Below are 57,671 nucleotides of genomic sequence, written 5' to 3'. Positions count from 1 at the left end.
CGCCACTTCGGCGACGAGGTCGGGCTTCAGCCAGCAAAACTAACGATCGAACTCAGGCTCGGGGGGGGCTGGCAAACGGCGAGCGTTTGCGACCCAACGCCGAGAGCCGACTCTCGAATTCCCGAGCCTGTCGCGGCGTAAAGCTCGGCGCGACGTGGCCGACATAGCGCAGGCGACCGCCCTCCTCGTACACGCCCAACAGCATCGCCCGCACCCCTGCTGTCGCCCCTTTCCGGCGGGAAAACCCGCCGATCACGAACGCCTGGCGTTCGACACATTTCAGTTTGATCCACCGATCCGACCGTCCGGAGCGATACGCCGCATCGATTTGCTTGCCAATGATGCCTTCGAGACCGAGCTCACATGCGGATGCCAGCATTACTTCGGGTGCTGCGTCTATCGCTTCAGAAAACTGGATTTCGTCCGTTGTCCAGCCACATCAAGTCGAACACGACTAGCGAAATGCCCGACGTGCGCCGTCGATCGAACGCATTTTGCAGGCCGCTGAAGCTCGGCCGCCCCGCGGCGTCGAGCCACACTGCCTCTGCATCAAGCCATGCGTTTTGTAACGATAGGCGCTCGAGCGCGCCGCGAAGATGCGGCACACGGTCGGTCCAGTCATGTCCGTTCCTGGTGAAGATTCGCACGTCTCAGCCTTCAATTCGGGCGAGCATCCGGTAGCCATCGAATTTGATTTCGTACGCCCATGTGCCTGTCATTGGGGGACGTGCGCGAGGACTGCCAGTGCAGGCTCAATGAATTTCGGCATGCCATCGCCCATAGGCTGCCCATCTCGATGCCGCCCGCCCCCCCGACCTTGTCCACCTGCCCATGCGCGCCTCCTTTGTTCGTCGTCCCTGCCGCAACCTATGTTCCTTCCAAACCTACCCACGCCAGACGGCGCGTCGACACTCCTCGGCCTCTCCCGCTCCGCGGTTCGCAAGTGACCTCCGCACCGCAGCGGGACCTCGTGACCCGGGATCGCGCAGCATGGCGAGACACAAGTGGCCTGCATTCGGTATCGAGTTGATTTCATTGAGAGTAATCGCGTTACCGCCCGTGACCGGAGTCGCGTCATGACTTGTCGTAACGACGCATCCTCGATCTCCACGTGGAGATTGGACATGGCCGTGCCGCGAAACGCGATCTCCACGTGGAGATTTGTCGATGCGTCCCCAAATTCTTCCAGCATCGACGGTCGACTCACTGTCCGCGCGGAGCCACGTCCATTAGGCCGACAATCTCCACGTGGAGATCCAGACACGGAACAGTACATGACCTGCAATCTCCACGTGGAGATTCCAGACGTGGCACTGCGCAAGAGCTGCGATCTCCACGTGGAGATTGAAGAAGCGGTCGTTGGCGATCGTGTGGATTCCGTTAATTCTCTGCGTCTCCGCGGCCGCGCCACGTCCAATCGGAGTTGGTGCGTAATCAATTTCATCGAAATATTGCAATTTTAATTCGTGATGTACTAGACTCCGGTCGAGGGAAAATCTCCACGTGGAGATTTTGGAGAACGGTCCGCCCCCTAGCGGATAGACCAAGGAGGTTCGAAGATGGGCTTGGTGTTTTCGGTCGCAAACCAGAAAGGTGGGGTAGGAAAAACCACCACTACGATGAATCTTGCCGGTGCTTGCCACGAGCAGGGTTACAACGTCCTCGTAGCAGATACCGACGACCAGCAATCCTGCTTGAGCTGGGCTGCGTCGGCTGCAGAGGATCAACCGTTGCCTTTTCCGGTCATTGGCCTCTCCGGGCTAGGGAAAATGATTGGCAACCAGATAACGAAGCTGGCGGACGAGTACGACATCGTGATCGTCGACTGTCCGCCAAACATATCGGATCTCACCACCGGCCGCGTCCTGGCCGTCGCGGACGTCACATTAGTGCCAACCGACGTTTCTCCTCTCGAAATGTGGAGCAACCAGGGAATGATCAAACTCATCGAACAGACTCAAACGATCAATCCAAACGGAAAAGTCGCAATTTTTCTAAATAAATTCCAGCCACGCTCCATGCTCAGCGAACAGATGGTGCAGCTGCTTGAGGAAAGCGGGGTTGCTTTACTTGACCAAAAGGTTCCGTACCGCGAGGTCTACCGGCAAGCCGCAGCCCTCGGCCGGACGGTGTTCGATGCGAAGGGCCTCCGAAACACCAAGGCAGCGAAGGCAGATTTCACTGCGCTGTTCGAGGCAGTCGTTGACTTACATCAGGGGAACGCTAGCGGGGAGGGTGAGGAATGAGCGGCAAAGGAAGGCTTGATTTGACCAGCCGGGTACGTGCGGGGATGGAGGAGCAGACGAGATCTGCGACTGCACGGCTTGATGCGGCGAAGGTCGTTCAAACAGCACATCTCGAAGTAGCTGATCAGTTGCCTAGCGAAGTAGCAAGACGGATCCCGGGCGCAATTTCACGCGAAGGCACCGCGATGTCAGACCGGCGCCCGGTCCGGATACGCGTCGCAGACACAATTCCGAACCCTTACAATCCTCGAGTCTTTTACGACTCCACAACCATTAGCAACCTCGCCGAGTCGTTTGGATCGCAAGGGCAGCTCGAAGCAATCAAGGTGACCCGCCTACCGGAATTTCCCGACAAATGGGTAATTATTGACGGGGGCCGACGAACTCGAGCCGCAGCTCTTCGAAAAGACGAGTTCATCGAAGCAGAGATCATCGAAGAGGAACTGGAGCCGAAGAGCCTGTATCTGCGCGCCTATCATGCAAACAAGGATAGGGACGAGCAGACCGACTTCGACGACGCATATGCATGGAAAAAGTTACTCGATGCCGGGGTGTATCGTGACCAAATGGAGCTCGCAGCCGCTGTCGGCCGCGATCCCAAGCACGTCAGCAAAGTGCTCCAGCTGACGACACTTCCGACTACGCTCCTCGAGGCTATGGCGAAGCGCGCCGACGTCGTTCGACTTTCGCACGCCTACAATCTGAAGTTGATATACGACCGCGCCGGCGAGGCTGTCGCCGCACGGTGGTTGAAAGAGGTAATAGAGGGGACAGCAAGTGTCCGGAAGCTTGAACAGGTCGCGTCCGAGCAAAGCAAAGGAACGGACAGCAAGCGGAGCAAAATTCACTACCAATCGAAGTTCCCATTTCGGACGAGCAACGGCGATGAAATCGGCATGCTGAAGCAATTCGCAGACGGAAGAACCGAGTTGACGTTGAAGGGCGTCACTGGCCCTGCTCAAGAAGAACTCGGCGAGAAACTGAAGGAGCTTGTCCTTCAGTGGGTTGCAAATGCTGATCACGATCGACCGCGGGATTAGCGGAAAAGGCTTGGCGTGAGCGCATAAGTCGGGGCGAAAATGCCCCTAGGCTCGCGCATATTTTGGGGCGGCTAGCTGTTGCACCGCGCATATCTTGGGGCGAAGCGGCGTACTGATTCACGCATAAGTTGGGGCGACGACTGCGTAACAGTTTCTGGTGGATCAGAGCCCCATAACGCACCGTGGCCGATTCGGCCGAGAGTGAGTACTGACTGGGGCGGCCCATGCGCATAAATTGGGGCGTTCGTCGAACCATCGCGCGCATAGGATGGGGCGGCGGAGCGGTCTGGCTACGCATAACTTGGGGCCATGCTGCCGAAAGCTGCTTCCGCGCATAACTTGGGGCGGGTTTTGATCTCGCTGTATGAAGCTCGTCATGCCCTACGGAGACTCGCAACGCGCATAACTCGGGGCAAAGCCTCGGCTGCTGCAACCCTGTTTCGCGGGCAGAAAGCCGCTCGCATATGTTGGGGCAGAGGCTATTAGCCTTGAACGGCTGGTGGCCACGCGCTGTGGCGTCGGTTTTGACGTTCGCTATCTTCGCGTGGTGGTCGAGGGGTCGCTGAGCGTGGGCAACCGAAGGTTGTCCACTGAAGCGAGCCCTTCTACAAGCAACATAGAAGTAAACGTACTTCTAAAAGCAAAACCTAGATCGCGATGTTTCGCCTTTGGAATCATGACGTTGGAGAGCTTTCCGCCCCCACTTATGCGGCCTGCGCCCCAAGATATGCGAAATTGGCCCCGATTTATGCGCGCCTTGCGCCCCCATTTATGCGAAATCTGGCCCCGAATTATGCGTGGATAAGTAGCGTTATCCACAGGGTTTATCAACATCCAGCTACTTCGCCCCGAGATATGCGTGACTGCGCATAAGCCCTATGCTTTAATCCGCCAAACTGAGCGAGCACCATCATGCCTGAAGCCGCGAAATTGAAGACCTCAACGCGAAAGTCGCCGGAACCCAAGTCGACCGCGATCCGGCCAAATGTTGCGACTCGTCTATTTGAAGAATCGTTGGCCATAGAACGCGAGGACGCGTTCCGTGCCGGCATGGCGGGATTCATGGGCCGTGCCCTCGTCCAGGCGACACTGCCATATCGCGAGCCAGATCGAAACTTGCCTGTCTGGGGCCGCGCGTCGGGTGACATGAGCTTGATTATCAAGCCTGGCTACTATCTCGAGCAGAAGACCAACCAGCTCGAAAGCATGGGCTATCCGTACGGCACAATTCCGCGGCTACTCCTTGCGTGGCTAGGCACAGAGGCGGTTCGCACGAAAGAGCGGCAGCTTGTCCTAGGTAAGTCTCTCTCGGCTTTTATGGATGCACTCGGCATCTCGTCGCACACGGGTGGAAAAAACGGGTCGATCACACGCGTGCGGGAAATGATGAAGCGCTTGTTCGCCTCAGATATGGCGATCGTTCATGGGGGAGGGTCCGCACCCGGCGCAGACTTCGCCACACGCAAGTTCAGCATAGCGGAAGAGACGTGCCTATGGTGGGACCCACAAACGCCTGAACAAGCCGGGCTTTGGCAATCGACGGTGACCTTGTCCGAGAAATTTTTCAAGGAGATCCTCGAAGCTCCGGTGCCGATCGATCTGCGAGCGTTGAAGGCGCTTCGCCAGTCCCCCATGGCTATCGACCTCTATTGCTGGCTGACGTATCGAAACTTTTCGCTGCGCGCCCCGACAACGGTTCCATGGGAAGCGCTGAAGCTGCAATTCGGATCCGGTGCTGCAGAAGACAAGAAATTCCGCGAAACGGTGCGACGAGCTCTACTGCAAGTTCTTGAGGTCTACCCAGCTGCGAACGTAAATCCAACGAAAGCGGGGTTGTACCTTGAGCCGTCTAGGACGAGTGTTCCTAGGCTGGTCAAGACCGCATAAGGCTGAGTGCGTCGTGCTGATCATTCGCATATGTTGGGGCAGAGTGACATCCGGCTAAGTATCACGGACATTCGTTGCAAGCGGTATGTTGAAATCGAAGCGGGCCCAAAGGGCTCGCTTTTTTATTGCCCTCACTACCGATAGTTGCGAGACAGGAGCCGGCCTTTTCTTGAATGCTTGGGGCGGTTGGATGGTGGTGGAGGGTAATTGGGGCATGGACAAGGTAAGCGCGAATTCCTATCATAAGCCTTGTAGTTATGAACTCCGCCTTGCTTATTACTATTTTGCGCAGTAACGCCAGATTTTTATTGCGCTAATCTAAGCGGCCCTCTGCGATCCGGACGATCCGCAATGGCTACCCTCGAACGTACCGCGTACCCGCGCTTTCCCGAGGTTCTGGCACCCCGGGAACTGCAAGCCTGTTACACCCCACTGCCCGACGAGCTCGAATGGGCGCGCCGCTCAACACGCGGTGAGCGACCTCGACTGGGCCTGCTGGTGCTGCTGAAGGTCTTTCAGCAACTGCACTATTTCCCGCCGGCCGACACCATTCCGGCCGCCGTTGTCGAGCATATTCGGGCAGCCGCGGATATCGGCGACTCCGTACAGTTCGGCTACGACACAGAGACCTCCCCAACGCTGTTCCGGCATTACGCGGCGGTTCGCACCTACCTGGACGTGAAGCCGTATTACGGCACCGACGCCAACGCGATCGCGACACGGGCGGCGCACACGGCGTCGCTGACGATGGACCAACCGGTCGACATCATCAACGCGACGATCGACGAACTCATCGCGCGCGATATCGAACTGCCGGCGTTCTCGACGCTCGATCGGCTGACCGAACAGATTCACGCGCGGGCGCAGTCCCGGCTCTTCAAGCGCGTCACGCGACGCCTGACCGATGAGCAGAAACTCGCGCTCGACCGGTTGCTCGCGCGTGATCTGTCAAGCCGGCAGACTGCCTACAACCGGATCAAGCGTCACGCGAAACGCCCATCGCGCCAGCATCTGGACCTGCTGATTGAGCAGGTCTCCTGGCTCGACGAGCTCGGCGATTTCTCACTGGCCGTCGCCGGGATTCCAGCCTCAAAGTTGCGCTCGCTCGCCAATCAGGCGATGGCGCTCGACGCGTCGGCGCTCAGGAACGACACTTCGCCCGAGAAGCGCTACACGCTGATCGTCGCGCTGCTCAACCGTATGCGCGTGCGCGCCCGCGACGATCTCGCCGACATGTTCGTCCGGCGCATGGGCGCGATCCACAAGCGCGCGAGCGACGAACTGGACGCCATTCAGCGAAAACAGCGTGATCAGGTCGAGGATCTCGTCGGCTTGCTGGACGGTGTGGTCGACATTCTCGCCGATGAATCCGACGAGACGGCCATCGCCCGAGCGGTCAGGAAGCTGCTTGCGCCGAAAGGCGATCTCGAGCCGTTGCGCGAGAGTTGTGCGGCGATCCGCGCGTTCAGCGGCCGCAACTATCTGCCGCTGCTCTGGAAGCACTTCAAGGCCCACCGTTCGGTCATGATGCGTGTCGCCCGTACGCTCGAATGGGATTCGACCAGCCCGGTCCGCACGCTGCTCGATGCGCTCGACGTCGTGCTGGAAAACGAGTCGCGGCATCGCGAGTGGATCGATGCTGATGTTGACCTGGGCTTTGCGGCGCCACGGTGGCGCAAGCTCGCACGTCGCACCCACGGCGACGGATTGCCGACCAATCGACGGTATCTCGAACTCTGCGTGTTCTCGTACATGGCCGAAGAGCTACGGGTCGGCGATCTGTGCGTGTCCGGCTCCGACGCCTACGCCGACTATCGCGATCACCTCCTGCCATGGCGGCAATGCGAGCAGCAGTTGCCAGACTATTGCGACAAGCTCGGCATGCCCACGACCAGCAGTGACTTCGTGTGCCACCTGCGTCAATGGCTGACCGACGCTTCCCACAAGCTCGACGACGAATTGCCGCGCAAGCGCGAGCACGTCGTGATCGATCGTCACGGCGAACCTATCCTGCGCAAAACCGTCGCGAAAGAGATCCCGGCGAGCGCGATCGCATTGCAGGAGCGGCTGAACGCCCGCCTGCCGACGCGAAACATGCTGGACATCCTCGCGAACATCGAACACTGGACGCATTTCACGCGGCACTTCGGGCCGCTGTCCGGGAGCGATCCCCAGATTCGCAAGGCGGCCGAGCGCTACCTGCTCACGATTTTCGCGATGGGCTGCAATCTCGGCCCGACCCAGGCGGCCCGCCATCTCGACTCGGATGTCACCGCGCACATGCTGTCGTTCGTCAACCGTCGGCACGTGAGCCTGGACAAGCTCGAGACTGCACAGCGCGAGCTGATCGAACTGTACCTGCGGCTGGACCTGCCAAAACACTGGGGCGATGGCAAGACGGTGGCGGCCGACGGCACGCAGTACGACTTCTACGACAACAACCTGCTGGCCGGCTATCACTTCCGCTACCGAAAAATGGGCGCGGTCGCGTACCGGCACGTTGCCGACAACTATATCGCGGTGTTCCAGCACTTCATTCCGCCGGGCGTCTGGGAGGCGATCTATGTGATCGAGGGCCTGCTGAAAGCGGGCCTGTCGATCAAGGCCGATACGGTCCATGCCGACACGCAGGGGCAGTCGGCCGCCGTTTTTGCGTTCACGTACCTGCTCGGCATCAACCTGATGCCGCGGATTCGCAACTGGAAGGATCTCGTCCTGTACCGCCCAGACAGCAAGGCCAAATACAAGCACGTCGACAAGCTGTTCAAGGCGACCATCGACTGGGTGCTGATCGAGCAGCACTGGCAGGAGCTGATGCAGGTCGCGCTGTCGATTCAGGCAGGCACGATCTCGTCGCCGCTGCTGCTGCGCCGGCTCGGCTCCGAAAGCCGCAAGAACCGGCTGTACCTGGCCGCGCGCGAGCTCGGCAACGTTGTTCGCACGGTGTTTCTGCTCGAGTGGATCGGCAGCCTCGAATTGCGGCAGGAGGTCACCGCGAACACGAACAAGATCGAGTCTTACAACGGCTTCTCCAAATGGCTGTCGTTCGGCGGTGACGTGATCGCCGAGAACGAGCCGGAGGAACAGCAGAAACGGCTACGCTACAATGACCTGGTCGCATCGGCCGTGATCTTGCAGAACACGGTGGACATGATGCAGGCGCTGCGCGAGATGGCGGCTAACAGCGAGAAAGTGCGCGCCGAAGACATCGAGTTTCTGAGCCCGTACCCGACCCACAACATCCGCCGCTTCGGCCACTATAAACTGCACCTGGACCGTCGGCCGGAAGCCTGGATCAAGGATCCGCTGTTCGGCCATGCTGCCCGTACCTATGCACCCCGACCATGACTGCACGCCCGGCCATCACGACGACCTATTTCGGCGATATCGACACCGCCGCGCTCGAGCGGCTCGAATCGAGCTACGATACCACCCGCCTGCTGGCCGCCGTCGATATTGTCGATCGCATACGCATCCAGCTTCATGATCCCGAGGGGCTACGCGACGATCTGCTTGAGATCCACAGCATGGCGCACTCAGTATTGAATGGCGCACCGTCGGTTCCGTCGCGCCGCGAAGGTACCTTGCCCGAGCAGGTGCTGGGCGCGCTTGATCTGATTGACGAATTTGTGATGGAACTCACGCGGGTGAGGACGATGCTCGAACCGCTCGAAGCGCTGCACCCGGACGACGGGTTTGGCGAGGGTTGAAGGCGCCCGCCCACCGATCGAGACAGTATGTGGTGGCCCGATCATTGTCAGTCATAGTTGACACGGTCGAAAAGTGTCAGCCATAGTTGACACATGATCGAACTCATCAAGACCGCCGTATTCGAACGCTGGTTGACCGACCTTCGCGACATTCGAGTGCGAGCACGCATCGAAGCCCGCATCCGCCGACTGAGTTGCATAATGAAATCAGCTACTTCCTGATTGGTCTCCTCCGCACCCCGCAGTCGCCATTGGCGTTCGCATTGCAAGCTGCCCGTCTGGTTCAGATCGTGGTCCGACAAAAAGTAGTGCAATTATCCACCGCGATCGCGCCAGGCTGCAGGCTATAATTTCCGCCATGAAACTGCTCCGGACCGTCATCCTGTTGCTGCTCTGCGCGGTGCTGCCCATCAGTGGGCTGGCAGCCAGTGGCTTGACCGGTGAATGTCCGATGCAGCAAACCATGTCCATGGATGCGGACGCCAGCGTATCCGCTGACATGCCGGGCTGCGATTCGATGAAGCCCGCATCCGTCGACAAGGCCAAGGTCAAGGGCATGTTTTGCAAAGTAACCGCCCAATGCCAGTTCGGCAGCCTCTATCACCCGGCCGCCAGGGCTGAAATCGGCCGCCCGGCTGCGGTCGGCACGCCTGTCATCTTCCATTACACCCAGTCTCTTCCGGTCCGTGACCCGAACGGGTTATGGCGACCGCCGCGTCTCGTCTAATCCCTCGCTGACAGGTTCACCGCAGTTGCGGTGAGGTTCGTCGTATGCCGGACGCGGAATCCCTATGGGATTTCGCCTTTGGGGTTAGAACATGCCATTCATTTTCGGCACGCCGCTGCGCCGGCGTGTACCTTGGCGCGTGCACACGCTTTTTGCCGCGCTTCTCGTCGCGGGCGTCGTTCACGCCCAGCAGGCGCCTTTCACGCTGGACGCCGCGCTACAGTCGGCGACCGATCGCTCTGCATCGATGCAGGCCGCGCAGTCGTCCGTCCGCGCCAGCTCCGAGGCGGCCGTCAAGGCCGGACAACTGCCGGACCCGATGCTCAAGGCCGGCATCGATAACCTGCCGGTCAACGGTCCGCAACGCTTCACCATCGGCCAGGACTTCATGACGATGCGCCGCATCGGCATCGAACAGGAGTGGGTATCTGGCGAGAAGCGGCAGCTGCGTTCCGCGTTGGCCGATGAGGTGGTCGGGCGCGAGCGCGCCGACTATCTGGTGCAACTCGCCAACGTTCGCCAGCAAACTTCCACAGCCTGGCTGAACGCCGTGTATGCGAAACAGGCGCTGGCGCTGCAGCAGGCGCTCCGCGACCACATGCACCACGAGCTGGAGGCGACGAAGGCGTCGTATCGCGGCGCCAAGGCAAGCACCGCCGACGTGGTACAGGCGCAGGTGATGCTCGCGCAGACTCAGGACCAGGTGCTCAAGGCGCAACAGACTTATCAGACCGCGCTTATTGGGTTGTCACGCTGGACGGCCGTTCCCGTCTCCGATGTGACCGGTGAACCGCCGGCGCCCGAGTCGTTCGTGTCGTCGCTCCCACCTGACGAACTGCGTCTGTCGCAGCCGACGCTCGTCGCCGCCGCGGATGACATCGCGGTCGCTGATGCCGATACGGCAGTCGCCGACAGCGAGCGCAGCCCGAACTGGACATGGGAGGTCGCGTACCAGCAACGCGGCGGTGCGTACTCGAATATGGTGTCCGTCGGCGTCACCATTCCATTGCCGTTGAACCGGAAAAACAACCAGGACCGCGACGTCGCCGAGAAAGCCGAACTCGCCACGAAGGCGCGGCTGATGTACGAAGACGCGCTGCGACAGGTGCAAGCCGACATCCGCGCACAATCCGCGACCCTGGCGAGCGGGCGCGAGCGCATCGCCAATCTGAGCCAGTCGTTGCTGCCCGCCGCGGACCAGCGCGTGCAACTCGCGAATGCTGCCTATCGCGCTGGTAGCGGCTCGCTCGCGGACACGTTCGCTGCCCGCCGTGCCCAACTGGAAGCGCAGTTGCAGGTGCTCGACCTCAAACGAGAGGTGTCGCAGACCTGGGCGCAGCTCGAATATCAAGTCGTGCCACCGACGATGGCCGCCGCGCAATGACGGAGAACAGCATGAACAGGAAACCTTTGGCACGCGCGGTGTTGACGGTATTTGCCGGCGCGGCGCTGCTCGGCGCGGGCTATTTCGCGGGAACGCGTCACGCGGCGACCGGCACCGCAGTTGCCTCGACTGGCGCCGCCTCGCCGGGCGGCAAGATCGACCCGAAGACCGGGCGGAAGGTGCTGTACTGGCACGACCCGATGGTGCCGAACCAGCATTTCGACAAGCCGGGTAAATCGCCATTCATGGACATGCAACTTGAGCCTGTCTACGCGGATGAAGGCGAGAGCTCTTCAGGCATCAAGATCGACCCGGGGCTTGAGCAGAATCTTGGCATTCGCTATGCGACCGTGCGTCGGCAGGAAACGACCGGCGGATTCGATGCCATCGGCACGACGCAGTTCGATGAATCGCACTCGGATGTCGTGCAGTCGCGCGTCACCGGCTACATCGACCGGCTCTATGCGAACGCGCCGATGCAACGCATCGCAAAAGGCGCACCAGTCGCATCGCTGTTCGTCCCGGAATGGCTCGCGCCGCAGGAGGAATATCTCGCACTCAAGCGCGGCGGCATGGACGCCACTTTGCTCGAAGCGTCGCGAGCGCGGATGCGCGCCTTGTCGATTCCTGATGGAATCATCGCGAGCCTTGACCGAACCGGCAAGGCCCAGACGCACGTCTTGCTGACGTCGCCCGAGTCCGGTGTCGTCAGCGAACTGAACGTCCGCGACGGCGCGATGGTCGCGCCCGGCCAGACACTCGCGAAGATTGCCGGCCTGTCGAAGCTGTGGCTCATCGTCGAGATTCCCGAGGCGCTCGCGCTGGGCGTACAACCCGGTATGACCGTCGATGCGACGTTCGCAGGCGACCCGACACAACACTTCAACGGTCGCATCCGCGAAATCCTGCCGGGCATCAGCACCACCAGCCGCACGCTCCAGGCGCGTCTGGAAATCGACAACGCCGGATTCAAGCTGACGCCGGGCATGCTGATGCGCGTGCGCGTTGCCGGCCAGAAGGCTGTCTCGCGACTGCTGGTGCCCTCCGAAGCCGTGATCACAACGGGCAAGCGCTCGGTCGTCATCGTAAAGAACGGCGACGGGCGCCTTCAGCCGGCGACGGTTACCGTGGGCAATGACATTGGCAACGAAACCGAGGTGCTGAGCGGCCTGAACGACGGCGACACCGTTGTCGCGTCCGGCCAGTTCCTGATCGATTCCGAAGCGAGCCTGAAGTCCGTTCTGCCGAGGCTGGAGGGCAGCACGGGGGCAAGCGCAAGCGCACCGGCGTCCGCACCCGCCGTCGCAGCACAAACGTACGAGACCACCGGCAAGGTCGAAAAAGTGACCGCTGCGGACATCACGTTCTCCCATCAACCCGTGCCGGCGCTCGGCTGGGGCGCGATGACGATGGCGTTCAACAAGCCCGCTCCCGATGCCTTCCCCGACGTCAAGGCCGGACAGACGGTGCACTTCGTCTTCAAGCAGTCGGATGAGGGCTACCAGTTGACGAAGGTCGAACCGGTCGGAGGCGTGCAATGATTGCCCGGCTCATCCGATGGTCCATCCACAACCGTTTCCTGGTGCTGCTCGCGACTGTACTCATGACCGGTTGGGGCCTCTACTCGGTCGCCGAGACGCCGCTCGACGCACTGCCCGACCTGTCCGATACACAGGTCATCATCAAGGCATCGTATCCGGGCAAGGCGCCGCAGGTTATCGAGGACCAGGTCACCTACCCGCTCACGACGACGCTGCTCGGCGTGCCGGGCGCAAAGACCATTCGCGCGTACTCGTCGTTCGGCGATGCGTTTGTCTACGTGCTGTTCGACGACAAGACCGACCAGTACTGGGCACGTTCGCGCGTGCTCGAATACCTGAATCAGGTGCAAAGCCGCCTGCCGCAGGGCGCGACCGTCTCGCTCGGGCCGGACGCGACCGGCGTGGGATGGGTGTACGAGTACGCGCTGGTCGACAAGACCGGACAGCACGACCTCGGACAGCTGCGCGCGCTGAACGACTGGTTCCTGAAGTTCGAGCTGAAAGCAGTGCCGGACGTCTCCGAGGTCGCCAGCATCGGCGGCATGGTGCGCCAGTACCAGGTCGTGCTCGACCCGGACAAGCTGCGCGCTTACGGCATCACGCAAGCCGCGGTGACCGATGCGCTCGGCAAGGCAAACCAGGCATCCGGCGGCTCGGTCGTCGAGCTGGCCGAATCGGAGTACATGGTGCGCTCGTCGGGCTATCTGCGCTCGCTCGACGACTTCCGGAATGTCGTATTGCGCACCAACGACGCGGGCACGCCGGTGCTGCTGGGCGACGTCGCACGCATCCAGATCGGCCCCGAGATGCGTCGCGGCATCGCGGAGCTGAACGGTCAGGGCGAAGTCGCCGGCGGCGTCATCGTGATGCGCTCGGGAAAAAATGCGCTGAAGACCATTGACGCGGTGAAGGCGAAGCTCGCCGACCTGAAGCGCTCGCTGCCACCCGGCGTCGAAGTCGTCACGACTTACGACCGCTCGCAACTCATCGAACGCGCGGTGGACAACCTGAAGGACAAGCTCATCGAGGAGTTCATCATCGTTGGGCTCGTCTGTGCGGTGTTCCTGTTTCACCTGCGCAGCGCGTTCGTCGCCATTCTGTCGTTGCCGCTCGGCGTGCTGGCCGCGTTCATCGTGATGCGGTATCAGGGCGTCAACGCGAACCTGATGTCGCTCGGTGGTATCGCGATCGCGATCGGCGCGATGATCGATGCGGCCATCGTGATGATCGAGAACGCGCACAAGCACCTGGAAGCGTTCGAGCATGCGTTCCCCGAGACACGGATGACCGCCGCGCAGCGCTGGGAACTCATCGCAGCTTCGGCAACTGAGGTCGGGCCGGCATTGTTCTTCTCGCTTCTCATCATCACGCTGTCGTTCATTCCGGTGTTCTCGCTGGAAGGCCAGGAGGGCAAGCTGTTCTCTCCGCTGGCGTTCACGAAGACCTACACGATCGCGGCGGCAGCAGGTTTGTCGGTCACGCTCGTGCCTGTCCTGATGGGTTACCTGATCCGCGGCCGTATTCCGCATGAGAACGCGAATCCCATCAATCGCGTGCTGATCTGGCTGTATCGTCCATTGCTTGAGGCGACGCTGCGCTGGCCGTGGGCGGCGATTGGTCTCGCAGTTGTCGCGCTGGTGCTGACGATTCTGCCGATTTCGCGTCTTGGCGGCGAATTCATGCCGCCGCTCGACGAGGGCGATTTGCTGTATATGCCGACCGCTCTTCCGGGCATTTCCGCCGAGAAAGCGAGCGAGCTGCTGCAGCAAACCGACCGGCTCATCAAGACCGTGCCCGAGGTCGCGACAGTGTTCGGCAAGTCGGGCCGGGCGGATACGGCCACAGACCCGGCACCGCTCGAGATGTTCGAGACCACCATCCAGTTCAAGCCGCGCAGCCAGTGGCGGCCGGGCATGACGCCGGAAAAGCTGGTCGATGAGCTGGACCGGACGGTCAAGGTGCCCGGTCTTTCGAACGTATGGGTGCCGCCGATCCGCAATCGCCTCGACATGTTGTCGACCGGCATCAAGACGCCGGTGGGCGTCAAGATTTCCGGGCCGGACCTGACGCAGATCGACCGTATCGCGACGCAGGTTGAAACGGCCGTCAAAGGTGTCCCTGGTGTGACGTCCGCACTCGCGGAACGGCTCAACGGCGGGCGCTATATCGACGTGGACATCGACCGGCTCGCCGCAGCACGCTACGGACTGTCGGTGGCCGATATCCAGTCGGTCGTGTCGTCGGCGGTGGGCGGTGAGAACGTTGGCGAGGTGATTGCCGGCCGCGAGCGCTTCCCCATCAATATCCGCTACCCGCGCGAATTCCGCGATTCGCTTGAGAAGCTGCGGCAACTGCCAATCGTCACGGATCGCGGCGCGCAAATCCAGCTCGGCGACGTCGCCCACATCACGATCGCCGACGGCCCGCCGATGATTCGCAGCGAGAATGCTCGGCTCTCCGGGTACGTCTACGTCGATATCCGCAACACGGATCTCCAATCCGCCGTGAAGGCAATGCAGCAGGTCGTGGCTCGGCAGGTCCAGTTGCCACCCGGCTACTCGATTGCGTGGTCGGGCCAGTTCGAGTACCTGGAGCGCGCGGCGGCCAGGCTCCGGACCGTCATTCCGGTGACGCTGGTTGTCATCTTCGTGCTGTTGTTCCTGACCTTCAACTCCGCCGCCGATGCGCTGCTGCTGATGTCGACCGTGCCGTTCGCGCTGGTCGGCGGCTTCTGGCTCATCTGGATACTCGGCCACGCGGTGTCGGTCGCGACATCGGTCGGATTCATCGCGCTTGCGGGCGTCGCTGCCGAGTTTGGGGTGGTCATGCTGCTGTACCTGAAAGGTGCGCTCAATCGCCGGCTGGAAGATGGCGAGCTGCTCACCGAGGCGTTGCTGTTCGACGCGATTCGCGAAGGCGCCGTGCTGCGCGTACGGCCGAAGGCAATGACGGTGGCCGTCGTGCTCGCCGGCCTCATTCCGATCATGGTCGGGCACGGTGCAGGGTCGGAGGTCATGCAGCGTATCGCCGCGCCGATGGTCGGCGGCATGGTGACCGCGCCACTTCTGTCGATGTTCGTGATTCCCGCAGCGTGGTTCCTGTTGCAGCGTCGTCGCGCACGACAGGCCAGCGCTGTCCATTTTCCCCACACAAACCCTTCCGGCACGAACGTGCCAGTCAACCAAACTGGAGAGATCCAATGAAGAAACTGTTTGTTATGTCCGCTGCCCTTGCAGCCACTTTCGCCACGCCCGCATTTGCCGGCAACGACATGGCCGGCATGGATATGTCGACCAGGGCTTCCGCGATGAAAGTGTCGTCGAACAATGCGCTCACCGACGCAGAGGTCAAGAAAGTCGACGTGGCGACAGGCATGGTCACGCTGAAGCACGGCGCGCTGGAAAACGTCGGCATGCCGCCGATGACGATGGCGTTCAAGGCGAAGGATGCCGCGATGGTCAAGCAGATCAAGGAAGGCGACAAGGTCAAGGTGCGCGTCGAAGAAGTCAACGGCACCCTGACCATCGTAAAACTCGAAAAGCGCTTGTGACGAAGCGTTGATGGCTGGCACGCAGGCTTCTGTCCGCGCGCCGGCAGCCAGGAGTTCGGGCGAGGAGACCACCATGCGAACGACATCATCCAACGCGTATCAGTCTGACTACCAAACAGCGGACATATTGAGTCGCATACTTCGCTTCGCCCTTGTCCTGTTGCTCGGACCCGCATCCTTTTCGGCTTACGCAGTCAACGAATCCGAACTGCTTGCGCCTGAGCAGGCATTTCCGTTGACCGTCAGCCTCGCGAGCCCGATGGAGGTCGTGCTCGACTTCAAGACGAAGCCCGGGTATTACCTGTATCGCGACCGAATCAGCTTTGCGGTTGACGGCACACTGGTAAAACCGGATTCGATGCCGCCCTCCGAGTCGAAGAACGACCCGACGTTCGGCGTGGTCCAGGTCTATCACCAGCCCGTCCGGATTCGTCTTCCGTTGTCCGCTGCGATCACGTCGAGCGCCATGCTGACAGTTACATCGCAAGGATGTGCCGACGTGGGGGTCTGCTATCCGCCGCAGACGCGCCGCTTTCGGATCGCTGCGGACGGTGCTGTGACGCTCGCAGCGCTCGTTGGGAGTGCGAATGCAGCGGACTTCCCTGTCGTCGAGAAAAGCCGGCAGTCCGCCGTACCGGGTCTACCGCTGCGTCCTGCCAATGGGATCGGCATCGCCGAATTGCTAGGCTTTCTGGTGGCTGGTCTGCTGATGGCGGGCACCGTGTGCATGTATCCGCTCATCCCTATCGTAACGGCGGTCATTAACGGTACCCGTGAGCGGTTGCCGGTATGGCGCGGGGTTTCGCTGTCGTTCGCCTATGTACAAGGACTGGCGATGACATACGCGGCGGCTGGAACCATTGCGGCAGTCGTTGGCATTCCACTTGTGGCGGTGACGCAGAAACCCTGGTTACTGGCCACGTTCGGCGCGCTCATGCTCATCCTCGCGCTCGGTATGTTCGGCGTGTTCAGGTTGCAACTGCCGACGGGCTGGCAGACGCGGTTTGCGGGATGGAGCAGACGCTTGCCCGGAGGCCGTGTTGGGCCGGTGTTCGTGATGGGCATGTTGTCCGCGCTGATTGTCGGGCCGTGTTCCACACCGGCACTGGCAGGCGCACTGGTCTACATCGCCAACAGTCATGACATCGCAGGCGGTACGCTGGCGCTGTATTTGATGGGTATCGGGATCGGCATTCCGCTGCTGCTTGTCGGCACGTTCGGAACGCGCCTGCTACCCAAGTCGGGACACTGGATGGTCGCGGTCCAGAACACACTCGGTGTCATGCTGCTGGCCGCAGCGCTGTGGTTCGTCTATTCACTGCTGCCTGTCTGGCTGCTGATGTCACTGGTCGCATTGCTGCTGACTGCTTGCGGAATGATGCTACGTGCGATCGACCCTTTACCGGCCGGCGCGACGGGGATTGCCCGAGTCGGCAAAGCGCTCGGTGTGTTGCTGCTGGTCGCAGGTATCGCCGAGTTTGTTGGCGTCGCATCGGGCAATTTCGACATGCTGATGCCACTGGGCGGTTTGACGCGGATGTCGGCGTCAGCGGGAGGTGGCGCAAGTTCGGCAGCGCGATTCGACACGATCACCTCGAACGCCAAGCTGGACGAGGCGCTCAAGCTCGCACGAGGAACACCTGTCATGGTGGACTTCTACGCGGACTGGTGCATCACCTGCAAGGAACTCGAGCGCTTCACGTTCACTGATGCACGTGTGATGGACGAGTTTACGCACTGGAAGTTGCTACGCATCGACGTGACGAAAAATACCGAGGCCGACACGGCGATGCTGCGGCGGTTCGGTCTGTTTGGCCCTCCGGCCCTGATTTTCTTCGACAAAACTGGTCGGGAGCAGCCTGATGCGCAACTGGTCGGATTTATTGGGGCGGACGCATTCCTGGCCCATCTGAAACGCTTGCAGTCGAGTGATGTGGCGCAATAACGCAGCTGTCGGCGGCCGCAGCAGGACTCATCGGCGCCTATACTGAAAATCATGAATCTCTGGGTCAAACTCGTCGCCTGCTTCCTGATCGCGTGGTTGCCGATGCTCGGTTACCCCGCCCAGGCCGCGTTATGTCCAGAAATGTCGTCGATGCCTGCCGTACAGCATCCCATGAAGGCAGCAGGCGCTATCGAAGCGACAGGATGCACATCCGGCACGATGCACGTCGGTACCAGCGCTCATCCATCTGCTTGCCACGCGGGCATGGGAAGCTCCGTGTGCGGGATGCCGGCCATACCGATGTCGCATACCGTCGGCATTGCCCCATCGACACCTGATTATCGGGCCATCACCCGGATCCTTTCCGAGCAGTTCATTCCTGAGCTGCCAGCACCGCCCCCGCGTTCGTTGTAACTCTCCTCCGTCGGCGCTTGCCCAGCGGTTCCGTACCGCGGCTCGAGTTCGCTCGCGGCCCGCGTGACCATCCGCGAAGCGTCACATGCTCGATTCGATTCTACGAACGAAAGATGGAGATACACATGAACGCAAGACATGCACGATTGGCTGTTGTTTCCACGCTATTGCTCGCTGCGAGCGCAGTGGGCCTCGCTGCCACTGGCTCTTCTTCCAGTCCGGCGATGCAGGACCGTGAGCACGGTCACGGCGCGATGATGATGGGCGGAATGATGGGCGGCTGCCCGATGATGGGTGGAAGCGCCGGTCTGGACCCGAAGACCGCGATGCGAATGCACGCCGAGATGATGCGGGCCATGAGCGACATCATGATGAAGTATTCCGACCAGGCGGTTACGCCACCGTCGAAGTGACCGCAAGCCCGACCACGTTACTCACATTGGATACAGCCTGACAAGGACTTCACATGAAATGCAACTGGAAAACCATGGCGGCCGTTGCGCTCGCACTGGTCGCCGTCATCGCCCTCGGTTACTGGGCATTTCCTCCTCTCAGAGGCACGCTTGCAACGCTCGCTGTTATCGCCAGTGTATTCATCTGCCCGCTATCGATGATGTTCATGATGCGTGGCGTGCGTTCTCACACTGGCGGTCCCGCCACGCGCGCTCGGGTAACGGACGAAGCCAAACACTGAGTCCGTCGATTTCTGCGGGAACTTCGGACCGGTGCGGTGGGAGCGCCCATCGTTCTGGTCCGGTTCGCTTCACGGAGAGCATATGTTCAACGGGAAACTAATCGTCAATTTTATCATCGGCTTGCTCGCGGTCATCGGCCTGTTAGCGGTGCTGGGTACAGGTGCGATGTGGGCAATGCACACCGGAATGATGCACGGGATGCTGTCTTGTGGAGGCACCATGTATCAGCATCCGGGATTCTGACCGGGAATCTGGGAGATTGAAAGTGAAACGACACATACGACCTCAGGCCGGCAGCATCGTCAGCAAGCACTCTAGCCTTGGCAGCAAGTCGGGGTGGCATCTGCTGTCTCTGCTGGCCCTGATTATTGCGATGCCGACGGCGTTGGTGTGGGGGCCGTCATTTGTCCATTGGGTTGCCGGCCCCACGGGAGTTGCCATCGAGTCAACAAATGCGATCCAACAGATACCCGGCTGGCGAGTTGGCATGCTGCGACCAGACGGGTTGCGCATCGTTCCATCAGGAGTATTCGACGCCTCGCACGTACTGAATCCGGCGCAATTCTCGGACAACGCCGTGCGGCACGCGTACTGGGTAGCGACCAGGATTCCCGCGACGCTCAACAAGCTCTACTGCTGGTGTGGATGCGAGAACCGTGGCGAGCACCGTTCGAATCTTCAATGCTTCGAGGACCGGATGGCTGTGTCGTGTCCGGTTTGCCAGGGGACCGCTGAAATCGCCTACCGGATGACGCAATCGGGTATCCAGGACGCAGCGAAGATTCAGGCGGCCGTCGATGCGAAGTGGGCGTCCAAGGGATAGGAGTGATGACTCATATTAGAAACGGAGGATGCGATGGAACTGAAATGCGTGATCGCGATACTGCGCCCCAATGTACTCAAGATGCTCGAGCGGCAGTTGGGCGCGCTACACATCCACGGCATGACGGTGACCCATGCAAGGGGATTCGGTGCACATCCCAATCTCTTTGCCAACGACTGGACGACTGAGCACATCAAGATCGAAATCTTCACAGTCGCCGAGAACGTCGACGCGCTGATCGAGGAAATCATGACGGTCGCCAACGAGGAATCTAGTGGTGATGGCGTCGTTGCCGTCGTACCGGTAGAACGCTTTCTGCGAGTGCGGGCGGCGACTGAAGGCGCCCGCTGAGCAAACGTCCTGGTCCTACGTTACTGGCTCTGCATTTTGAGAGACGCAGCGCCCGCAAGTTGTAGTTGCGGACGCAAGCCTGCGCTCGTTCAGCTTCCGATTCTAGGTGCGCTTAATTTCGCTTACGAACGAAGATCGATGCCGCTATAGTTCATTTCAGCCTCCTCAAGGGTCCTGTTGACCGTCGCAGTTCAACTAGTAGACCCTAGCCGCCGCCTCCTTCGGGCGGCCAGGAGGCCTCTCAATGATTATCAATCTCAGACGACAGCGCCCGGCCCGTTTGACGATGGCCCACAGGATCAGCCGTTCGGCCTCTTTCCGTGCCGCACCACGAATCGAACGATTACCCCTTGAATCGAAACCACTTGACCTTCCCAACGTGGGAAGGTCAAGAATAGTCAGTGCGGTTCGAATGGCCGTTTCGAGAGGGGAAAACGATGAATATCGGCGAGGTTGCGAAGTCGTCGTGCGGATTTCGGCGATGGTGATCAATCGTTTCGGCGAACGTGATCAGTCTGGAAGGTGGTGTTGCGCGGTCAATGGATTATAGCGACGGTGATCACGATCAGGCGTCAGCGGACTCGGATTTCGTTTTCTTTCTCATCGAATCGCCCTTGACCGGAAGCTTGTGGGCCTGATGCACGAGCCGATCGAGAATCGCATCGGCGAGCGTGGGGTCCTGCAGCCACGCGTGCCAGTGTTCGAGCGGCAACTGGCTGGTGATCACAGTCGAGCGCGTACCGACACGATCATCAAGTACCTCAAGCAGATCATTGCGCGCCGCCTGGTCGAGATCCTGCAAGCCCCAATCGTCGAGGATCAGCACATCAATCTTCGCGAGTTGCGCAAGCCGACGTGTGAAGCTGCCGTCGCCGTGCGCGATTTTCAGCTCTTCGAACAGCCGCGCGACGCGCACATAGAACACGGAGAAGCCCTGCCGGCACGCCTGCTGGCCGAACGCGCAAGCGAGCCACGTCTTGCCCGCGCCGGTGGGGCCGGTCAGGATCAGGTTCTGAGCATTGCGCACCCAGTCGCAGCCGGCGAGCGTGGCGACGATGCGCTGGTCCAGCCCACGGGTTTGCCGGTATTCAATGTCTTCGACGCAGGCCTGTGGGTTCTTGAGCTTCGCGGCGCGCAGCAAACGTTCGAGTCGTCGCGTATCACGCCAGGCCAGCTCGCGATCTACGAGCATGCCCACGCGTTCCTCGAATGACAGGCTGGTGCTTGCCGTGAGCGTTGACTGCTCCTCGAACGCGCGAGCCATGCCGTCCAGTTTGAGCGCCTTTAGCTGGGTAAGGGTGTGCTGCATCAACATCGTGACCTCCTTCGGGTCAGTGGTAGTAGTCGGGGCCGCGCACGTTCTCGTGCTCGGGCGAGCGCCATTCGGCGGGCGTGGTCGGGAGCGAGGGCTGCAGGTCAAGTCCCGCTTCCAGGATTGACAGCACGGAGCGACGCGTGGGCGAGCCGATCTTCAATGCACGCTGGCATGCGGCCTCGAGGCGGTGTTTGCCGTACTTGCGCGCGAGCGAGAGAAGACCGAGACAGGCGCGATAGCCCATCTCGGGGTGAGGTTTGTTGGTCAGCAGATGCCGCACGACAGCCTCGGCGCCGGGGCCGACGGATGCGCCCCAGTTGAGCAGGCGCCCAGGCGTCCATTCCATGTGCGCGCGATGCGCAGCCGGCATGTGTTCGGCGATGGTCGTGTGTTTGCCTTTGAGGCGCGAGCGAGCGTGCGCAGCGACACGCTTGCCGCCATGCAGGATCTCTACGCCGTGGCGTGTGATACGCGCCCAGACCTCCTGCCGTGCGAGGCTATGCGGGACGCTGTAATAGTGGCCGCCGACATCGACGTGGTAATCGATGTTCACACGGCACTTCTGGAAGGTGGCGATCTCGTAGCGACGCACGGGCAACGGGCGCAGGACGGGTTGGTCCAGCCGTTCGAACCATTCACGCCGGTTGCCTTCGAGCCGCTTGAACGGGCGCTGGTTTAGGTCGGCGATCAGTTCTGCAATCGCCTTGTTGAGTTCAGCCAGACTGTAGAAGCGATAGTGGCGCAGTCGGGCCAGCACCCAGCGCTCGACGATCTGCACGCCGACTTCGACCTTGGCCTTGTCCTGCGGTTTGCGCGGACGCGCCGGCAGCATCGCGGTGCCGTAGTGGTTCACGAAGTCCTGCGTGGTCGTGCCGAGTCCGGGTTCGTAACGGTCGGGTCGCGCGATCAGCGCCTTCGGGTTGTCGGGCACGAGCAGCTCGGGCACGCCGCCAATGAACTCTAGCGCATCGCACAGGCTGCCGATCCAGTCCGCCATCGTCTCGGTGCGCGTCGCGCACGCGAACGTGTAGTTGGATGCGCCGAGCACGGCAACGAACACGTGCGCCTCGAACTCGACGCCGCCATCGCTCGCCAGGACCGGCACGGTGGGACCCGCGAAGTCCGCGAACAGCTTCTCGCCGGCGCGGTGCTGCTGACGCATCGAGCGCTTGATCGACTTCGCCCAGTCCTTGTACTTCTGGCAGAACTGCGTGTAGCGGTACGTCCGCTGGCCGGGGTTCGCTTCAGCGTATTCTTCCCACAGCAGTTGCAGCGTCACGCCCTTGCGGCGCAGCTCGCGATGCAATGCCGTGTAGTCGGGCTCGATGCGTCGCGTCGTCGTCGCCGCGGCATTGGTTGCCGCAGGCCTCAGGCGCGCGTCCAGTTCGTCGTCGGACATTGCTTCGGCTGCCGCCCAATCGAGTCCCGCCTGGCTGGCTTGGGCCGCGAACTTCGAGACGGCACCGACGCTGATGCCGATAGCCCGGCTGATCTGCCGATGCGTCAGGCCACACGCCCACTTTAGTCGCAGGACTTCCTTCAATTTGCGCATGCTCATCCGAGGTGTCGGCATCGGCACTTCTCCCGCAAAAAAGGGAGCAGGCTAACGCCGTCGGTGAATACATGCGCAACGCCACCGCCAGACTCAAACCCGGATTACGTTCCGGTTGTCGCGGGGCGGCGTAAAGGAGCCGGGGATGGGCGGCGTAATGGCGCCAGCAGAACCGGGGGTAAAACGCGGATTCGAACGGTTTCAAGGTTGCGGTTTTTTGCCGTTTTTGGCAACTGCATTTTGAGGGGGATCTGGCATCGGTTTCGGGGTGCGGTAACTGTCGCCCTCGAGGACGAGCCGGTAGGCGCCGTGGCGTAGTCGGTCGAGTGTGGCGGTGCCGAGGATGCGGTTGTCGGGGAACGCGGCGCCCCATTCACCGAAGTCGAGATTCGACGTCAGGATGGTCGCCGCGTGCTCGTAGCGGGCCGCGACGAGATCGTGGAAGTCCTCGTCCTGCGGGGTACGTAGCGGTTTGAGCGCGAAGTCATCGACGATCAGCAGCGGCACCCGGGCGTACTGCTGGAACTTGCGGTCATAGGCGCCGGTGGCGCGCGCGGCGTTCAATCGCTTGAGCAGCTCGGTCTGCGAGATGAACAGCACATCGCGGCCTTGGCGGGCGGCGCAGTGGCCCAGCGCCTGGGCCAAGTGGCTTTTGCCGGTGCCGGTTGGACCGGCGATCAGGATCGCGACCTTCTCGTCGAGATACCGGCCTGTCGCGAGATCATGAACGTGTGAGCGGTTCAACGTAGGCAGCCGGTCGAAGTCGAACGTCTCGAGCGTCTTGCCCATCGCGAAGCCGGCGCGCAGCAGACGGGTGCCGAGCTTCTTGTGTTCGCGACGGGCAACCTCGTCGTGCAGCAGCATGGCAAGGAACTCGGTATAGGCGAGCTGCCCGTCGATCGCCTGACGGTTGCGCTGCTCAAGCGAGTCGAGGATGCCGGACAGGCGCAGCTGTTTGAGGATGGAATTCAATTCGGGACTCGGGTTCATGGTGTCAGTGGATCAGCAGGGATTGGAGATCACGGCCGAAGCGGCCGCCGTTCTGGTAAGCGCCAGTCGGGGCCGACGCGGGACGCGGCACCGGTTCGCTGTCCAGGCCTTTGTCGAGGATGCCCTTGATGGTGCTGTACTTCGCGCTGCTGAACGCGAGCGCACGCTCGCAGGCTGCTTCCAGCCTCTGATCGCCGACTTTCTGTCGCAGCCGGATGATCCCCTGCGCGCCGCGCAGGTTGACGAGCACCTTGTCGTTGAACAGCGCGAGGATCACGCCGTGGCACGACGGCCCGATCTCCTTCGCGCGCGCCAGACACCACTGCGGATCGTGCTCGAGCCAGGCCTGCGCTTCGGGCGGCTGGTGATCTCGCACCGTGTGGCGACCGCCGGCCCGCTGCCGCGGATGGGTTGCGACGAGTTCATGCCGATGGAACAGCTGGATGACCGTATCGGTCGCCTTCAGCCAGAGCGACTTGCCGACGAGCGTGAACGGTGCAGAGTACAGCGCGTGCTTGTAGACGACGTGGCCGTCGCGATGGACCGCCACCTCCTTCCAGACCGACAGTACCGGCGGCACGTCCGGCAATGCAGCGAGCAACGGGCGCTCGACGCCGAAGCGCGTCAGCGGCCGTTCGTGGACGGTGCCGTGGATACGAGTGCCGGCCTGCTGCATCACCCATTCGCGCAGTTGCCGGTTGGCGTCGGCCAGATCCCGGAACTCGCGCAGCGGCACGAAGGACTTCTTGACGTATTTGACGCCCGATTCGACGACGCCCTTCTTCTGGGGATCGTGCGGCGGACAGGCGTCGATCCGGAATCCATATCCCTCGGCAAGCGCGGCGTACGAGCGTTGCACCGCCGGCTCGTATCGACACGCCCGGATGATCGCGCACTTCGCGTTATCGATGATGACCCGGTCGGGACAGCCGCCGAACCATTCGAAGGCGCGCCGGTGGCTGGCGAGCCACGTCTCGACGGTCTGGTCCAGCACGATCTCGGCATACTGGTGGCGCGACCAGCACAACGTCATCACGAAGATCCACGTCCGGACCGCAATGCCCTCGACCGTCAGCACGGGTCCCGCGCCGAAGTCGACCTGCGCGGCGTCGGCCGGTGCGAAGTCGAGGATCGTTGTGGTGGCCACGCTGCGCTCGGCAGCCAGATGGCGCAGCATGCGCTTCACGGCACAATAGCTGCCGGCGTAGCCATGATTGCGTTGAAGGGCGGCATGGATCGTGGTGCCCTGAACGCCGGCGGCAAGCCATTCGCGGACCTGTTCGCGATATGGCTCAACCGTCGACACACAGGTGTGCGGCAGGTGCGGCGTGCGCCCGAAGACACCCGCGATCGTAGCGTCGTCCGGCAGCGGCTGCACCGGATCCAGCCAACTACGCGCTTCAGCCTCGCGGCGCACGGTCGTCAGCTTCTTGCGCCCCATCAAACCGCCGCGCGCGATGTCGCGGTCAGAATCGCCTTGCCGCATGCGGACAAGGACTTGGCGGTATTCAAACAATTCGAACCTCCTGTTGGCCATGGACGCTCCGTTCAAAAAGAACGGAGCGTACCGACTCGGAAAGTTCGAACCGCGTTCTCGCCCTGATGCTGCTGGCGCCTATGCGCCGCCCCTAACGTGGCGCCATTACGCCGCCCTTGGACTGGCGCCTATGTGCCGCCCCTCAAGTGGCGCCCTTATGCCGACCCCGCATTGGCTCCATAGCGCCGCCCCGTGACACCGGTTACGTGATCACCCGTTTCGGTCCCGTGATCGCTCATTCCGGCATCGTGATCACGCGTTTCGGAAACCTGTGATCAGCGATCACGATCAACCGAAACGGGTGATCACGATCATTCGGAATCCATGATCACGATCCGCCGAAATGCGTGATCACGTTCGCCGGAATACGCAGTCGTCGGGCATGTCGACCAAGATGATTCGTCACTATGAGGAAACAGGCCTGATTCGGGCTGCCACCCGGACAGGGGCGAACTATCGTGTGTACACGCCCAGGGATGTCCAGGTGCTGCGCTTCGTCCGGCAGGCCCGACATCTTGGTTTTTCCACGAAGCAGATTGCGGTGCTGCTGGCCCTTTGGGAAGACCGCAGCCGGTCCAGCGGCGAGGTCAAACGGCTCGCGAATGAGCATATTGCCAACCTGAATCTACGCATTCAGGAACTGGTGGAAATGCGGGATACGCTCCGGCATCTGGCAGCCCACTGCAAAGGGGACTCACGCCCTGACTGTCCGATTCTGGAGAAACTGGCTGGCGCGGCGCATTGACGCCCCCTTGACCTGCCCCGCAGCGAAAGGTTGTAACTGAAATGATTCAACGGAACGGAGTTGGAAAATGGAACTGACCATCAAGGATATGACCTGCGGGCACTGCGCGGGCGTCGTAACGAAAGCGGTCAAGGAAGTCGATACGGCGGCACACGTGACCGTCGACCTGGAAACCAGGATCGTGCGCATCGAGTCGTCACGCGAGGCGGGTGAATTTCTTTCGGCGATACAGGAGGCCGGATATAGTCCCGCCGCGCTCGCATGAGCTTACACATCTGAAGGTCAGGCCACGAAGCCTTCGACTATCCCGTTTCTCGGGACCAGCCTGGCTCAGGGGCGGATAATCACACCGGCGGCCGCGCGTTCCCCTGCACTCGTGGAACGAGCAAGCTGGCCGGTCGGCGTCCCCGCAACAGACCATAGCGGCCAGCGTTACCAATGGACGGCACGACAGGCGACGCAATTTGTGCACAGTGTGAAAGACAACGCGGAGCACGGAAAATGAGCGGACAGCGTAACGACGGCGAAACTTCTCCCGAACACCTGAACGCGAGCCACGGCGCGGGCGGCCACCAAGACCATGCTGCGCACGCCGCGCAAGGTCAGGCCAGCGGGGATGCCGATGGCAATCACGCGGCGCACCACGGACATGGCCACGGTGAAATGTCCGAAGGTCCCGACGGCGCGCTCAGGGACCCGGTGTGCGGCATGTCTGTCACGGCGGATTCGCCATTTCGCAGCGAGCACGATGGACATCCGTATTTCTTCTGCAGTGCGTCATGTCAGAAGAAGTTTCGGGCGGACCCGTTGCGATATGTCAAACCGTCGACCAGCACGTCGGTTGAGGCTGCGCCGGAGGGCTCGATATACACCTGCCCGATGCATCCGGAAATTCGCCAGGACCATCCTGGCAACTGCCCGAAGTGCGGTATGGCCCTTGAGCCCTTGTTGCCCAGTCTCGAGGACGAAGAGAATCCCGAGCTGACGGATTTTCGACGCAGGTTCTGGTGGACGCTGCCGCTGACGGCCGTGGTGTTCGTCCTGGCCATGTTCGGCCACCGGCTGGGCTGGATGGAAGCGTCCACACAGAGCTGGGTCGAACTGGCTCTCTCGACTCCGGTCGTCGTGTGGGCGGGCTTGCCGTTCTTCGAACGTTGCACCCGCTCGTTCATCAATCGCAGCCCGAACATGTGGACGCTCATCGGACTTGGTACGGGGACGGCCTATGTCTATAGCGTCATCGCGACAGTCGTTCCAGGAGTCTTCCCGGAGGCATTTGCCGCACATGGTCGTGTGAGCGTGTATTTTGAGGCCGCGGCCGTCATTATTTCGTTGACGCTCGTCGGGCAACTGCTCGAACTGAAGGCTCGGTCGCAGACGTCCGCTGCCATCAAGGCACTGCTGGGACTGGCGCCGAAGACCGCGCGGCGTATCAACGCCGACGGCACAGAAGAGGACGTTCCACTGGCTCACGTCCATGTCGGCGACCTCCTTCGCGTAAGACCAGGCGAGAAGGTTCCGGTCGACGGCGTTGTGACGGAGGGTTCCAGCGCGCTCGATGAGTCCATGATTACGGGCGAACCTATTCCCGTCAGCAAGCGGGTGGGTGACCACGTCATCGGCGCGACCATGAATACCTCCGGAAGCCTCATCATCAAATCGGAGAAGGTCGGCTCCCAGACCATGCTGGCACAAATCGTCCAGATGGTCGCGCAGGCGCAGCGTTCCAGGGCACCCATGCAGCGCATGGCTGACAAGGTCGCGGGAGTTTTCGTCGTCGCGGTGGTCGGCGTCGCCATCCTGACGTTCGTCGCCTGGGGCTTTTTCGGACCCGAGCCCAGTTGGGTCTACGGGCTTATCAATGCCGTGGCGGTGCTCATCATCGCCTGTCCCTGTGCGCTTGGGCTGGCGACTCCCATGTCCATCATGGTCGCGAGTGGCAAAGGCGCGTCGAACGGTGTGCTTTTTCGGGATGCGGCTGCGATTGAGAACTTCCGGAAGGTCAACACGCTGATCGTCGACAAGACAGGCACCTTGACCGAAGGTCGCCCTGCCTTCGAACGCGCAATCGGCGTGAATGGATATGCGGAAGAGGATGTTCTCCGGCTCGCGGCCAGTCTTGACCAGGGTAGCGAACACCCGCTCGCTGCGACCATCGTGGATGCGGCCCGTGAACGGCGGCTCGCGTTCGAGAAGGTGGAGCACTTCGAGTCGAGCACCGGGATTGGCGTGCGAGGACTGGTCGGCAGCCGCAATCTCGCGCTGGGCAACACCACCCTCATGCAGGCCGACGGCATCGACGTTGGGACGCTCACGGAAAATTCGGACACGCTGCGTGCGCAGGGCGCCAGCGTCATGTATCTGGCGGTTGATGGAATGCTGGCCGGCCTGCTCGCGGTTTCGGACCCGGTGAAGGCAACGACACCCGAGGCACTGGCCCGGCTCAAGGAAGACGGTATCCGCGTGGTGATGGCGACGGGCGACGGTGTCGTGACCGCCAGGGCTGTCGCGACGAAGCTCGGCATCGGTGAATTCCATGGCGAGGTCAAACCAGCCGACAAGCTGGCGCTGGTGACGAAATTCCAGCAGGAAGGCAAGGTTGTAGCCATGGCCGGTGACGGTATCAACGATGCGCCCGCGCTTGCCAAGGCGGACGTGGGCGTCGCGATGGGCACCGGCACCGATGTAGCGATGAGCAGCGCACAGGTGACCCTCGTCAAAGGAGACCTGCGCGGCATCGCGCGAGCCCGGGAGTTGTCCGAGGCGACAATCGGGAACATGAAGCAGAACCTCGGCTTCGCGTTTGTGTACAACGCCCTGGGTGTGCCTCTGGCGGCAGGGGTACTGTATCCGTTCACCGGATTATTGCTGTCCCCGATGATCGCCGCACTGGCCATGAGCCTGAGTTCGGCATCGGTTATCACCAACGCGCTACGGTTGCGGAACGTGAAAATCTGACTTTTCGCAGAAGAAACCGGCGGCATTGAGCGCTGCCGTCATGATCGTAACCCATGAAACCAGGGGCGCCCCATGTCACTATCTCGCCGTCAATTCCTGCTGACGTCCGCTGCCGCCGCCTCGGCCGTGCTAACCGGATGCGCAGAATGGCCCTCAAGCGGTTCAAAAGAAGTCGCGAATGGAAATGTGAGCGGCACTTCGCGTCGCCTTATTGTCGATACCCGTTCGATCGAGGTCAACGGCCGTGCTGCGACGGTGTACGGGTTGCATCAGCCGGACGGCACGCGCGGCCTGTTCCTCGAACCGGGCGAGCGCTTTGCCGTGGAACTGGACAACCGCCTGCACGAACCCACCATTGTCCACTGGCACGGACAGACGCCCCCGTCCGATCAGGACGGCGTGACCCAGTTCGGCGTGCCGGCGCTTCAACCAGGGGAGCGGCGCGCCTATGATTTTGCCGCGCGCCCCGGCACCTACTGGATGCACTCACATCATGGTTTCCAGCATCAGAAACTGCTGGCCGCTCCACTGGTTGTGCGCACGGCCGACGATGTACGGGCTGACCGCCAGGAGGTGGCGATCTTTCTGGAGGATTTCCTGTTCCGCGATCCCGCCGAAGTGTTCTCAGAGCTGCAGAAGGGCAACGCAGATTCCAAGGGAGCCATGACCGGTCAAAAGTCGGGCGCGCAGCCCCACGGCATGGGTGGGATGGGCGGTATGCACGGCATGTCTGACATGGGTGGCATGGGTGGCATGGGTGGCATGGGTGGCATGGGCGGCAGTAGCATGCCGGATCAAATGCCCGGCATGAAGATGGACCTTAACGATGTCGATTTCGATGCCTATCTCGCCAACGACCGCACGCTCGACGACCCGGAAGTCATCCGGGTCGAGCAAGGCGGAAGAGTGCGCTTGCGGATTATCAACGGCGCCTCATCCACCAACTTCCACGTTGACCTCGGCTCGTTGCGAGGTACGGTCGCGGCGGTCGACGGCAACGCCGTCCAGCCGCTGACAGGCAGCCGCTTTGGTTTAGCGATGGCTCAGCGGATCGATATTCTCGTTGACCTGCCCAACGGGACCGGAGCGTGGCCGATTCTCGCCGTACGGGAAGGAGCCAGACAACAGACGGGGATTATTCTCGCCTCTAAAGGCGTCAACGTGGGCAAGGTCGCGGGGGCGACAGCCGCCGCTGGACCGGTGAGCTTCGATCAGGAACTGCGGTTGTCTGCGCTCAGGCCGCTGGCAGACCGTCCCGTCGATTCGCATTCTGTGCTGATGCTGACCGGTTCGATGCAGCCGTATACGTGGGGAATCAACCACAAGGGCTGGGACAATCGCGACACGGTGAAAATCCGCAGCGGACAGCGGGTGGCTATTACGTTCCAGAACACCACGATGATGGCCCATCCGATGCATCTGCACGGGCACCACTTTCAGATCGTCGCGCTCAATGGCAAAACGTTCTCCGGGGCGCTGCGTGACACGGTGCATGTCCCGCCGATGGCAAAGGTCACCCTGGCGTTCGATGCCAACAATGCAGGCCGGTGGCTGATGCATTGTCACAATCTCTATCACATGAAGTCCGGCATGATCACCGAAGTGCGTTACGTTTGACAGTCGGTCGGGCTACACGGGCATGCCTCTTTGTTTTTGGAACGGCCGGACCGCTGAACGGACGCGGATTTACGTCATCGCGGAGGACAGTTCGGTGGTTTGACGTGAAGGTTTTGGCAGGGATACGACGTTGGCAACCTGATGGCCCCCTGCCTCGTCGACTCATCGCCGGGGGCTTCCGAAGTCCGGGGCACCAGACTCGTACAGCCAGACAAGACGAGTAATGCAGCAAAAGTCACCGTAGTAAAACCTGCCACGCGACCGAATGGATTCACGTTGGGCTCCCAAAGACAGGCGATCTCGACACATCCGCGTCAGGCACGTCAAAGGGTAAGAGGCGGCGAACAGCAACAAGGCTCCGCGCTACCCGTCTCGACAGAGTGTGGAATTCGTCAATGCTGGGCTGCCCATTTCGATTCGGAAAGCTTATGGAGCTCCTTGTTGCGGGCGATGGTTGCTGCGCTCGGCGGGTAGTCATGCTTCCTGATTGGCAACAGGCCATCGTGATAGGCCTGAATCAGTTCCTGCCGGACCTGCTCCCGGGTCTTGCCCTGCGAAGCAGGGTTCCCGGATTGGCTCACGGTCGGAGCCGGCGAGACAGCGGCAGTGTTCGATACGGGATTGCTGTTTTGAGCGACGTTGGGATAGTCGTGGCCGCTATCGGCGAAAGCGGACGTGGCAGCAGATGCGGCGACAACCATGGCAGCGACAATTCGAATATTCATGTTTTCTCTCCGTTGCGAAACGTGGAGCCTCCATATGCGACTCCAATGAGACACATTCTGGAGAGGTGGCTCTGATTGAGCCGTGACGTGAAAATGATCTTTTGGTCACGCGGCGTTCATCTCCGATCGCACCACTCGAAGACGCGAAACCCGCGTACAAAAAAAGAGCCCGGCCAATCAGCCGGGCTTGCAAGGGATGGTCGCCGCACGAGAACAACGAATCTGCGTGGGCGAACCACCCGCGTGGACGGACGATGACGGCGTGTCGATTACGTTGTGCCTGGCAGCGGACTCGAGACGAGCACGGCGGCCACCATCAGCACGCCGACCAGTACGAGAGACTCCACATGCAGCACCATGCCAAATCGGCGAAGCGGCCCGCTCGGCACGGCCTTCGACGGATTTTTCAGCGTCGACAGAAGCGTCGGCATCTCGAAGAAACGATTGTGTCCGCCGAGTGCCGCGGCAACCAGTACGAGCGCAAGTTTGAGCATGAGCACTTGCCCGTAAGTCGACCCCAACAGATTGGCAGGAACATTGACTCCTCTCCAACCGTTGTACGCGCCGGTGCTGAACAGAACAATCAATGCATAGGTCGATGTGTCGGACAGCGACTGCACGAACGACGCGCTGGTGAGTCGTTCATTCCCAGGCGCATCGAGCAGGCGCGGCATCACGACATAGGTCGTCACCAGTACAAGCCCGACCCACGCACTAATGGCAAGCAGATGCAGCCAATCCGCCCAGACAGGCAGACTGAACAGTCCCGCATCGACAGGATGCCCACCGTTACTGCGCGCAAGCGCGACGCCAGCCAACGCCACCCATATCGCGAACGGGAAGCGGGCTTCGTTTCCTGACCTCACGAATGACAGTACGGCAATACCGAGCGTAAGAAACGCGCCAACCAACCACGCATGTCCAAAACCGGTTCCCGCAAGCATCGACCACACGGCCGGCCCGGCCTCCGATAGCGTTGAGTCGCTCATCAGTGCGCAATGCGCCCAGAACGAGAGCGTGCTCGCCAGCAACGAGACGATGGACGCTAGTCGAAGCGTGACGATAAGCCGCCGGCCGACCCGCTCCTGCCAGGTCGACTCGCCACGCGCAAGCCATTGGCCACTGAGCAGCGCACCGACGACGACGGCGAAACCGACGTTCTGAATGGCCACCGACACGAGTCGCAGGATGCCGAGGAACCCTTCGTTCATCACTTCACCTTGAACGTGTAGGTGCCCTTGGTCTTGTGTGCGTCGGCTGTCATCACGGCCCACTGAACCGTGTACGTACCCGAAGCCAGCTTCGGCACCGCGACTGTCATGACACGCGGATTAGCTCCGTCGACCTTTGCCTTTTCCTTCGTGACGGCGGTGCCGCTCGCGTCGGATACCTTCACCGAACTGAATGTCGGCTCGAGGTCTTCGTTGAAGGTCAGACGCAAAACGTCCGGCGCTACATCGACCGTACTGCCTGATGGGGGTGCTGCGCTTTCCAGTTTGCCGTGCGCAAACGCCGCGGCGGGTGCGAGTGCGATAGCGCTGGCCGCGGCGAGGCCAGCAAACCGGCTGAATGTGAAAGTCTTCATGTTCTTGCTCGTCTCGAATGGTCAAGGCGGGGCCGCAGAACAGCCGCACCCCGCCGGATGTCCTCACTGCTTCTGCAGCTTCGTCACGGTAAGTGCGCCGTTCACTTCCTCGGCCACGAAATCAATCTTGTCGCCGACCTTGACCTGCGAAAGCATCGCCGGGTCCTTGACCTTGAAGACCATCGTCATGGCTTCCATGCCAAGGTTTTCAAGCGGACCGTGCTTGATGGTCAGCTTGCCGTTGGCGGCGTCAACTTTCTTGATTTCGCCGTGCGACATGCTGTTTTTCGCGTCCTCGCTTTGCTTGGCGCCACCGCTCATGTCCATGTTGCTCATGTCGCCTGCTGCATACGCACCAGCGGAAACAACCAGTGCACAGCCCATCGCAATCGAAACAAGTGCTTTTTTCATCGTGCATTTCTCCAGAGTTGAGTTGATGAAGCGGATGGCCGGGTCACGCCCGACCTTGTTATGTTGTTCAGCTGTCCGGCAGTTCGCCGGTGTATTCGTAAGCTACGGTTCCCTTCGGGTGCTTGAACCAACCCGGGTCGCGGTAATCGTTTCGGCCGAGCCCCTCACGCACCTTCACGACCGTGAACATGCCGCCCATTTCCAGCGGCCCGAACGGTCCCGTGCCCGTCATCATCGGCAAGGTGTTGTCGGGCAACGGCATCTCCATCTCGCCCATCGCACCGCCCGTGCTACCCATCGCCATGTAGTCCGGCACCAGCTTGTTGATGCGCTTCGCGAGGTCTTTCTGCGGGACGCCGATGAGATTGGGTACCTGGTGTCCCATCGCGTTCATCGTGTGGTGCGACTTGTGACAATGGAATGCCCAGTCACCGGGACGATTCGCGGTGAATTCGATGGCGCGCATCTGCCCGACCGCCACATCGGCCGTAACTTCCGGCCAACGGGCCGACGGCGGAATCCAGCCGCCATCCGTGCCCGTCACTTCGAAGTGGTAGCCATGCAGGTGAATCGGATGGTTCGTCATCGTCAAATTGCCGAAGCGGATGCGCACGCGGTCGCCCGCGCGTACCGGCAGCGGGTCGATGCCCGGAAACACGCGCGAATTGAACGTCCACATGTTGAAGTCCGTCATCTCGTTGACGCGCGGCGTGTAGCTGCCAGGGTCGATGTCGTAGGCCGCCAGCAGAAACACGAAGTCACGGTCGACCGGCATCACGCTGCGGTCTTTCGGGTGCACGATGAACAGCCCCATCATCCCCATCGCCATCTGTACCATCTCGTCGGCATGCGGGTGATACATGAACGTGCCGTGCTTCTCGAGCTGGAACTCGTAGACGAAGGTCTTGCCGGGCGGGATGTGCGGTTGAGTAAGGCCGCCGACGCCATCCATGCCGTTCGGCAACAACATCCCGTGCCAGTGAACGGCGGTGTGCTCGGGCAGCCTGTTCGTCACAAAGATGCGAACCTTGTCGCCCTCGACGGCCTCGATGGTCGGGCCGGGCGATTGCCCGTTGTAACCCCAAAGATTCGCCTTCATGCCAGGCGCCATCTCGCGTACGACCGGTTCGGCCGTCAGGTGGAATTCCTTCCATCCGTTTTTCATCCGCCACGGCAGCGTCCAGCCGTTCAGCGTCGTGACCGGCGTATACGGGCGGCCGTTCGGCGGCACGAGAGGGGGTTGCGTGGTGGCTTTCGCCATGGTCGGCGCTTCGGGCAACGACGCGGCACCAGCCTTGCTGACCAGGGCCGCGCCCACCAGCGCTGCACCCGAGCCGTTGAGAAATTGTCGACGGGACACCATGTTATTTACCTTCCGAATCCATTGCCGGCGCCGATTGCGCCGCGGGAGCTGACGTCGATTGAAGCGCGGGCTGCGTGCTGTTGGGAGCGCTCATGACTACCGGTCGTTGCGGCGCCGGCTCTTTCGAATCCTGCTTGTCGCCGGCCTGCGGCAGACGGCCACCAACCGCCTGTTGGAGGTCCGTTTCCGCCAGCCAGTAGTCCTTCAATGCATCGATGTAGCTGTTGACTGCGCCGACCTGCTCCCGCGAATCGGCGAGCAACTCAAAGACGCTGGCGAGCATGCCGTTGTACCGAAGCAGAAGTTCGTCCGAGATGGTCTTGCGAATGGGCACGACCTCGTCGCGATAGTGCTTCGCAACGTCGTAGCTGGTGACGTAGGCCGAGTACGATTCGCGCACTTCGGAACGTGCATCAATCGCCGTCTGGGCAAGCTGGTTCGCCGAACGCATGTAAGTCGCTTCGGCCCGGGCGACCTTGGCGCTTCCGAAATCGAAAATCGGAATCTCGACGCTGATTTCGTAGCCGTGCTCGTGACCCTTGTCGGTCTCGTAGTTGTTCTGGTAACCGACGTCGAGCGCGTTGATGAACCGCGTGGCCTTGCTGAGCCCCATAGAAGACGCAACGCTTTGGGTCTGCAGCTTCGCCGCCTGGATGTCGAGGCGGTTCTGCATCGCATAGCTTTCCAGGTCGTTGAGGTCGGGCCTTTGCTTCGGCAGGTCGGGCAGACGGTCCGGGAGTGTGTATTGCGTACCCGCGCCCCACAGCCCCATGATTCGCGTCAGCTTTTCGCGTGCGACCACGGCTTGCTGGTGCGTCTTGGCTGACTGCGCCACCGCGTCCGCATAGAACGCCTGCTCACGGGCGTAATCGAGCTTGCTGAAGTTCCCGGCCTGACGCATGCGCGAAGCCAATTCCGCGCCGGCATCCGCCGAGTCTTTCACCTGTTCCGCGTACTTGGCCGCCTGCTCGGCGGCTACCGCGTTGACATACGCGCGGCGCGCCTCGGCCGCTATCTTGAGCATGGCGTCGGCGGTTTCGAGCTTCGTTTGCTCGAAGCGGCGCCCTTCGATATGCGCAGCGAACGGCAACGTCAGGATGCTGAGAACGTTCGCCGAGAACGTGCGGCCGATGTTCAGGTCGCCGTTGCCCGCGCGCGTCCGGCTGAACGTGAATCCCGGATTCGGGAGGCGACCAGCCTGTACCAGGTCGGCTTCCGACAGCCCCAGTTCGGCATAGGAAACCTGAAGACCGCGGTTGTTCAGCAACGCAACCTGGACAGCGTCGTCCATGCTGAGCGGCTTCGAGAGCAGTTCCTGCGTTCGTTTCGCCGCAGCGTCGCGGTCGGCGTCCGTCTTGACGATGACGGCGTCCTTGCCGAGCCGTTCCCTGGCAGTCGACGACACCGTATTGAACCCGCCGTCCTTGGAGAACGTCGTACACCCGGCGAGAAACACCAAGACGGCGACTCCCGCCCCCATTCGAGTAGAAACGAATCGTCGCATCATTTGGCGGGTTCCCCGTGCAACGAGTGGTTCGAATGGTTGTTGTTGGCCGGCTGGCTCGGCGTGCCACCGTGCTTCATGCCGCCCATAGACGGTTTGCCCTGGACAGCCTGATTCAGTTGCTGCCAGGTCGGGTTATCCGCGTCGCTATAGGGGCGATATCCCTCGAGGGCAGACGGGACGGTCACCGCCGGCACGGAGGCCGCTGCGTCGGTCGGGTCGGGAATTGTTGTCGTGGCGTGCACAAGCGCCGGCAAAGTAGCCGCCGCGCTCAGTAGCGCTGCAGTGATCAATCGCATACGTTTTCTCGTCGTGAGTCACCTGGCGGGTCCACGCAGAACCGCCAGTACGGATGGCACATCGCAGGTCATTGACCGCGATGGAGAACTAGACGAGAAGGCAGCGAGGAGGGCGTTCGATGCCGTCGGTCAGGAACGACACGACACCGGCGGAAGACGGCAGGGGAATGGCGACGCGGGTAGCGTCCGTGGATACGGCAACGACCGGTACGGCTGGCAGTCCTGTACCGAAGCAGCAGGATGCGCATGTCGAGCACGAATGCGCGTGGTGGGCGTTACCGTGGTAATGATGGGGATGGTCGTCGTCAGCGAACGCCACGCCATGCATTTCATGGTGGTGCTCTGACGCGGCCTGCTCCGCATGCTGGGTTGCCCCTTCTCCCGCGTCTGCATGCGCGGCAACACATTTCATCGAGATAGCCGCGAACGACTGAACCGGAAGGCTCAGTGCCAGCAACACAACGATGAAAAGTTTGCGCCAATACGACATGGGAGCGGAGTCTAGCACGCAGTGATAAAGGCTGTAAGTTCGAGAACGTGTCAGGGTGTAACCGATCGCTGTTTCGCTACGCGGTCACGACATTCGAGTTCAGCTTATCGTCGGATGGGTGACGACGGCGTGACCACAAAATGACCAAAATTTCATTGGCGGTCCCGGATTGGGGCGTGCCGAACGCTCCGGCAGTCGTTGGCACGAGGTGCCGATGCGGTACGCTTGGGGCGTTTCATGAAAAATCTGTCATGTAGCCGTCATTTTTCACTCATCCGGGCCGCCGTATGCTCCAAGCAGCACATTGACCGCGCGCATTCCCCGACAGCCATACGACATAGCCATGCGGATACTCATAGTCGAAGACGAACCGAAAATGGCGTCATATCTCCGCAAGGGGTTGATGGAAGCGAGCTACACGGTCGACGTCGCCGAAAACGGAAAGGACGGCCTGTTTCTCGCGCTGCACGAGAACTTCGACCTCATCGTGCTCGACGTCATGCTGCCGGAACTAGATGGTTTCGAGGTGCTCAAGCGCCTGCGGGAGCAGAAACAAACACCCGTGCTGCTGTTGACTGCCCGGGAGGCAGTCGAGGACAAGGTGGCCGGCCTTGAGCTGGGTGCCGACGACTATCTGCCTAAACCCTTTGCGTATGCCGAGTTCCTCGCCCGCATCCGGTCACTACTGCGGCGTTCACCACGGAATGCGCGGGACATGCTGCTCATTGCCGACCTCGAGGTTGACCTCATCAAACGGCGGGTGCGGCGTGGCGACACCCGAATCGACCTGACCGCACAGGAGTTCGCGCTGTTGCAGCTCCTTGCCGAACGCGAAGGCGAGGTGCTCACACGGACATTCATCACCTCCCAGATTTGGGACATGAATTTCGATAGCGACACGAACGTGGTCGATGCGGCCGTCAAGCGCTTGCGGGCAAAAATCGACAACTCGTTCGACAAGAAGCTCATCCATACAATTCGTGGCATGGGCTACGTGCTCGAGGACCGCTCGTGACGGTCCGGACCGACGCTCGCGCGTCGTATTCGCTGCTCAGGCGATTGACGCTCGCGTTTGCCCTCGCTGCCGGTCTGGTGTTCGCACTGACCGGAGCCTATCTCTACAGGTCGCTCTCCGCTGAGTTGCAACGACGCGATGACATCGAAATCAGCGGCAAGCTGAGCCAGTTCCTGCAGTTGGTTCGCCTGAGCGGTTCGACGAGCGTGGTTCGAGCAAACCCTGCGGGCTTTCATGAGGTGTTGCTGTCCCATCCGGGGGTGTATCTCGGCATCTACGACGGACAAAATGAGCCGTTGGTCGAACACACCGACAAACCTGGCAGAACATTGAAGGGTCTCGTCACAGAGACCCACCCCATCGGCAAGCCGTACGCCTGCTCGCCAGAGGGTATCGGACTTTCCCGGTGCATCGTTGCTGATGAGAGGCTGCCTTCCGGTGAACTCGTACACGTGTCACTGGTTCGAACGGCAGCCGACCGGCAATCGCTGCTCGAAAGCTATCGGGTAGATATCTGGTTTGCCGTAGCCGTCGGTGCCATCCTCGTCGGTGCGCTCGGCTACGCCGTTGCCCGTCGCGGACTTTGTCCCGTCAAAAGCATTGGCCGCCAGACGTCGACCATCGAGGCTCACAATCTGAACGAGCGCCTCGATATTCGTGGTGGACCTGTCGAGCTTCGAGAGCTGGCCGTCTCTGTCAATCGCATGCTGGACCGTCTCGAGCGCGCATTCGTGCGCCTTTCGCAATTCTCATCGGATCTCGCACACGACATGCGCACGCCGCTGGCGAACATCATCAGCTCATCGCAAATCACGCTGTCGCGCGCGAGGACGGCCGACGAATACGAGGCACTCATCGATTCGAACATCGAGGAATGCGAGCGCCTGCAGCGAATGATTGAGAACATGCTGTTCCTCGCGCGAACGGACAATGCCCAACTGCATCTCAAGGCGGTCGAACTGGACGCGGGTAACGAACTGCGCAGGCTGGCGTCGTACTTTCAGGGTCTTGCTGAAGACGCCGGGGTCCACATCGACGTGAAAGGGAACGCACCCGTTTTCGCCGACGCAACCTTGTTCAGACGAGCAGTCAGCAACTTGACATCGAATGCGCTCGACCATGCGAGACCAGGCTCGACCATTGAGCTGGCCGTGTCGGCGACTCAGAAATACTCCGTCGTCAGCGTAACAAACCAGGGGCCAGCCATCCCGGTCGAACAGCTCGACAAAATCTTCGAGCGCTTCTACCGCGCCGACGCATCGAGACATGGTGCCGCGAAAAACGCAGGGCTGGGATTAGCCATCGTCAAGTCGATCATGGAATTGCATCACGGAAAGGTTGATGTTGTGAGCGATGGCGTTCGTACCACCTTTACTCTTTATTTCCCGAGCGACGGTGCTGGACAAAATGCACGGTAACGGTAAGCCTATCCGGATCATGCCAGCAGTGCGAGCGATATCCGAGATAGTCCTATCGCGATCCTGCGATCCGGGCAATGGCCGACGTCGCGCGGAACCAGATCGTTAAATCTGCCTGGCAGCTCGGACTCAGCCGAATACCATGCCTTCCAGCTGGCCGGGTCCTTGACCTGGATCAATGAACCGTATCCACGACACCGCTTATCCGACGTTGAACTATCGGGACTACGTGGCGCCGGCTGTCGACGGATATTTGACGGTTGCCCGGTGAAACGGGCGGGCACACCCGACGAAGTTGCGAAAGTGGCCGCTCCGCTTATGGGCCCGATGGTGCGTGCACTACCGGCAGCGACATCCTGACGGATGGAGGCGTGCCGCGTCCTATTGGTTCGGACCGCTGGCACCGCGATAGTGTTTCGAAGGGCGGTTTCTACCTCGTTCAGCGACATTCGGAAGCTAGGGAAACACTGATCAATTCGGCTTGGCGGTCATCGCTGACGAGGCCAAGGGCGTTGTAGAAAGAAGCTCACGGAACGGACCCACGACGATGCAGCGGCAGATCGGTTTTGCGGAAGCGGAAAGTGCGGGCAAGAAGCGGGTGACCAAGCGTCAACGCTTTCTGGCCGAGATGGAGAAGGTCGTCCCTTGGTCGCGGCTGCTGTCGGTGATCGGGCCGTATTACCCGAAGGGCGAGCGTGGCCGGCCGCCGATTGGCCTGGAACGGATGCTGCGGATCTACTTGCTGCAGCAGTGGTACGGGTTGTCGGACGAAGGGCTTGAAGATGCGCTCTACGACAGCATCGCGATGCGCGCCTTCGCGGGCATCGACCTGGCGCGCGAGAACGTGCCGGACGCCACCACGCTGTTGAAATTCCGGCGCCTGCTGGTCGAGCACGCACTGACGCGAAAGCTGTTCGACGAGATCGGCATCGAGTTGTGCGAGCGCGGGCTGATGATGAAGGAAGGCACGCTGGTGGATGCGACGATCTTCGAGGCTGCGCCGTCCACGAAGAACGCCGGGAAGAGCCGTGACCCGGAGATGCATCAGACGAAGAAGGGCAACGACTGGTATTTCGGCATGAAGGCCCATGTCGGCGTCGACGCCGACTCGGGTCTGGTGCATAGCGTGGTCACCACGGCGGCCAACGAGCCGGACGTATCGCAGGCCCACGCCCTGCTGCACGGTCATGAGCAGGAAGCGTTTGGCGATGCGGGCTACACCGGCGTGGACAAGCGCGAGGAGATGAAGGGCAAGACGGTGAAGTGGCACGTGGCGCTCAAGCGCGGAAAGATCAGGGCGATGCAGGAAGGTCCGCTGAAGGACCTCGTGATCGCGGTCGAGCGAACCAAGGCGCAGATCCGCGCCCGGGTCGAGCATCCGTTTCATGTCGTGAAGAACCTGTTTCGTCATCGCAAGGTGCGCTACAAGGGTCTAGCCAGGAACACGGCACAGCTGTTCAGTCTGTTCGCGCTGGCGAACCTGGTGATCGCGAAAAATCAGCTGTTGTCGACTCATGGGAGCAATCCGTCATGTGTGTGAAAAACGCGGGAAGTGAGGCCCGAATACGAGCGAAACTCACCTCGCATGTCGTCAAATTCCTACGTCAATCTGAAAATTGCAACCTGCCTCGTCCGTTATGCGGACGACAGGCTCATTGATCAGCGTTTCCCTAGAGCGCCTCGCCGCCTGGCATACGAAAAAATCGAATCTTGAGGGCCCCCCAGCACGTTCACCGGGCTTAACTGACTTCCCTGTTCCATTGCTCCCCGGACCCCGACGCCCGGTCCGCAATTTCGAGGTCTGGGCATGGAGATGTGCAACGACGATCACGCCATCGAAAGGTACAAGGAAGGTTTTCATCACATATGGCCAGATAACGCACATTATCAGTCCGTCATCGAATTTGTTCTAAACTGGTAGTCATGAAAACGTGCGACACCCTCCCCATCGACAAAACCGAACGTGGCTTTCCCGACGAAGCCGAACTCGGGGTTCTACGCCGGAACCCCAGAAAATTCCGTCATTCCACATTGTGAACGTCAATCGGTTTGTTGCCTGACGTGCCGAGCGAGTAACTCAGTCGGTAAATGCCTGCCCGAACTGCCGTGCCCGCTTTACATCGTCGGTATGCAAGTAAATCGACGTGGTCGAAATCGACGCGTGACGCAGGTTATCTCGTACGGCGCTCAGCTCAACCCCTCTGGCGATCGCGTGGGTCGCATGGGTGTGCCGCATCCAGTGCGGAGAGGCCCGATGCAGCTTTTCAGCCAGCACCGGATGGTCGTTCTTGATAATCTGCGCGACGAGCCGAAAAAACCGGCGCATGACTTCCCACAGCCGCAAGGGCTTGATGCCGGCATCGGCGTCGTCAAGGCTGCCAATCAGGGACGTGGTCGGATTCCAGTGAGCACGGCTGACAGGAAGCCCCCGCTCCTGCAGATATCGGTCCAGCGCTGTGCGCGCTAGGGGTGTCAGGGTAACGCGGGCTGGCTTGCCGCCCTTGCCGACCACGTGCAGCCAGTGATCACCGGCTGCGTCGACTTCGATGCTGCGCAGTGTGGCGTCAGCCAGTTCGCTGATCCGCAGTCCCGTTGCGTAGCCGAAATCCAGCATGAACCGCAACCGTTGCGCAGCGGGCGCCTGCCAGCCGTACGACCACTCGAGCCCGTTGGCGATGGTGCGCGTCAGCATCCATTCTCCTTCGGTGAAAGCGTGCGAGGTTTCAAGAGCCATGGCGCGCTTGCTGCCGCGTACCTTGATGCCGGAGAATGGGTTGGCCACGACGTAGCGCTGCTCGACCAGCCAGCGGAACATGGCGCTGAGCACGGCAAGCGCATGCGCAATCGAACGGGCCGAGAGGTTGTCGACAAACGGGCGCCAGTCCGTTGATGTGCGCGGCCGCGGTGGCCCGACCCAGCGTTCTCGCGGTGTAGGTCTGCGCAGAAACGCCCTGTAGTCGGTGGCATCCCGGGTGGTCAGCGAAGACAGCGCCTTGCCGCGAGCAACGATGCCCCAGAGAATCAGCCGTTCGGCTTCCTTGCGGTAGGCCCGCTGCGTGGCCGGGGATTCGTGCAACGCGAGCCATGCCTGGATAGCGTCGTAATCGTTGTCGACGCCGAGGATGCAGGCCGACACCGGTGCGCGGAAGGCGCCGGCGGATCCGTCGATCTCGTGCGGTAGCCGTAGTTGCTCCCAAGGCGTCACGACTGACTGCCGATCCGCGATGATCAGTGCGCGGGCCCGCTCCGTGAGCGCCGGGTACGCGGCAAAGAAGGCCTCGATCCTTCTTGCACTGGCCGGCCCGAGACCCGGAATGACGGTCCACCACTGCCGGCGACGCGGAATCCGTACCGTGAGATCGGCCAGGGTCCGGATGCCGGCCGCGTGCAGGGTGCGGGCAGCGCGATTCGGCAGCCAGTGCGCAATGTCGTCGCCGATCTGCGGAGCTGGCGCAGGCATGATGCGCAGTAGCTCGACAGCCTGCGTGGTGGCGCGCGCATGATGCATACGCTTTTGGGCCGGGCATTCGAACAGCGTGGCCAGATCTGCCCGCTGTCGGTTACGGGCATAAAGTGCCAGTTGCCGGCGGATCTGGCCGATGACGCCGCGGGCTGACTGGCTGTGGCTGAGCCGATCTTGCATGTACCGGTGTGCCGCCTCACGCGAGGATGCGCCCTCGTACCAGGCACGCAGCGCTGCCAGTGCATCAGCATCAGGAAAGTCGGTCGGGATGTCGGCGGCGGACGGGCTCGTGGGGCGCGTTTTCATGTCATCGAGTTTAATATGGAAACAATGCCACAGAGATAATAAAGCTTATCTCTGTAGAATGCGGGAGTTCAATATTTCTGTCGTACCCCATGTCGTGATATCACAAAATTGAAGGATCTGACGTTGCGTGGAGAGGATGGTCGATGATCAACAAGAATAAGCTGCTCAGCGTCTTTTCCGACGCCGAACAGGAAGCCCTGTATGGCCTGCCTGATTTCGACGATGCGCAGCGGCTGGAATACCTGGCATTGACCGAATCCGAACTGGCGCTCGCCAGTAGCCGGCCCTCCATACCCGCGCAGGTCTATTGCATCTTGCAGATTGGCTACTTCAAGTCCAAGCACGCCTTCTTCCGCTTCGATTGGGACGAGGTTGAGGACGATTACGATTTCGTGTTGAGCCGCTATTTCCACGGCGAGCCGTTCGAACGCAAGCCGATCACCCGGCACGAGTACTACGCCCAGCGCGAACAGATCGCTGAACTGTACGGCTATCGACCGTGGGTGGCCGCCTTCCTGCCGCAACTCATGCAGCAGGCCGCGCAGATCGTACGTCGCGACGTGACACCGGGATTCGTCGCCGCCGAGCTCATCGTGTGGCTCAATGAGCACAAGATGATCCGGCCCGGCTACACGACCTTGCAAGAGCTAGTCAGCGAAGCCCTGTCCGTCGAACGTCGGCGGCTGGGCGACCTGCTCACCGGCGTATTGGACGAATTGACCCAAACCGCGCTAGACCAACTTCTGGTGCGCGATGATACTCTGTCGAAACTGGCGGCGCTGAAACAGGATGCCAAGAATTTCGGCTGGCGTCAGATGGTCCGCGAACGCGAAAAGCGCGGCACGCTGCAGCCGTTGCACGAAATCGCCAGGACGCTGCTGCCCCGGCTGGATATCTCGCAGCAGAACGTGCTGTACTACGCAAGCCTGGCGAACTTCTATACCGTCCACGACCTGCGCAACCTGAAGGCGGATCAGGCGCAGCTCTACCTGCTGTGTTACGCCTGGGTGCGCTTCCGACAGCTCACCGACAACCTGGTCGATGCGATGGCCTTCCACATGAAGCAGCTCGAGGAAGAAAGCAGCGCGGGCGCGAAACAGTCACTCATCGCCGAGCAAGTAAAACGCCATCGGGAAACGCCGCAGATCGGCCGCCTGTTGTCGCTCTATGTGGACGACAGCGTAGCCGATCCGACGCCGTTCGGCGAGGTGCGTCAGCGCGCCTATAAAATCATGGCCAAAGATGTGCTACAAAACACGGCGCAACGCATGACGGTCAAGCCGCTGAGTCAACTGGCACTACACTGGTTGGCGGTGGACGGCCTAGCCAAACGTATTCGCCGTCACCTGCGCCCCTTGTACGTCGAGCTCGACTTCGTCGGCACCTCCCCAGACAACCCGTGGCTCGCGGCGCTGGCTTGGGTCAAGGGGGCCTTCGCCAAACAGCAGCGCCTGTCACAACGACCGCTCGCCGAATGTCCCGCGGCCACGCTGCCGAAGCGCCTGCGACCGTACCTGCTGATCTTCGGCGCTGATGGTCAGCCGACCGGTTTGCACGCCGATCGCTACGAATTCTGGTTGTACCGCCAGATCCGGAAGCGCTTCCAGTCGGGAGAGATCTATCTCGACGACAGTCTGCAACATCGTCACTTCTCCGACGAGCTTGTTTCGATGAACGAGAAGGCCGACGCGCTGGCGCAGATGGAGATCCCGTTCCTGCAGCAGCCAATCGATGCCCAACTCGATGCGTTAGCGGCCGAGTTGCATGCACAATGGCTGGCCTTCAACCGAGAGCTGAAACAGGGCAAGCTTACGCACCTGGAATACGACAAGGATACGCAGAAGCTGATTTGGCGCAAACCGAAAACCGAGAACCAGAAGGTGCGTGAGCAGGCATTCTACGAGCAACTGCCATTCTGCGATGTTGCCGACGTGTTCCGCTTCGTCAACGGCCAGTGCCAGTTCCTGTCGGCGCTGACGCCATTGCAGCCGCGCTACGCGAAGAAGGTAGCGGACGCCGATAGCCTGATGGCGGTTATCATCGCTCAGGCAATGAACCATGGCAACCATGTCATGGCGCGCACCAGCGACATTCCGTACCACGTTCTGGATAGCACCTACCAGCAGTATCTGCGTCAGGCGACGCTGCATGCGGCCAACGACTGCATCAGCAACGCCATCGCCGCGCTGCCGATCTTCCCGTACTACTCGTTCGATCTCGATGCGCTGTACAGCGCCGTCGATGGGCAGAAATTCGGCGTCGAGCGACCGACCGTGAAGGCGCGTTACTCGCGCAAATACTTCGGACGAGGCAAAGGCGTCGTCGCCTACACGCTGCTGTGCAATCATGTCCCGTTGAACGGCTACCTAATCGGCGCGCACGAGTACGAGGCGCATCACGTGTTCGACATCTGGTATCGCAACACGTCGGATATAGTGCCGACTGCGATCACCGGCGACATGCACAGCATCAACAAAGCCAACTTCGCTATCCTGTATTGGTTCGGGTTGCGCTTCGAGCCTCGCTTCACAAACCTCGATGACCAGTTGCAGGAATTGTATTGTATCGACGACCCGGCGCTGTACGAGAAATGCCTGATTCAGCCGATCGGACAAATCGATCGGCAGCTCATCACCAGTGAGAAGACAAATATCGATCAGATCGTCGCCACGCTGGGCCTCAAAGAGATCACGCAGGGCTCGCTGATCCGCAAACTATGTACGTACTCGCAGGAAAACCCGACACGTCGCGCGATTTTTGAGTTCGATAAGCTCATTCGTACCATCTACACGTTGCGTTACCTGCGCGACCCGCAGCTCGAGCGAAACGTGCATCGCTCCCAAAACCGCCTCGAGTCTTACCATCAGCTTCGTTCGACCATCGCCCAGGTCGGCGGCAAGAAGGAATTGACCGGCCGCACCGACATCGAAATCGAGATCAGCAACCAGTGCGCCCGGCTGATCGCCAACGTCATCATTTTTTACAACTCGGCGATTCTGTCGCATCTACTGACGAAATGGGAGGCCAGTGGCAACGCCAAGGCGCTGGCGCGGCTTACGCAGATATCACCGGCAGCCTGGCGGCATATCCTTTTGAACGGGCACTACACTTTTCAAAGCGACAACAAAATCGACCTGGACGCGCTCATTGCAGGGCTCGAATTGGAGTGATCGAATTTTCGGCGGTTCTGGCTTGGAATCCCTTATTCCTGTTACGGTGGAATACGATGCCACAACCAGGTAATCCTTTACCCCCAGCCGTGGTCAACACCTGGCGACTGAGCGTCGGCACGTCGCTGTTCGTGATCGATATCCTGGCCGACGGCAGCTGGCGACCGGCGTATATTGCGCCAAAGCGGCTGGGTGGCTGGACGATGGATGTGTTGCCGAACATGCCGCCGACGTTAGTCGATATCGCTCCCTCGGTACGCACCTGGGCGCGACAGTACGGCGCGAATGTAACGAACCGGCGCACGCCGGCGCGCCGGTTTCCCGCGCAAACCGCTTCTTCGAACAGGACGCCAGAATGAACATGCTGAAACGTCGTCTCGATGCGACAGACGAAAAGCTGCAGGAGCTGAAAACAGCCCGCAAAGCGGCAGCTAAGGCGCAGCGCCAGCAGGTCAAGCAAACGCGCGCGGATCGCGAGCGAAAGATCATGCTGGCCGGCGAGGCGTTGCTGCGGCGTGTCGATCGCGGCGAGTGGGATGAAGCCGATTTCCGCGCGATGATGGACGATTATCTGTCGCGGCCCGCCGATCGCGCGCTGTTCGAGCTCGACGATGTATAGCCTTTGATGTTCGACGTCGACGCACCGCACAGCCAGGTCGGCAAATGTTGATTTGATTCACGATGAAGGATGCCCGATGCTGCCAACGCTCCGCATGAACCGGAATTTTGTCGAGGCCTTGCTGGCCGAGCGCGCGCCCTGCTTTGCGATGGGACTCGTGGCCGAGGGCCAGACGCACTATGCTTGCCTGGCACTGCGGCCGGTGGATGACATTCCGAACGACGTAACACGCAGCGGTTTCAACTTTGGCCACTCGATACGCGGCACCGACGACTTCGAGGTCGTACACTTCGGCTTAGAGTTTTACGGCTACCGCATCTTCAATGCGCTGATCAATCCGAGCAACTTCATCGCCAGGACAATCCTGTCGCACATGGTCGACACGAAGGCGTTTTTCTTCTTCGCGGTCAACCCGTCAGGCGGTGTGACGGTGTTCAAGTCCGGCATCGGTGAATGCAGCCTGGACAGCATCGAGTCTAATCTCGAGCGGATACTGCGCTCGAGCACGTCCGATGCTCAGTACGACGCGGCGCTGACAACGTTCAGCGACCATCCAGATCCGGTCGGGCCGATGCTGCACTGGGTTTGCCGGGACTGCGAAGATTGTCTCGACCTGTCCCACAATGTAATCGAACTGGGCCCCGCGTAACGGTCCTGATGGTCCGTGTGACCGAGACCGTCATGTCACTCACCGGACGTCGCTCCAACATTCTTCGGCTGGAATAAGCCGATTAATGTTCACAATGTGGAACGACGGAATTTTCTGGGGTTCCGGCGTAGATCCCCATCCTGGTCAACAACCGCGACCGGGCTGCGGCGACAACGCCTGCCGACTGGATCAGCCCGAGCCATGCGCATGTACGCGGCCCCAGCTACTACCAATAAAGAGAACCCACCATGATGATGCAACAGACCCTGACCCAACTGCGCACCCTGAAGCTGGACGGCTTCGCTGACGGACTGGAAGAACAGTTGACTCAGCCCGGTGCGGCCAGCCTGAGCTTCGAGGAACGCTTGTCGCTGCTGGTCGACCGTGAAGCCAGTTGGCGTGACGATCGGCGCCGGACCCGACTGCTCAAACAGGCGCGCCTCAAGTATCCGCAGGCCGCCATCGAGGACCTCGACACCCGCTCCGGTCGAGGCGTGGACTCGCGCTCGCTCACGAGCCTGGCACTCGGCGACTGGGTCGAAGCCGGCTACAGCCTGCTCATCAGCGGCCCAACCGGCGCGGGGAAGTCATGGCTCGCTTGCGCCTTGGCGCAGTATGCCTGCCGGCGCGGGCACTCCGCGTTGTACCTGCGTGTGCCGCGACTCGGCGAGGAACTGCGCGTGCTGCACGGCAACGGCGGCTTCACCAAATGGCTGCTGCAGGTCGCCCGCGTTGATGTTCTCCTGCTGGACGATTGGGGAATGGCTCCCCTCGACGCGATGGTTCGAAACGACCTGCTCGAGATGATCGATGACCGCGCGGCGGGCAAAGCCACAATCGTGACCAGCCAGTTGCCGATCGAGCACTGGCATGGATGGATCGGTGACGAGACCATCGCCGATGCGCTGCTCGACCGCCTCATGCAGCGTCATCACCGGATCACGCTTACCGGCGAATCGCTCAGAAAGACATCCCCCAAACCCAACGTCCTGGAGCCCGAACTCGACCAGAACTGACAAGGAAATCTACAATCGACACTGCGGGGATGCGGCTATTTTCTTGGACTGATTTACGTTGCTAACCCAAGGCTTTCACGGTACTCGATGGGGCTGAGATAGCCAAGGGAGCCCTTGATCCGTTTCTCGTTGTACCAGCGAACGTAGGCGTCCAGTACCTCAACGAACTCCGCGATGGTCGTCGAACGCCAGTCTCCTGGATAGAACATCTCGGTCTTTAGCCTGCCGAAGAATCCCTCACAGGCCGCGTTGTCCGGTGAACAGGCTTTACGCGACATGGAGCGGATCAGCTTAGCCTTTGCAACCCGCGATAGCCAGCCAGGCCAACGGTAGTGGCCACCCCGATCGGAATGCACGATCGGCGTCTCGTCGTCCTCGGTCACGGTCTCGATAGCCGCATCTAACATGGAATTCACGAGCTCTGCGTCGGGGCTTGTGCCAATCGACCAGCTGACTACCATCCCATCGAAGCAGTCGATCATGGGCGATAGATATACCTTCCCCGCAGGAATCTGGAACTCGGAAATATCCGTCACCCACTTTTCGTTGGGGGCGTTCGCGTGGAAATCGCGATTGATGATGTTATCTGGGGCAGGGCTGATTTCCCCGATATAAGAGCGATATCGGCGCCGCTTGGGCCTTGCTGCGTGGAGGCCGCCTTGTTTCATGAGGCGACGCACGACTTTCTCCGATAGAAACACCCGTTGCCTGCTAAGCGCTGCTTGCACCCGACGATAGCCGTAGGATCGGTGATTGTCCTCGAAGATCTCTGCAACGGTACGACGGACATCTGCATATTTGTCGGCAACCCGTATGGGCGACCGATGATAAAAATAGGAGCTGCGCGCCAGGTCCAACCGCTCAAGCAGCTCAGTCAAACCGTATTCTTCTCTCAGGGCGTCAACCAGCGTCGTCTTCTCCCGATTGCTCAGGAGTGACAGGTCGACGCCCAGGTCTTTTTTTACGAGTTCATTCGCCTTCTTCAACAGGTCGTGTTCAAGCTTCAGATTGCGAATGTCGCGCCGGAGCTCTTCGACCTGCCGCTCCAGTTCGTCCCGATCCGTCTCTGATGGTGATCCCTTGTCGCGCTTCATGGATGCAGGGGCCCCTCGGCCGAGTAACTGGTTCTTCCAGTTGTACAGCGACACCCTGTCGACGTCCAGCTTTTGCGCCACCGCCTGTGCACTTCCTTCCCGTGTGCACAGTTCGTACACCGCGAGCTGCCTGGTCGCCAATGACACGGCCGGTCGGCCTGCCTTGCCAACCACGCGTTTCCTGGTTTCCGGATAGCGCTCGCGAACCCACGCCGTCAGTATCTGGCGACAGGGATAGCCTAATGCCCTGAGGGTGAAGCTGAAGCTGCGCCCGTGATTGACGTAATGCTCAAGTGCCAGGTTCTTCTGTTCTTCTGAGTACTTCGGCTTTACGCGAACATACTCTTTCTGCAGATCGCCACTCTTCTCGAATTCCTCGCACCACGCCTTGAGAGAATTCTTCGTCGGGTAACCCAACTGGCGGATTGTCGCCTTGACGCGCTTTCCGAGTTTCAGGTACAGCTCGACCGCCCGAACGCGGTCTTCGTATGAATACATGGACTACCTCCAAAGTAGTCCAAGATTTTGTCCGCATCCCCGGTGGGTCAGTTCTGCGTGGACATCAACACACCAACGGGCTATTGCGTCAGTTTCTGCCCAAGGGCATGGACCTATCGGGCATCACCCAGATGCAGTTGAACGACATCGCCAAATTAATGAATGGGCGCCCACGTCAGACGCTCGGCTGGAAAACGCCGGAAGAAGCCATGGCCATGGAGTTGGCTGCCGCCGGATTGGCTAAACGTTGCACTTGACTCTTGAGACCGCCGTGTATGAGGCGATCGAAATTCAGAATTCGAAGTGTTGAGCCGTTCGTGGCAACGGAGCGCGAACTGAGTCAGAGGCTCTGCTAATCACGGGGGCGCCTCTTGACGACGACGTTACGCAGTTGCGGCCAGATTAGTTTGAGCACGGCCTTGTCGGACGGAAAATGGCCCGCGCCTTTACGAACTTCCGAGGCAGCATCTCCCCGTGACTCAATCGCACGAGTGCGAGATGCAGTTTTCCGTTATGGTTGACCGGAGTAGAACTTGGCGGCCGCTTCGATCTCGTCGCGAGTCATATTTCTCGCAACGTTGCGCATTTGCTCGCTGGTATCGTTATGTCGTTCCCCTCCTGCAAACGCCAATAGTTGCTGGCGTATGTAGACGAGCGGCTCACCCTCCAACCACGGCGCACCTAGCTTGTTTTCAGCGGCTCCGTGACAAGAGGCACAGGGAGCAATATTCCGCATTGGGGAACCCGTCGCAACGATAGCGGGTGCAGGCACTGCAGACGCGCCGACCCGAACGCGAGGCAGCGAGGCGTAATATGCCGCCAAGTCCTTCATGTCCTGATCGCTCAAATTCGTAGCCATGGGGGTCATCACGGCGTTCGTGCGGGCTCCGCTCTGGAAATCTTTCAACTGCTTATACACAACACTTTCGTACTGCCCTGCGAGATTCGGTGAGTTTGCGAAGCTAAGTCCCTGCGGCCCATGACACATCGTGCATCGCAGTGAGAGCGTCGCACCGCGTCCAATCGAAAGTCCATCCGTTCCCGCGAAGGTCTGCGGAGTAAGCACTGCCGTGCTTGTCTTCGTGGACGAAACCACGGGCTGCGAGACGAGCCATTGCTGCGGCACCCCGGCCGCGCTACAGATCGCGTTCCACAGTCCTTTGAACTGCGGGTCGGTCTGGGCCGACGGTAACCACACGAACCCTATCAGGGCCGAGACGCCGGCAACTGCGACTGTCAGCCCTACGCTCACGGTGAACCAACGGTTGCGCAGCGAGAACAGGCGCGCTTCGGGTGACGGTGGTGTCCTCATCGCTGCCCTCCGATCCAGACGGCCGGCACGGAAGTCTGAGGGAGCGCCAACAACTGCGCAATCGGGTAGCCATAGTTCACTACGGTAAGTCCGATCATCAGCGCGATCCAGAGTCCGAAGCTATTGAGCGCAACCGGGAGGGTACGAGGAGGATGCACTGCCACGCTAAATTCGAAGCGACGCGCGGGTTCAATTGCGCCCCGGTGCCCCCTTGCAAGCACGATAAAGAACAACACCGCCGAAGCGACCAGAATCAGAGCACCGACGAACGAGAGCACAACGGTGATAGCCTCGGGCGCAATCGCGGGGTCGCTGTAGTCGAAAAATGCCATGCGACGCGGCATACCGAGGATGCCGGCATAGTGCCACGGGAACGTCGTAACGATCATCCCGACAAACCACGTCCAGAGCTGCCATCGAATGAGCCGCACGCTCCTAAGCGAGCGCCCTGTGAGTTGCGGCCATAGTTCGTAGGCAATCGCGAAGTACATGATGACGATGGCGCCGCCGAAAATCAGGTGGAAGTGCCCCGTGATCCATTGCGTGTTATGGATCGTCGAGTCGAGCTGGTAGCTCATGTTGATAAGGCCGCCGGCGCCACCGAAGCCCAGCATCACGAACGAGAACGCCACAGCCAGCATCATCGGCTCGTGCCACGGCAGCGCGCGTATCCAGCCAAACGCGCCCTTGCCGCCGCGCAGTCGGCCTGCAATTTCCACGGACGCGCAGATCGTGAAGACGGTGAGCAGCGTGGGCACCGCGACGAGCGCCGTGAACACGGACTGCAGGAACTTGAAGCCCGATCCCACTTGAGGGTCCGCGAACAAATGGTGAATGCCGATCGGCATCGCGACCACGAGAAAGAGGATGAACGAGATGCGCGCCATCTCATCGCTGTAGAGCCGGCCCCCCACGGCGCGCGGCACGAGCGTGTAGTACGCGATATAGGCCGGCATCAGCCAAAAATAGACGATGGCGTGCAGCGTCCATGAAAAGAATACGCGCGCGAGGCCCGAATCGATGGTGGATCTGAGACCCAGCGCGACCGGCAGAATCTGAAACAGGATTTCGATGGCGGCGCCCACCGCCGTCCATGCCCACAGGTACGAGCCCGCGACGTTCGCGAACATGGGCAGCGGCACAGGCGTACCTGGATTCGCCTTCTTCCAGACATGCAGGTTCACGGACATGAGTGCCACCCAAATCCATGATCCGACCACCACGAGTACCACGCCAATGTAATAGAAGGGGTTGCCGATCATGGGCGGATAAAACGTGTAAAGCACCGAGGCACGCCCCATAGATACCGGCACCATCGCCACAATCGAGCCTACCGCTACGAGCCACCAGCCGGCCCATGCCCACCGCTTACCGACCAGCCGCTGCGCAAGCGAGAGCTCGGTGATCGCATAGCCGAACCCCATAGCGATCAGTGTCGGAAATACGTATGCCATCACGGAGCCGTGCGCCGTCACCGAACGGTAATACAGCTCAGGCGCGGACAACCAAGCATGCAGCGGACTGCGCACGTACATTTGCCAGGCGCCCAACAGCAATGCCACCCCGAAGGTCGCGAAAGCGAACCAGAAATGTGCGAGCACGAGTCGTCGGTTATTTAACACAGCTGAGCCTCCGTGCACCGGCCGCAAGTTTGTCGAATTCGGCGGCCTCGATCACCTTCACATTTGCCCACATGCCCTCATGCCCTGTCCCGCAATACTCATGACATGGCATCAAGTGGTCTCCCGGCTCGTTGAACGTACTGCGGAACGTGGAGATGTAGCCCGGCTCGACCATCGAGTTAATGTTTGTATTCGCGATCAGGAAACCGTGAACGACATCCGCGCTCGTGATCCTGAATGTGACAGGAGTACGGGCCGGCACGAGAATACATTGCGGCGTGAATGAATACTGCTGCGCGACCACGCGTACCGTCACCGAACCGTCCGCCTCGCGTGCGGTTCCGAGATTGCCTTCTATAAATTCTCCGGACACGTGCAGCGTGGTCGGATCGATGGTTTCTACTCGCGACGGGGGCATCATTGCCCAGTGCAAACCGGTGAAGACCACTATTGCGACAAGCAGCAGTACAAACGCCACCGAGAACATGGCCCAGCGCCGCTCAGTACGGACTGCTATTGCATGGCTGTCGGCATGATTCGCCGGCGCCGTCGGAGGCGTGTTTTGGGTGTTCGACATGGGCTCGGATTTACTGGATAACGCCGCGAGGCAAAAACACCAGAAAGTAGAACGCAAACCACATTGCGATCACGATAAACGTCGCGATCCCGGCCAGCGCAAGTGCCCCCTTCGGTCCCATGCGCACGATGTCATCGACGTGCTGCTCGTCGTCCGATAGACGCCGGGCGATCGGCGCTTGGGGTATTCCGTCCTCAGTTGAGTCGCTCATGAGTTCCCCTCAGTACAGCGGTGCCGAACGCAATGCGTTGGCATCTTTGGCTGACACAGGCATGCCGCGGTTACCCCATGCAGTGCGGATGAACGTAACGACCGCAGCCACCTCGTCGTCGGACATCGATTGAGCGAAGGGCGGCATGCCGTAAGGCATGGGGTTCTTCGCAGTGCCCGGCGCATACCCGCCATTGAGCACCATCCGTATCGGATTCACGGCGGACACCATCTGGATAGACTGATTGTTCGCGAGCGGCGGGAAATCGGGTAGCTTGCCCTCCCCGTTCTTGCCGTGGCAAGTGGCGCACTGTGAATCGTAAATCTTGCTGCCCACCCTGAAGAGTCGATTTCGCTCATCGCGTGACATTGATGAAGTGGGTTCGGCGGCTCCCTCGCCACCGTGCTGCGGCAGTGATTTCAGATAGACCGCCATCGCCCGGACGTCGTCGTCTGAAAGGTACTGAAGGCTGTCGTACACAACTTCGGCCATCGGACCGTAGACAGCGCCCCGCCGCGACACGCCCTTTTGCAGCAGGTCCGTAATGTCTGCAATGCTCCACGCGCCGAGGCCCGCTTCTCGACTAGACGTGAGCGATGGTGCGTACCAGTCCTGCATTGGGATGAGGCCACCTTCAAACGCCTTCGACTCCGAACTGCCCCCCAACGCGTTTATCGCGGTATGGCACATCGAGCAGTGGCCGAGGCCTTGTACGAGATATGCGCCACGATTCCATTCAACGGACTTCTCGTGATCGGGCTTGTATACACCCTCACGAAAATACAGCGTTCGCCAGCCAAGCAGTAACTCGCGATTGTTGTACGGAAACCTCATATCGTGCGGACGATTCGGCCGCCTGACGGGCGGCACGGACATCAGGTAAGCGTAGATGGCATCGCTATCTTCGCGTGTGACCTTCGTGTATGCAGCGTAGGGCATGGCGGGATACAGGATGGAGCCATCGCGGGAACGTCCCGTGTGCATCATCGCGTAGAACTCGTCGGAACTCCATCGGCCGATCCCGGTTTCGGCGTCTGGTGTGATATTCGGTGAGTACAACGTCCCGAACGGAGTGGGCATCGCGCGACCGCCCGCGAAGAGTTTGTCGCTGGGTTGCGTATGGCATGCTATACAGTCGCCGGCACGCGCAAGATATTCACCTCGCTTGATGACGTCCACCTTGGCGGAACCGTCTTGCGCCACCGCGAGCCTCGGGGGGGCGATTATCAAGGCCGCAGAGGCGGCGATGGTGGTCAAGCAAACGCGTAGCGCCTTGCTCATCCGGCTAACCGGAAGTGAACCGAACGAACGACTGAACCGGAAAGACCTGGTACGCACCGTGAGCTCCGTCATTGAGGTACGCTCCCGCAAGCAATCGGCAACTTCACGCTTCCCGCAGTCGCAGGCGCCGAGTTCGCCGCACCGGGCAATGACGAGAGCCAGGCAGCGACGGCAGTGATGTCGTCGTTACCAAGACGCGAGGCGATGTCGTGCATACAGTCTGGTGCTGTCGAAACTCGCGTTCCGTAGCGCCAGGCGCCGAGTTGGGCACTGATATATTGCGCATGGAGGCCGAGCAACCCAGGAATGGCCGGCTCCATACCCGTAAGCGATGCGCCGTGACAAGCAGCACAAGCCGGGATGTTGCGCGTACGGTCGCCGTCATTCACGAGTTGCTTGCCGCGCCGCAGTAGTTCCGCGCTGACGGCAGGGGCTGTGGCAGGCGGGTACGGCGGATGCTGGGCCGCGAAGAAATCGGCTATCTTTCTTAGATAGGCGTCCGGTAGATACGCCAAGAGATAGTTCATTGGCGGGTACTGGCGCTGGCCATCGCGGAATGCCTTGAGCTGATTGAACAAATAGCCGGAAGGCTTACCCGCCAGACGGGGAAAGTAATCGTTATTGGTCCCCTCCCCGGCTTTGCCATGGCACGCCGCACATGCAAGCACCCGTGCTTGCATGGTGTCCGGCGCGCGTTCCGTGGGTCTATCCTGCCCGAAGACAAAGCAGGAGGGAACGGCGCACAACAGTATGGCTCCTGCGAGTCTTCTCAGCATTGTTCGCAACGCCTGTTGTCATGGCTGTGTGGTGATTCTACTCATCTGTATCCATAAACCGCAAGTTCCAAAACAACGGCGACGGACACAAATTACTCAACGTCCATTCCTGCTCCGCGGCGGCTCACACTCGACGCCGTGATCGCCATCTGCAGCAGACCCGACCAGCGCGTCAACGTTCTGGGTTGCCCTTGAAATAGCCCCGGGGTGCAGAAGCCAGCGGGGCATCACGCTATTTCGAAGAACGAGATGAGTGGACAGCGCTGCAACATCTTCGGTGACAGCCGTCGGAGACCGGGCAGCACGTCTGTCCGGTGAGCGTTGGGCTCACGCCACCACGCTGCCACAATAGCACTAGGATAATCGCGACAGCACGTCGCCATGATGACAACGGATCGCCGAAGGGTCCGTTTGATCGGCCAGTCTCATTGCGGAACCTCGTTCTCCACCGGGCCATTGCCGATACGACGGCCGGCACATTTCTGCTGCATCACCCGAGCCGAGCGGAGCGCCTCCCACGTATGCGCCGACTATGTCTCCAACGTCTAATCCGGCGCGGCAGGCTACTAATCCCACCATCGGCTCGGCCAGCCGGCTCGCACACACTCGCGATCCCGAGCGTGATCGTTAAGCGCGTCTCGCCGCAGTCGAAAAACAGAGCGTCTGAGCTAGAACTTAACCGACGTGCCAGCCGAATTATGTTGACATTTGTCAAACGCAGCATCTAAAGTTCAATCGCGGCACGCTTTATGCGGTGGCATGTTACATATGCGAGTTCTCTTTATCAAGCTGAGGCCATAAGACGCTGTATGCCGCCATTGCACGGTGAATATAGCTGACGTGTTGGGTTGCAGCTCGCGTCCGATAAAAGGCAACGAGGATTGAGCATGAAGAAGGTACTTCTCGCGGAACGTCATGCGATCACGCGTGACGGAATTCGGTACATCCTTCAAGAAACTGGGGAGTACCAAGTCGCTCGCGAGTTGCCTGATGGAAATGCACTGATTGCGACAGTCAGAGATGAAACATTCGACATTGCGATCGTCGACCTCATTAGTATAGGTGCTCGCTCGACCGAATTGATCAGCCAAGTCGTATCCTGCACCCCAATGATGGGGATCTACGCCGGAACCCCAGAAAATTCCGTCGTTCCACATTGTGAACATTAATCGGCTTATTCCAGCCGAAGAATGTTGGAGCGACGTCCGGTGAGTGACATGACGGTCTCGGTCACACGGAC

The 57,671-nt window shown here is 60.7% G+C and carries 53 protein-coding genes (1 of these 53 running past the window's edge); 31 read left to right on the top strand and 22 right to left on the bottom strand.

Annotation, left to right across the window (positions count from 1 at the left end; all coding sequences use genetic code 11):
* The 3 genes in view from CFB47_RS42005 to CFB47_RS41995 are tightly spaced (at most 46 nt apart) and all read right to left on the bottom strand, a layout consistent with a single transcriptional unit that may run on beyond the window.
* Positions 1-6, bottom strand: the 5' end (the start) of a protein-coding gene (locus CFB47_RS42005) for a hypothetical protein (RefSeq protein WP_252447792.1). Its footprint begins 243 nt before the window's first position; only the first 6 of its 249 coding nucleotides appear in the window; the start codon lies at positions 4-6; the stop codon falls past the left edge of the window.
* A 46-nt stretch (positions 7-52) separates the two neighbouring features.
* Positions 53-379, bottom strand: coding sequence for a DNA polymerase LigD ligase subunit (locus CFB47_RS42000; RefSeq protein WP_009692910.1), 327 nt, complete (start codon positions 377-379; stop codon positions 53-55).
* A 25-nt stretch (positions 380-404) separates the two neighbouring features.
* Entirely contained in the window at positions 405-647 is a 243-nt protein-coding gene (locus CFB47_RS41995) for a hypothetical protein (protein ID WP_226292011.1), read from the bottom strand.
* A 912-nt stretch (positions 648-1,559) separates the two neighbouring features.
* Between CFB47_RS41995 and parA the strand changes: the two genes are divergently transcribed.
* From parA to CFB47_RS39055, 17 genes are all read left to right on the top strand, one after another.
* Positions 1,560-2,246, top strand: coding sequence for a ParA family partition ATPase (gene parA, locus CFB47_RS39135; RefSeq protein ID WP_009692909.1), 687 nt, complete (start codon positions 1,560-1,562; stop codon positions 2,244-2,246).
* Complete coding sequence (locus CFB47_RS39130) at positions 2,243-3,286, top strand: ParB/RepB/Spo0J family partition protein (protein WP_069301928.1); 1,044 nt, start codon at positions 2,243-2,245, stop codon at positions 3,284-3,286. The genes parA and CFB47_RS39130 overlap by 4 nt, the downstream gene beginning before the upstream one ends.
* A 912-nt stretch (positions 3,287-4,198) precedes the next feature.
* Positions 4,199-5,173: a replication protein RepA gene (locus tag CFB47_RS39125; protein ID WP_069301929.1), complete on the top strand. Its 975-nt coding sequence runs from the start codon at positions 4,199-4,201 to the stop codon at positions 5,171-5,173.
* 351 nt (positions 5,174-5,524) lie between these two features.
* Positions 5,525-8,521 carry a Tn3 family transposase gene (locus CFB47_RS39120; RefSeq protein ID WP_011875589.1) on the top strand — a complete coding sequence of 999 codons (2,997 nt, stop codon included), beginning with the start codon at positions 5,525-5,527 and terminating at the stop codon, positions 8,519-8,521.
* Entirely contained in the window at positions 8,518-8,883 is a 366-nt protein-coding gene (gene tnpC, locus CFB47_RS39115) for a Tn3 family transposase post-transcriptional regulator TnpC (protein WP_009693043.1), read from the top strand. The genes CFB47_RS39120 and tnpC overlap by 4 nt, the downstream gene beginning before the upstream one ends.
* A gap of 358 nt (positions 8,884-9,241) precedes the next feature.
* Entirely contained in the window at positions 9,242-9,610 is a 369-nt protein-coding gene (locus CFB47_RS39105; protein WP_011875590.1) for a hypothetical protein, read from the top strand.
* A 91-nt stretch (positions 9,611-9,701) separates the two neighbouring features.
* Entirely contained in the window at positions 9,702-10,994 is a 1,293-nt protein-coding gene (locus CFB47_RS39100; protein WP_060096529.1) for a TolC family protein, read from the top strand.
* A gap of 11 nt (positions 10,995-11,005) precedes the next feature.
* Positions 11,006-12,535, top strand: coding sequence for an efflux RND transporter periplasmic adaptor subunit (locus CFB47_RS39095; RefSeq protein ID WP_011875592.1), 1,530 nt, complete (start codon positions 11,006-11,008; stop codon positions 12,533-12,535).
* A complete protein-coding gene (locus tag CFB47_RS39090; protein ID WP_021157489.1) occupies positions 12,532-15,738 on the top strand; it encodes an efflux RND transporter permease subunit in 3,207 nt (1,068 codons plus the stop codon). The genes CFB47_RS39095 and CFB47_RS39090 overlap by 4 nt, the downstream gene beginning before the upstream one ends.
* On the top strand, positions 15,735-16,085 hold the full coding sequence (locus tag CFB47_RS39085) for a copper-binding protein (protein WP_011875594.1): 351 nt from the start codon (positions 15,735-15,737) through the stop codon (positions 16,083-16,085). The genes CFB47_RS39090 and CFB47_RS39085 overlap by 4 nt, the downstream gene beginning before the upstream one ends.
* A 73-nt stretch (positions 16,086-16,158) precedes the next feature.
* A complete protein-coding gene (gene dsbD, locus CFB47_RS39080; RefSeq protein ID WP_042973489.1) occupies positions 16,159-18,030 on the top strand; it encodes a protein-disulfide reductase DsbD in 1,872 nt (623 codons plus the stop codon).
* Positions 18,031-18,081: 51 nt separating this feature from the next.
* Positions 18,082-18,444, top strand: coding sequence for a hypothetical protein (locus tag CFB47_RS39075; protein WP_011875596.1), 363 nt, complete (start codon positions 18,082-18,084; stop codon positions 18,442-18,444).
* Between the two features lie 125 nt (positions 18,445-18,569).
* Positions 18,570-18,857 (top strand): hypothetical protein, encoded by a 288-nt coding sequence (locus CFB47_RS39070; RefSeq protein WP_021157491.1) that lies wholly within the window; start codon positions 18,570-18,572, stop codon positions 18,855-18,857.
* Positions 18,858-18,910: 53 nt separating this feature from the next.
* Positions 18,911-19,138, top strand: coding sequence for a DUF2933 domain-containing protein (locus CFB47_RS39065; protein ID WP_043292957.1), 228 nt, complete (start codon positions 18,911-18,913; stop codon positions 19,136-19,138).
* An 82-nt stretch (positions 19,139-19,220) separates the two neighbouring features.
* Positions 19,221-19,382, top strand: coding sequence for a hypothetical protein (locus CFB47_RS41495; protein WP_009687857.1), 162 nt, complete (start codon positions 19,221-19,223; stop codon positions 19,380-19,382).
* A 22-nt stretch (positions 19,383-19,404) separates the two neighbouring features.
* A complete protein-coding gene (locus tag CFB47_RS39060) occupies positions 19,405-19,962 on the top strand; it encodes a PCYCGC motif-containing (lipo)protein (protein WP_042973472.1) in 558 nt (185 codons plus the stop codon).
* A gap of 33 nt (positions 19,963-19,995) precedes the next feature.
* Entirely contained in the window at positions 19,996-20,313 is a 318-nt protein-coding gene (locus tag CFB47_RS39055) for a P-II family nitrogen regulator (RefSeq protein ID WP_009687817.1), read from the top strand.
* A 565-nt stretch (positions 20,314-20,878) separates the two neighbouring features.
* On the opposite strand, the gene istB (CFB47_RS39050) is transcribed toward CFB47_RS39055, so the two are convergent.
* The 4 genes from istB (CFB47_RS39050) to istA (CFB47_RS39035) form a co-directional block, all read right to left on the bottom strand.
* Positions 20,879-21,628 (bottom strand): IS21-like element IS408 family helper ATPase IstB, encoded by a 750-nt coding sequence (gene istB, locus CFB47_RS39050; RefSeq protein WP_006397350.1) that lies wholly within the window; start codon positions 21,626-21,628, stop codon positions 20,879-20,881.
* Positions 21,629-21,644: 16 nt separating this feature from the next.
* Positions 21,645-23,201 carry an IS21-like element IS408 family transposase gene (gene istA / locus CFB47_RS39045; RefSeq protein ID WP_011875599.1) on the bottom strand — a complete coding sequence of 519 codons (1,557 nt, stop codon included), beginning with the start codon at positions 23,199-23,201 and terminating at the stop codon, positions 21,645-21,647.
* 180 nt (positions 23,202-23,381) lie between these two features.
* On the bottom strand, positions 23,382-24,170 hold the full coding sequence (istB, locus tag CFB47_RS39040; protein WP_012213993.1) for an IS21-like element ISBmu1 family helper ATPase IstB: 789 nt from the start codon (positions 24,168-24,170) through the stop codon (positions 23,382-23,384).
* 4 nt (positions 24,171-24,174) lie between these two features.
* Positions 24,175-25,686, bottom strand: a complete 1,512-nt coding sequence (gene istA, locus CFB47_RS39035; RefSeq protein ID WP_027809980.1) for an IS21 family transposase — start codon at positions 25,684-25,686, stop codon at positions 24,175-24,177.
* Between the two features lie 364 nt (positions 25,687-26,050).
* On the opposite strand from istA (CFB47_RS39035), the gene cueR reads away from it, so the two are divergent.
* The 4 genes from cueR (at position 26,051) to CFB47_RS39010 (ending at position 31,027) form a co-directional block, all read left to right on the top strand.
* Positions 26,051-26,452: a Cu(I)-responsive transcriptional regulator gene (gene cueR / locus CFB47_RS39030; protein WP_069302025.1), complete on the top strand. Its 402-nt coding sequence runs from the start codon at positions 26,051-26,053 to the stop codon at positions 26,450-26,452.
* Positions 26,453-26,519: 67 nt separating this feature from the next.
* Positions 26,520-26,717, top strand: a complete 198-nt coding sequence (locus CFB47_RS39025; RefSeq protein ID WP_009687815.1) for a heavy-metal-associated domain-containing protein — start codon at positions 26,520-26,522, stop codon at positions 26,715-26,717.
* A gap of 398 nt (positions 26,718-27,115) precedes the next feature.
* On the top strand, positions 27,116-29,410 hold the full coding sequence (locus CFB47_RS39015; RefSeq protein ID WP_089454681.1) for a heavy metal translocating P-type ATPase: 2,295 nt from the start codon (positions 27,116-27,118) through the stop codon (positions 29,408-29,410).
* A gap of 72 nt (positions 29,411-29,482) precedes the next feature.
* Positions 29,483-31,027 (top strand): multicopper oxidase family protein, encoded by a 1,545-nt coding sequence (locus CFB47_RS39010; RefSeq protein WP_060096533.1) that lies wholly within the window; start codon positions 29,483-29,485, stop codon positions 31,025-31,027.
* Between the two features lie 392 nt (positions 31,028-31,419).
* Here CFB47_RS39010 and CFB47_RS39005 read toward each other — a convergent pair whose 3' ends face one another.
* The 7 genes from CFB47_RS39005 to CFB47_RS38975 all read right to left on the bottom strand — a co-directional run bounded on the left by CFB47_RS39005 (position 31,420) and on the right by CFB47_RS38975 (position 36,914).
* Positions 31,420-31,752: a DUF4148 domain-containing protein gene (locus tag CFB47_RS39005; RefSeq protein ID WP_069302012.1), complete on the bottom strand. Its 333-nt coding sequence runs from the start codon at positions 31,750-31,752 to the stop codon at positions 31,420-31,422.
* A 269-nt stretch (positions 31,753-32,021) separates the two neighbouring features.
* Entirely contained in the window at positions 32,022-32,963 is a 942-nt protein-coding gene (locus CFB47_RS39000; RefSeq protein WP_060096539.1) for a copper resistance D family protein, read from the bottom strand.
* Positions 32,963-33,337 (bottom strand): copper homeostasis periplasmic binding protein CopC, encoded by a 375-nt coding sequence (gene copC / locus CFB47_RS38995; protein WP_009693495.1) that lies wholly within the window; start codon positions 33,335-33,337, stop codon positions 32,963-32,965. The genes CFB47_RS39000 and copC overlap by 1 nt, the downstream gene beginning before the upstream one ends.
* A 63-nt stretch (positions 33,338-33,400) precedes the next feature.
* Positions 33,401-33,748 (bottom strand): copper-binding protein, encoded by a 348-nt coding sequence (locus tag CFB47_RS38990; RefSeq protein WP_009693496.1) that lies wholly within the window; start codon positions 33,746-33,748, stop codon positions 33,401-33,403.
* 67 nt (positions 33,749-33,815) lie between these two features.
* On the bottom strand, positions 33,816-35,111 hold the full coding sequence (locus CFB47_RS38985) for a copper oxidase (protein WP_060096542.1): 1,296 nt from the start codon (positions 35,109-35,111) through the stop codon (positions 33,816-33,818).
* Position 35,112: 1 nt separating this feature from the next.
* Complete coding sequence (locus tag CFB47_RS38980; RefSeq protein WP_069302011.1) at positions 35,113-36,618, bottom strand: TolC family protein; 1,506 nt, start codon at positions 36,616-36,618, stop codon at positions 35,113-35,115.
* Complete coding sequence (locus CFB47_RS38975) at positions 36,615-36,914, bottom strand: hypothetical protein (RefSeq protein WP_009692898.1); 300 nt, start codon at positions 36,912-36,914, stop codon at positions 36,615-36,617. The genes CFB47_RS38980 and CFB47_RS38975 overlap by 4 nt, the downstream gene beginning before the upstream one ends.
* Positions 36,915-37,747: 833 nt before the next feature.
* Here CFB47_RS38975 and CFB47_RS38965 point away from each other — a divergent pair.
* The 3 genes from CFB47_RS38965 (at position 37,748) to CFB47_RS38950 (ending at position 41,377) form a co-directional block, all read left to right on the top strand.
* On the top strand, positions 37,748-38,419 hold the full coding sequence (locus CFB47_RS38965; RefSeq protein WP_060082467.1) for a heavy metal response regulator transcription factor: 672 nt from the start codon (positions 37,748-37,750) through the stop codon (positions 38,417-38,419).
* A complete protein-coding gene (locus CFB47_RS38960; protein ID WP_009692901.1) occupies positions 38,416-39,837 on the top strand; it encodes a heavy metal sensor histidine kinase in 1,422 nt (473 codons plus the stop codon). Before CFB47_RS38965 ends, CFB47_RS38960 begins: the two co-directional genes overlap by 4 nt.
* A gap of 547 nt (positions 39,838-40,384) precedes the next feature.
* A complete protein-coding gene (locus CFB47_RS38950; protein WP_007182917.1) occupies positions 40,385-41,377 on the top strand; it encodes an IS5-like element ISBmu23 family transposase in 993 nt (330 codons plus the stop codon).
* A 537-nt stretch (positions 41,378-41,914) separates the two neighbouring features.
* Here CFB47_RS38950 and CFB47_RS38945 read toward each other — a convergent pair.
* Positions 41,915-43,606 (bottom strand): site-specific integrase, encoded by a 1,692-nt coding sequence (locus tag CFB47_RS38945; RefSeq protein ID WP_007180429.1) that lies wholly within the window; start codon positions 43,604-43,606, stop codon positions 41,915-41,917.
* Between the two features lie 143 nt (positions 43,607-43,749).
* Between CFB47_RS38945 and CFB47_RS38940 the strand changes: the two genes are divergently transcribed.
* The 5 genes from CFB47_RS38940 to istB (CFB47_RS38925) all read left to right on the top strand — a co-directional run bounded on the left by CFB47_RS38940 (position 43,750) and on the right by istB (CFB47_RS38925) (position 49,060).
* Positions 43,750-46,776 carry a Tn3 family transposase gene (locus CFB47_RS38940; RefSeq protein ID WP_007181927.1) on the top strand — a complete coding sequence of 1,009 codons (3,027 nt, stop codon included), beginning with the start codon at positions 43,750-43,752 and terminating at the stop codon, positions 46,774-46,776.
* Positions 46,773-47,135, top strand: coding sequence for a hypothetical protein (locus CFB47_RS41490; protein ID WP_156903410.1), 363 nt, complete (start codon positions 46,773-46,775; stop codon positions 47,133-47,135). Before CFB47_RS38940 ends, CFB47_RS41490 begins: the two co-directional genes overlap by 4 nt.
* Positions 47,132-47,395: a hypothetical protein gene (locus CFB47_RS41485; protein ID WP_007180432.1), complete on the top strand. Its 264-nt coding sequence runs from the start codon at positions 47,132-47,134 to the stop codon at positions 47,393-47,395. The genes CFB47_RS41490 and CFB47_RS41485 overlap by 4 nt, the downstream gene beginning before the upstream one ends.
* Before the next feature lie 76 nt (positions 47,396-47,471).
* Positions 47,472-48,044 carry a hypothetical protein gene (locus CFB47_RS38930; protein WP_007180433.1) on the top strand — a complete coding sequence of 191 codons (573 nt, stop codon included), beginning with the start codon at positions 47,472-47,474 and terminating at the stop codon, positions 48,042-48,044.
* Positions 48,045-48,292: 248 nt separating this feature from the next.
* Positions 48,293-49,060 (top strand): IS21-like element helper ATPase IstB, encoded by a 768-nt coding sequence (gene istB, locus CFB47_RS38925; protein ID WP_007182909.1) that lies wholly within the window; start codon positions 48,293-48,295, stop codon positions 49,058-49,060.
* Between the two features lie 53 nt (positions 49,061-49,113).
* Here istB (CFB47_RS38925) and CFB47_RS38920 read toward each other — a convergent pair whose 3' ends face one another.
* Positions 49,114-50,652 carry an IS3-like element ISBmu11 family transposase gene (locus CFB47_RS38920; RefSeq protein ID WP_012218041.1) on the bottom strand — a complete coding sequence of 513 codons (1,539 nt, stop codon included), beginning with the start codon at positions 50,650-50,652 and terminating at the stop codon, positions 49,114-49,116.
* Here CFB47_RS38920 and CFB47_RS38915 point away from each other — a divergent pair.
* On the top strand, positions 50,643-50,909 hold the full coding sequence (locus tag CFB47_RS38915; protein ID WP_141717005.1) for an IS30 family transposase: 267 nt from the start codon (positions 50,643-50,645) through the stop codon (positions 50,907-50,909). The genes CFB47_RS38920 and CFB47_RS38915 overlap by 10 nt on opposite strands.
* A 254-nt stretch (positions 50,910-51,163) precedes the next feature.
* On the opposite strand, the gene CFB47_RS38910 is transcribed toward CFB47_RS38915, so the two are convergent.
* From CFB47_RS38910 to CFB47_RS38885, 6 genes are all read right to left on the bottom strand, one after another.
* Positions 51,164-51,964: a cytochrome c gene (locus CFB47_RS38910; RefSeq protein ID WP_007182911.1), complete on the bottom strand. Its 801-nt coding sequence runs from the start codon at positions 51,962-51,964 to the stop codon at positions 51,164-51,166.
* Entirely contained in the window at positions 51,961-53,586 is a 1,626-nt protein-coding gene (locus CFB47_RS38905) for a b(o/a)3-type cytochrome-c oxidase subunit 1 (protein ID WP_007182912.1), read from the bottom strand. Before CFB47_RS38905 ends, CFB47_RS38910 begins: the two co-directional genes overlap by 4 nt.
* Positions 53,576-54,073, bottom strand: a complete 498-nt coding sequence (locus CFB47_RS38900; RefSeq protein WP_007182913.1) for a cytochrome c oxidase subunit II — start codon at positions 54,071-54,073, stop codon at positions 53,576-53,578. The genes CFB47_RS38905 and CFB47_RS38900 overlap by 11 nt, the downstream gene beginning before the upstream one ends.
* 100 nt (positions 54,074-54,173) lie before the next feature.
* Positions 54,174-54,374, bottom strand: coding sequence for a hypothetical protein (locus CFB47_RS38895; protein ID WP_007182914.1), 201 nt, complete (start codon positions 54,372-54,374; stop codon positions 54,174-54,176).
* A gap of 9 nt (positions 54,375-54,383) precedes the next feature.
* On the bottom strand, positions 54,384-55,655 hold the full coding sequence (locus CFB47_RS38890) for a cytochrome c (RefSeq protein ID WP_012464891.1): 1,272 nt from the start codon (positions 55,653-55,655) through the stop codon (positions 54,384-54,386).
* Positions 55,656-55,723: 68 nt separating this feature from the next.
* On the bottom strand, positions 55,724-56,431 hold the full coding sequence (locus tag CFB47_RS38885) for a c-type cytochrome (RefSeq protein WP_007182916.1): 708 nt from the start codon (positions 56,429-56,431) through the stop codon (positions 55,724-55,726).
* 887 nt (positions 56,432-57,318) lie between these two features.
* Between CFB47_RS38885 and CFB47_RS38880 the strand changes: the two genes are divergently transcribed.
* Positions 57,319-57,600 (top strand): hypothetical protein, encoded by a 282-nt coding sequence (locus CFB47_RS38880; RefSeq protein WP_226292543.1) that lies wholly within the window; start codon positions 57,319-57,321, stop codon positions 57,598-57,600.
* The last annotated feature ends 71 nt before the right edge of the window (positions 57,601-57,671 follow it).

The organism is Burkholderia sp. AU27893, assembly GCF_002223205.1.
In the GTDB taxonomy this organism is placed as follows: domain Bacteria; phylum Pseudomonadota; class Gammaproteobacteria; order Burkholderiales; family Burkholderiaceae; genus Burkholderia.
The sequence above is the reverse complement of the archived record's forward strand: the minus strand, read 5'-3'. Positions and strand labels throughout refer to the sequence as shown.

Excerpts from the sequence above, each read along its gene's own strand:
- CFB47_RS42000 (WP_009692910.1), bottom strand. The coding sequence starts at position 379 with ATGCTGGCATCCGCATGTGAGCTCGGTCTCGAAGGCATCATTGGCAAG.
- parA (WP_009692909.1), top strand. The coding sequence starts at position 1,560 with ATGGGCTTGGTGTTTTCGGTCGCAAACCAGAAAGGTGGGGTAGGAAAA.
- CFB47_RS39130 (WP_069301928.1), top strand. The coding sequence starts at position 2,243 with ATGAGCGGCAAAGGAAGGCTTGATTTGACCAGCCGGGTACGTGCGGGG.
- CFB47_RS39125 (WP_069301929.1), top strand. The coding sequence starts at position 4,199 with ATGCCTGAAGCCGCGAAATTGAAGACCTCAACGCGAAAGTCGCCGGAA.
- CFB47_RS39120 (WP_011875589.1), top strand. The coding sequence starts at position 5,525 with ATGGCTACCCTCGAACGTACCGCGTACCCGCGCTTTCCCGAGGTTCTG.
- tnpC (WP_009693043.1), top strand. The coding sequence starts at position 8,518 with ATGACTGCACGCCCGGCCATCACGACGACCTATTTCGGCGATATCGAC.
- CFB47_RS39105 (WP_011875590.1), top strand. The coding sequence starts at position 9,242 with ATGAAACTGCTCCGGACCGTCATCCTGTTGCTGCTCTGCGCGGTGCTG.
- CFB47_RS39100 (WP_060096529.1), top strand. The coding sequence starts at position 9,702 with ATGCCATTCATTTTCGGCACGCCGCTGCGCCGGCGTGTACCTTGGCGC.
- CFB47_RS39095 (WP_011875592.1), top strand. The coding sequence starts at position 11,006 with ATGAACAGGAAACCTTTGGCACGCGCGGTGTTGACGGTATTTGCCGGC.
- CFB47_RS39090 (WP_021157489.1), top strand. The coding sequence starts at position 12,532 with ATGATTGCCCGGCTCATCCGATGGTCCATCCACAACCGTTTCCTGGTG.
- CFB47_RS39085 (WP_011875594.1), top strand. The coding sequence starts at position 15,735 with ATGAAGAAACTGTTTGTTATGTCCGCTGCCCTTGCAGCCACTTTCGCC.
- dsbD (WP_042973489.1), top strand. The coding sequence starts at position 16,159 with ATGCGAACGACATCATCCAACGCGTATCAGTCTGACTACCAAACAGCG.
- CFB47_RS39075 (WP_011875596.1), top strand. The coding sequence starts at position 18,082 with ATGAATCTCTGGGTCAAACTCGTCGCCTGCTTCCTGATCGCGTGGTTG.
- CFB47_RS39070 (WP_021157491.1), top strand. The coding sequence starts at position 18,570 with ATGAACGCAAGACATGCACGATTGGCTGTTGTTTCCACGCTATTGCTC.
- CFB47_RS39065 (WP_043292957.1), top strand. The coding sequence starts at position 18,911 with ATGAAATGCAACTGGAAAACCATGGCGGCCGTTGCGCTCGCACTGGTC.
- CFB47_RS41495 (WP_009687857.1), top strand. The coding sequence starts at position 19,221 with ATGTTCAACGGGAAACTAATCGTCAATTTTATCATCGGCTTGCTCGCG.
- CFB47_RS39055 (WP_009687817.1), top strand. The coding sequence starts at position 19,996 with ATGGAACTGAAATGCGTGATCGCGATACTGCGCCCCAATGTACTCAAG.
- istB (WP_006397350.1), bottom strand. The coding sequence starts at position 21,628 with ATGTTGATGCAGCACACCCTTACCCAGCTAAAGGCGCTCAAACTGGAC.
- istA (WP_011875599.1), bottom strand. The coding sequence starts at position 23,201 with ATGCCGACACCTCGGATGAGCATGCGCAAATTGAAGGAAGTCCTGCGA.
- istB (WP_012213993.1), bottom strand. The coding sequence starts at position 24,170 with ATGAACCCGAGTCCCGAATTGAATTCCATCCTCAAACAGCTGCGCCTG.
- cueR (WP_069302025.1), top strand. The coding sequence starts at position 26,051 with ATGCGTGATCACGTTCGCCGGAATACGCAGTCGTCGGGCATGTCGACC.
- CFB47_RS39025 (WP_009687815.1), top strand. The coding sequence starts at position 26,520 with ATGGAACTGACCATCAAGGATATGACCTGCGGGCACTGCGCGGGCGTC.
- CFB47_RS39015 (WP_089454681.1), top strand. The coding sequence starts at position 27,116 with ATGTCCGAAGGTCCCGACGGCGCGCTCAGGGACCCGGTGTGCGGCATG.
- CFB47_RS39010 (WP_060096533.1), top strand. The coding sequence starts at position 29,483 with ATGTCACTATCTCGCCGTCAATTCCTGCTGACGTCCGCTGCCGCCGCC.
- CFB47_RS39005 (WP_069302012.1), bottom strand. The coding sequence starts at position 31,752 with ATGAATATTCGAATTGTCGCTGCCATGGTTGTCGCCGCATCTGCTGCC.
- CFB47_RS39000 (WP_060096539.1), bottom strand. The coding sequence starts at position 32,963 with ATGAACGAAGGGTTCCTCGGCATCCTGCGACTCGTGTCGGTGGCCATT.
- copC (WP_009693495.1), bottom strand. The coding sequence starts at position 33,337 with ATGAAGACTTTCACATTCAGCCGGTTTGCTGGCCTCGCCGCGGCCAGC.
- CFB47_RS38990 (WP_009693496.1), bottom strand. The coding sequence starts at position 33,748 with ATGAAAAAAGCACTTGTTTCGATTGCGATGGGCTGTGCACTGGTTGTT.
- CFB47_RS38985 (WP_060096542.1), bottom strand. The coding sequence starts at position 35,111 with ATGGTGTCCCGTCGACAATTTCTCAACGGCTCGGGTGCAGCGCTGGTG.
- CFB47_RS38980 (WP_069302011.1), bottom strand. The coding sequence starts at position 36,618 with ATGATGCGACGATTCGTTTCTACTCGAATGGGGGCGGGAGTCGCCGTC.
- CFB47_RS38975 (WP_009692898.1), bottom strand. The coding sequence starts at position 36,914 with ATGCGATTGATCACTGCAGCGCTACTGAGCGCGGCGGCTACTTTGCCG.
- CFB47_RS38965 (WP_060082467.1), top strand. The coding sequence starts at position 37,748 with ATGCGGATACTCATAGTCGAAGACGAACCGAAAATGGCGTCATATCTC.
- CFB47_RS38950 (WP_007182917.1), top strand. The coding sequence starts at position 40,385 with ATGCAGCGGCAGATCGGTTTTGCGGAAGCGGAAAGTGCGGGCAAGAAG.
- CFB47_RS38945 (WP_007180429.1), bottom strand. The coding sequence starts at position 43,606 with ATGAAAACGCGCCCCACGAGCCCGTCCGCCGCCGACATCCCGACCGAC.
- CFB47_RS38940 (WP_007181927.1), top strand. The coding sequence starts at position 43,750 with ATGATCAACAAGAATAAGCTGCTCAGCGTCTTTTCCGACGCCGAACAG.
- CFB47_RS41485 (WP_007180432.1), top strand. The coding sequence starts at position 47,132 with ATGAACATGCTGAAACGTCGTCTCGATGCGACAGACGAAAAGCTGCAG.
- CFB47_RS38930 (WP_007180433.1), top strand. The coding sequence starts at position 47,472 with ATGCTGCCAACGCTCCGCATGAACCGGAATTTTGTCGAGGCCTTGCTG.
- istB (WP_007182909.1), top strand. The coding sequence starts at position 48,293 with ATGATGATGCAACAGACCCTGACCCAACTGCGCACCCTGAAGCTGGAC.
- CFB47_RS38915 (WP_141717005.1), top strand. The coding sequence starts at position 50,643 with ATGAATACATGGACTACCTCCAAAGTAGTCCAAGATTTTGTCCGCATC.
- CFB47_RS38920 (WP_012218041.1), bottom strand. The coding sequence starts at position 50,652 with ATGTATTCATACGAAGACCGCGTTCGGGCGGTCGAGCTGTACCTGAAA.
- CFB47_RS38910 (WP_007182911.1), bottom strand. The coding sequence starts at position 51,964 with ATGAGGACACCACCGTCACCCGAAGCGCGCCTGTTCTCGCTGCGCAAC.
- CFB47_RS38900 (WP_007182913.1), bottom strand. The coding sequence starts at position 54,073 with ATGTTCTCGGTGGCGTTTGTACTGCTGCTTGTCGCAATAGTGGTCTTC.
- CFB47_RS38895 (WP_007182914.1), bottom strand. The coding sequence starts at position 54,374 with ATGAGCGACTCAACTGAGGACGGAATACCCCAAGCGCCGATCGCCCGG.
- CFB47_RS38890 (WP_012464891.1), bottom strand. The coding sequence starts at position 55,655 with ATGAGCAAGGCGCTACGCGTTTGCTTGACCACCATCGCCGCCTCTGCG.
- CFB47_RS38885 (WP_007182916.1), bottom strand. The coding sequence starts at position 56,431 with ATGCTGAGAAGACTCGCAGGAGCCATACTGTTGTGCGCCGTTCCCTCC.
- CFB47_RS38880 (WP_226292543.1), top strand. The coding sequence starts at position 57,319 with ATGAAGAAGGTACTTCTCGCGGAACGTCATGCGATCACGCGTGACGGA.